The organism is Streptomyces sp. 11-1-2, from assembly GCF_003595545.1.
Lineage (GTDB): Bacteria > Actinomycetota > Actinomycetes > Streptomycetales > Streptomycetaceae > Streptomyces > Streptomyces hygroscopicus_B.
This window is the reverse complement of record NZ_CP022545.1, coordinates 3,846,491-3,903,265: the sequence shown is the minus strand read 5'-3', so window position 1 is coordinate 3,903,265 and position 56,775 is coordinate 3,846,491. Positions and strand designations below refer to the sequence as shown.

The window sequence follows — 56,775 nt, the reverse complement described above, 5'->3', positions numbered from 1 at the left end:
CAGCGCCCCCGACCACCGCCGCGCGGCCAGCGCCCTCGTGGGCGAAGAAGCCCCCGCCCAAGCCCAAGGCCCGTCCCACGGGCAAGATCACCGCCCGCCGCTACGCCGCCCCCCGCGACCCTCACGAGCACGCCCGCAAGATCGCAGAGAACGTCCTCGACGCCTGGTACCAGTCCTTCGGCGGCAGCAGCATCGACGTCCCCCTCGGCACCGTCGCCGGAATCTCCCTGCTGCGCAACCTCCCCGGCCTGCCGGACTGGCTGCTCAACCTCCAGCCCGAAGAACTCCCGCAACTGCTCAAGGAGATCTACCTCGGCCACTGGATCAAGCGCCCCGACCTGATCAACCGCGCGATACGCCTCCACGACTGGGCCTGGAACCCCGACCCCGACAAGCAGCAGCTCCGCGCCGTCCACGCCGTCACCCGCGCCGCCATCAACACCGGCCTGATGGACCTCACCGGCCACGACGACCCCTGGCAACGCTCCGAGGCCGACGTCCTCAGCCCTCTGCTCACCGGCCTCCGCCACAAGAGCGACAAGAAGTGGCGCGGTGAATACCACACGCCAGCGTGCGTCACCGACCTGATGGCCAACATGACCCTGGACAAGGACATCGCCCAGCCCGGCATGACCATCCGCGAACCCGCAGTCGGCTCCGGCACCATGTTCCGCTCCGTCGCCCAACGCTTGCGTGACCTCGGCCTCAACACCCACGACTTCCACTGGTACGGCAACGACATCGACTCGCTGTCCGCTGGATGCGCCGCCGTCAACGCGATCATCTGGGACCTCGGCCCGCGCTGCCTCATCGGCTGCGCCGACTCCCTCGCACCGGACGACGACTACGCCAAGACCTGCGCCGAAGCGAAAGAAGCCTTCGAGCAGCGCGACCGGTACATGGAGACCGCCAGCACGATCGTCGCCTGGCGCCGCGCCTTGGACCTGGTCGACCAGCTCATGCCCAGCGAAGAGAACGCCGCGTGACCGAACCCGACCCCTTCGCCCGACCCGGCACCACCCCGACACCACGCCGTCGACACCCGTCCTTTGCCGGACCCCGCGACGAGGTCGACGTGCCGCCCCTCGACCACATCGCCCCCGACCTCGACCCGCCGTGGAGAAAGGAGGACTCCGACACTCCCGACCGCACCGCCACCTACCAGCACCCCGAAGGTCACCGCGTTGGCCTCCGCGTCCAGTCCCGCGGCCTCGCCATCCAGACCTGGATCACCGCGGGGCCCGACCTGCCGCCGATCCCTGACGGCACCGACACCGAGCGGGCCGAGGCGCAAGCCGCCAACGACGCCCGGCTCCAGCCCGGCCGCACCTGGCACACCGTCCTGGCCACCCGCACCAGCAAGGCCCTGGCCACCGACCTCGGCCTGCTCGTCTGCGAACGGCTGCTCCCCGCTCTCACGAACAAGCCACGAGGCATTCCCGCCCCGGCGCCGCCCGCCCGCATCGGGCAGCCCGACACCACCCCGCAGAAGGAAGGAACCCAGAAGTGAGCACGCCCGACAACACCGTGCAGGTCACCAACCTGCCCCACCTCGCCCAGGTCCTGCCGTACCTCATCGGCCACTACCCCGACGACAGCATCGCCCTCCACGCCCCCGGCCCGAACTTCCACGACGGGCCGACCATGACGTGCCCCCTCCCCGAGGACACCGCCGAATGGCGGGCCACGGCCGAGAACGCCGCCCGCCAGTTCGTGGCCTACGCCCACGACCGCGGGCACGACCCTGCCCAGGGCGTCATCATCTACCTCTGCCGCGAACCGCGTCCCGGCCAGAGCCCCGAGGAGACCGCCGCGCTCCTCGCCCCCGTCGGCACCTGGCTCACGAACGAGTTCGCGTGGCACCGCGTCACCGTTTTCCGAACGATCGGGCTCGTCGCGAACCGGTGGTGGGTCTACGAGTGCGACATCGACGGGTGCTGCGAGGGCGAGCCGCTCCCGTCGCCCGAGGACCCCACCAGCGTCATCGCGCAGATGACCCGCCTCGGCCGCACCCCCGGCCCTCGCACCCGCGACATCATCAAGGAGTTCCGGGCCACGGCGGACCCCGACTTCCTCAAGGACTTGCACGCTGCCGCCGACCACTTCAACACCCGGTGCGCGACCAACGCCGGACGCGAGGCCACGGTCGTGTTGACGCTGGACCAGATCGACGCCGCCATGGGCCAGTTCCGTGATGGGGCGACCGCCCTCAGCCGTGCCCTGACCACGTTGCTCATCGTCGGTCTGCAGGACGACGCCGCCGTGGAGGCCGGCGTGGCCCACGCGGAGGACGACGACCTTCCCCATGCCCGACGCCTGTGGGCCTACCTCGCCCGGCACTGCGCCGCCCCCTTTACACAGGAGGCCGTCCGCATCTTGACGCTCTTCGCCTTCGTCGCGTGGCGGCAAGGCGACCTCATCGCAGCCCGGCTCGCCCTGCGCGACGCCATCACCACCGACCCCGACTACGAGCTGGCCACCGCCATACACCTCGGCACCATCGATGGCGAAGACCCCCGAGAGTGGCTCGCCTCCGTCCGCGAGGGCCACGCCCACCGCGCGGCACTCCTCCAGCACGCCGCCGAGGTTGCCAGCGAGTACCGCCCCACCACCGACACCACCGTGGTGCGCTACCGCGAAGCCCTCGACACAGCCACCAGCCACCCCTACGACCACGTTCCCACCGCAGAGGAACGGCTCCTCGCCCGCCACGGCACCATCGACATCATCGACGGAGCCCTGACCGACTTCCGCAACGGCCGACCTCAGCTCATGGACGAGATCGCCGCCCGCATCATCCTCGGCCTGCAAGACCGGGAAACCCGGGACGCCGCATTGTCCACCGGCGAGGAGAGCAATCTCCTCTACGAACGGCAGCTCTGGGCCTACCTCGCCCGGCGCTGTGTACCGCCGCACACCGACAAGGCCCCGCCCCTCCTCACCCTCCTCGGCTGGGTCGCTTGGCGACAGGACGACACCATCACCGCCACCCACGCCTTCACAGACGCCCTCGACATCAACCCTGGCTACGAGCTCGCCAAGATCCTGCTCCACGGCATCCGCACCGAGTGTGACCCTGCCGCGCTCCTGGCGGCATTCCGAGACACCGCAGCGCGATTCGCTGCGAGCCGAGCGGATCTCGACACCCTCTGACCACCACGGTGGCCCCGGCAACCTCGCCGGGGCCACCGCCCAGGAGACCAACCTATGACCACCCCCTCCGAACCGCGCGGCGCTGTCGCCCGCCACACCGCCTACCTGCCCCACTTCTGGGACAAGACCAAGGACTCCCGTTGTTGGGAATCTTTGAATTTTCCCTGCCCTGCTCGTCATCACCACTTGGTTGCGGGCTCAACACGGATTGGGCCTTCGTGAAGTAGCAACATGGTGGCTAGCGATTGGATCATTCACCGTTGTCTGTCCAGCACTAACTGCACATCCCGGGAGCCGTTACGTCATGAGCACGCCCCAGGCCGTACCGTCGGCGCCGCCCTGGCCGTACTGCGAGCATGGCGCAGACCCAGCCACCGATCCCATCGGCTGCCGCGGCATCCATGTTCCCGGCCACAGAGCATGCCTGGCCCACCTGACCGACTCCGCCCGCGACACGTATCTGGTCGGCCTGGTCCCCGGTGCCGACATCGACCACCGCGGCACCCTCTTCACCGAAGACCTCCTGGACCGTTTCCTACATGCACTCCGCGATCCCACCACCGAAAAGCCCCACCTTGGTGACGCCCGGTTCGGCGGGGCGCAGTTCTCCGGAACCGCCGACTTCGGCGGGGCGCAGTTCACGGGTGACGCCTGGTTCGACGGGGCACAGTTCACCGGCCCGGCCCGTTTCGACAGGGTGCAGTTCAGCAGTATCGTCCGTTTCGACAGGGCGCAGTTCTCCGACCGTGCCTCGTTTAGTGAGTCGCTGTTTGGTGGCGGCACCTGGTTCGTTAGGACGCAGTTCTCTGGCGGCGCCTGGTTCGGCGGGGCGCAGTTCTCCGGCACCGCCCGGTTCGCCGAGGCGCAGTTTTCCGACGAAGCCGCGTTTGGCGAGGCGCAGTTCTCCCGCGACTCCGTGTTTCGCGGGGCGCAGTTCTCCGGCACCGTCCGATTCGACGATGCGCTGTTTTGCGGCCGCGCCGGGTTTGGTGAGGCTCGGTTCTCTGGCGATGCCCGGTTCGTCAGGGTGCAGTTCTCCGGCAGTGCCGGGTTCGATGCGGGTCTGTTTTCGGGCCATGCTGGGTTCGACGGGGCGCAGTTCAATGGCAGTGCCCGGTTCCCTAGGGTGCAGTTCACCGGCACCGCTCGGTTCTACGATGCCCAGTTCGCTGGCACCGTCTTGTTCGGCGGGGCAAAGTTCTCCGGCAATGCCGTGTTCGTAGAAGCGCAGTTCGCGATGGCTTCGCGTATGGGCCCGGTTGTCTGCGCCGGAGCGTTGGATCTGTCGGGGGCTGTGTTCGAGGTGCCGGTAACGCTGGAGATCGCGTCGCATGAGGTGCGCTGCGTGCGGACTCGCTGGGAGTCGACGGCAACGGTGCGGCTGCGCTACGCCACGGTAGACCTTAGCCATGCGGTGTTTGCGGCGCCGGTGGCGGTCACCAGCCACCCGGCCCCCTTCACCGCAGGGCCCGGCAGGCCCGTGGACGAGAGCGTCTTGTCAGGCCCCGCAGGGGCGCGGATGGCTTCGGTGCAGGGAGTGGACGCCGCGCATCTGGTCCTTACCGACACCAACCTGAGCGACTGCCTATTCTCCGGGGCTTTCCACCTCGACCAGGTCCGCCTTGAAGGCCGCACCGTTTTCGCCCCCGCGCCCACCGGCTGGCATCGCCGTGGGATACGTATCATCCGGTGGACACGCCGGCGCACCCTGGCCGAGGAACACCACTGGCGCGCGCAAACCACCGCCCAGCCATCCCCGCCCCCAGGCCACACCGGCACCCCCGACCACTGGCGTGCCGGCCCGCACCACCCCAACCCCGCACAAACCCCCGACCCTGACGACGTCGCGGCCCTGTACCGGCAGCTCCGCAAAGCATTCGAGGACGGCAAGAACGAGCCCGGCGCCGCAGACTTCTACTACGGCGAGTGCGAGATGCGCCGCCACGACCTAACCGGTACCCCGACGAGCGAACGACGCCTGCTGTGGGGCTACTGGCTGCTGTCCGGCTACGGCCTGCGCGCCTCCCGCGCCTTCGTCTGGCTGCTCGCCGCCATGTCACTGACCATCCTGTTCCTCATGGGCGTTGGCCTGCCCACCCACGATCCCGACCCCGCCACCACCGGAACCCTCCACGGCAGTGCCCTCAGCCTCCACACCACCACCCCCGACCCCGCCTTGCACGGCGACGTCAGTCGGCGCTTCACCTGGCCACGCACCGAGAAAGCCACCCGCGTCGCGGTCAATTCCGTCGTCTTCCGCTCCTCCGGACAGAACCTCACCACCGCGGGCACCTACATCGAGATGACCTCCCGGCTCATGGAGCCCACCCTTCTCGGCCTCGCAGTCCTCGCCGTCCGCGGGCGCATCAAACGTTGACTATCCATCACCACCGGGTGTTCCCGAAAGGAACACCCAACCGCCGCCCGATGCCCTGGGCTCCCCGATGCCTCGCCTGCCAGGCGGCACCGCTTCGCCGACACCGCTCATGTCATGGGCGGGAACAAGATCAGGTCTGGGGAGCGACGTGAGTGCGGGTGGGGATTTTCAAGAAGCGCCATCACCGTTCTATATGGGGTATCGACTGGGGGCATCCTGGCTTCGCCCATCGCACCCCGCCTGAGCCCACCACCGACCACCGGCCCACGGTCCTCGTCCGCTCTTGGGGCCGACCGGCCCCCGACGGCTCCGGCGAGACCTGGCCCTACCTCCACTGCGGGGCCTGCCTCGGCTGCACCTGGGAAGGCCCCAACCGGCGCCGTACGGACGAAGCCGTCGAGGACGCCCACGACCACAGCCACCCAGACTGGCGCGACCTCCCCGCAATGCCCGAACGCCGGGGTCGCCACTGGCTCACGCATGTCCAGCGCCTCTACCCGGACGGCTGGTTCGACCGAGGTGGCCCCATCCGCACCGTCCGCACCGGAATCGAGAAGCGGCATAAGCCCGGCGCAGCCCCGGGCGGTGGCTACGACCTTGGCGTCCAGCCGCCCAAGAAGACCGCACCCGTGACGGCGGTTTCTGAGGTACTGCCGTTCCCCGAACTCGACGGCACGGAGGCAGCATGAACGGGGAACCACGCGTACGCTGAGGGGACGGCGGCTGACCTGCAAGAATCCGCTCGGCTCCACCCCGGGCACAGGGGGTGGGAGCCCGCTTCGCCGGTAAGGCACTCCGCTGCTCGCAGCTTCGACTCAGCAACCGATACTCGTCGATGACCTGCGCCATCACACTCTGCGGTGCCTTTGTCGCTGACTGCATAGCTCGGGTGCGGGGCTCCCGGTGGCCCGCATGTGGCCCCAGTGGCCCGTAGGTGGCCGGAAGGGCGGGGAAAGATCAGGAAAGGATTGGCTTGACCGGCACGAAAAGAAGGCTTTCACCTGCGAAAACGTGAAGAGGAAGCCGAGATCGGGAAGAGCGCGGACGATCACCAAAGGACTCATAATCCGTCGGCCGTGGGTTCGAGTCCCACCCGCCCCACCAGGGCACTACGCGGGCAGACCGATCCTGACCTGCGAAGACGCAGATACGGGAGTCGCCGCGCTGACGCGGTGGCTCCCGTTCATCCGTTCAGACCAAGATCCAGGGACCATACAGGGGACACGGGGCCGGTTCAGGGGACAAGGGGGCCTTCACGCCGTCTTCCAGTGCCCCTTCGAGGACCGGCGGGCGGTCCTCGAAGGGCCGCTGCGGATGGCAAGCCCGTCGGCAGCGCCCAGTCATCGAGGCCCGGGGACTGGGCGCGGGCAACCGTGCAGCGCGTGAGCGAGAACTCGGCTCGTTGCTCCTCGGGGTAGTGGTCGTTGAAGTTCTCAACCCCGACCAGCTCCAGGTCGTTCGTGGTGGGCGGTCGCGTATCCACTTCACGGCCGCGTTGGCGGCGTCGTCCTGACCTCGGCTGTCGGAGCCGGGTTGGGTCTGCGCTCCAACGGCCCAGGTGTCACCTGACTGCCGTGCGCCGTGCGCCGTGCGCCGTGCGCCGTGCGCCGTGCGCCGTGCGCCGTGGGCGAAGAGGGCGGCGATGTCGCCCTGCCAGGCCCTTTCGGGGATCGAAGCCGGTCTCGTCCCCGCTGGGCCCGGCCCACGTCACCCTGCACCCGCTTGGTTCCCGCTTCATTCCGGAGCCGCGCCGGTGCCCCGCCGAGGGGGCCGGCGCTTTCGTGTGCGCGCGTCCGGGCCGCCTGCGTGCGGGGGCTCGACGGCCGGCGCGTTTGACATCGGGCCGTCCCCCTCTGCAGTATTCAGCTACTTAACTAGTGGACTAGCGGTGGAGTGGATGCGGTACTACATCGAGAGACGCCGTGGCGTCGCGGCGTACCAGCAGATCGTCGAGCAGACCAAACGGGCCGTCAGAGCGGGCGCGTTGAAGCCCGGTGACCGGTTGCCGACCGCCCGCGAAGTGGCCGAGACCTGCGCCGTGAACCCGAACACCACGCTCAAGGCATATCGGGAGCTGGACCGGGACGGCGTGGTGGAGCTGCGGCAGGGAGTGGGCACGTTCATCGCGGCCGCGGCCGCGGACCGGAGCCACGCGCCCGCCGCCGAGTCACCGCTCTACGCCGAACTGGCGGAGTGGACCGGGCGGGCGCTGGCCGCGGGTCTGATGGAGGAGGACGTGCGGGATCTGGTCGAACTGGCGCTTCAGGAGCGTCAGCAGACGGTGGCGGGCACCGCCCGCAGCAGTACGGACGAGCGGAACGGGGGACGGGGATGAGCGGGTCGACAGGAGGGGCGGCCGCGCGGACCGCCCTGGAAGTGCGCGGGCTCGGACGGCAGTACGGGCGCCGCTGGGTGCTGCGCGACGCGACGTTCCGGCTGCCCGCCGGACGGGTCTGCGGACTCGTGGGTCCGAACGGAGCGGGCAAGACGACGATGCTGGAGATCGTCGCGGGACTGCGCGAGGCGTCGGCGGGCGAGGCCAGAGTCTTCGGCGAACCGGCCGGCGGAGCGCAGGCGCGGCAGCGCGTCGCGTTCCTGCCGCAGGAGAAGCCGCTGTTCGCGCGCTTCACGGTCGCCGAGACGCTGCGGCTGGGCCGTGAGCTGAACCCGCGCTGGGACCAGGAGCTGGCCGAGGGCTTCGTACGGGCCGGTTCCGTTCCGCTCGACGCCAAGGTGGGACGGCTGTCCGGTGGCCAGCGCACCCGGGTCGCCCTCGCGGTGGCCCTGGGCAAGCGCCCCGACCTCGTCCTGCTGGACGAGCCGCTGGCGGACCTGGACCCGCTGGTGCGCAGGCAGACTGTGGCCGCACTGCTGGGCGAGGTGGCCGAGCGCGGGATCACCGTCCTGCTCTCCAGCCATCTGGTGGCCGAACTCGACACGATGTGCGACTACCTGCTGCTGGTGGCCGAGGGCGGGTTGCAACTGGCCGGTGACGTGGACGAGATCATCAGCGTCCACCGGTCCCTGTCCGCGCCCACCGACCGGGTACCGACCGGCCCCGACGGGCTGCCCGCGGGCCTGGAGCACCACACGGTCGTGGAGATCCACGGCGACCAGCGGTACACCACCGCGCTGGTCCGCCCCGGCGGACCGGTCGGCGGCGTCTGGGAGGACAGCGCGCCGACCCTGGAGGAAGTGGTCCTCGCCTATCTGCAGCAGAACGGCTCCGCGCCGCTCATCAGCCCCAACTCCTACGTTCCCGGAGTCGGTTCGGAGGTAGCGAAGTGAGTACGACGATACAGACGCACCGGGCGGACGGCGGCTCCCCCGGACTGCCGGGGCGGCGGACCCGGGCGCGCGGATTCGGTCCGAGCGGGATGGCCTGGCTGGTGTGGCGCCAGCACCGGACGGCGTTCCTCCTGCTGCTCGCGGCGGCGGCCGTCGCGACGGCGGGCCTGGCGTGGCTGGCCCAGGACGCGAGCAGCGCCGTGGCGGCCGCCGAGAAAGCGAACCCGTCCCCCGGCGCGACCGCGGCCCTCGACGCCGCTTACCAACGGCTCGAGTTGTTGGGTCTGGCGCTGGCGGGCCTGCCGGTAATCATCGGGATGTTCATCGGCGCCCCGCTGTTCGCGGGAGACCTGGAGACCGGCACCGCCAAGTTCGTGGGCGTCCAGTCGTACGGCCGCTGGAGCTGGGTGGCGACGAAGCTCGGCATGGCCGCCGTGTTCGCGGGCGCGGCGGCGCTCTCCACCGGAATCGCCATGAAGGCCCTGTGGACGCCGCTGGTGAACCACATGGCTGTCAACGCCGACTTCACCAGCGCCGGCGGGTTCGACACCACGGGACCGGTCGCGGTGGCCCTGGCCGTGCTCGGCCTGCTGATTGGTGCTGCCGCCGGGCTGCTGACGCGGCGCACGCTGCCCGCGATGGTGGTGACCTTGGTCGCCCTGCTGGCGGTGAAGACCGTCTGGTCGCAGATGCGGATGATGTTCGCGACCACGGTGACGAAGACCACGGGCGGCGGCCGGTTCGGCGAGGGCGAGTCTCCGAAGGTCCCCGACAACGCCTTGGAGGTGGACACCTCCTATGTGACCGGCGACGGCTCACTGCGCGGCTGGGGCACCTGCACGAACGCGGAAGACAGGCCGGCCTGCCTGCGGCGCGACGGGGTGGTCGGCTGGTCGAAGGAGTATCTGCCGTTCTCCCACATGGACGCCATGCAGTGGGCGGCGACGGGCGCGCTGGCCGGGCTGATCCTGCTGACGGCCGGTGTGCTGGTGTACGCGGCGCGGCGCGCTCTGCGCTGACCGCGCGCCGAGGGCAGAGCACGAGGCCGTGGAGTCGACAGCGGCCGTGTCGGCGAAGGCCGTGGACGGCCGGCTGGTCGACGAGCCGGTGAACCGGGCCCAGGCCAAGTACCAGCGGCAGTCGGCCGGGCAGTCCCCGGACGGCAGGCACGGCTGATTGAACTGGATGCTCCGGCGGCTCGCGGACGGGCAGCTCGTCGGTACCGTTCAAGCCACCCTCTACCACCCGAGCGCGGGAGGAATCGAGGCCGAACTCGCCTGGGTGGTCTGCAGCGCGGTGACCACATCCAACGCCGTGGTCACCCGCGCCTCTCGGCGCTGAACGCACCGACCTGCTGATCCACCGAACCGGGGTGTCTGTCTGCCGGCGTCGCCCGCGCGCTCAGGCGCTCCAGCCGCCGCCGACCGCCCGGCTCGACAGGTACGAGTCGCGCAGCGCCTTGCGCAAGCCGGGGACGATCTCGTCGAACCGCGCGGCGAGCGCCTTGAGCGCTTGCTTGTGGGTGCGCAGGGCGATCAGCTCGGTGATCTCCGTATGCGGGAGCCAGATCTGACCGACCTTTTCGCCGCGCTCCGGGAACGCCTGAGGGGCGACGAACCGTCAGCTCCTACGACACCACGGGTTCAGTCTCAGTAGCCGTCGTACGGGGTTCGTAAATAATGACTTGCGCCCCGTCAATTTGTATGGTGAGGTCCTTGGTGAAATATTTTGCCAGAACCCTCTCCTTCATTAGCTCTGTCCCGTTGCTTTCGATATGAATGCCTTCGGGTTCCGTTACTGCGAGAATTCGTGCGCTGCTGCGCATGTGCGCGCGAATCTGAGGGGAAGGCAATTCGGTGCCGTAAAGGTCGTGCGAGGCTGCCGGAGTGAGCGCCTGGGCAAGGTCGAACATCCCTCTATTTTCCGATGGGTAGGCCAGCGACCATGCGCGCCTCTTCACGGACAAGTAGAGAATTCCGTCGCCAGGAGCGTATTCCCTGGACAGGATTCTTGCCAGCGCGGTGACATTATCCGATCGGCTTTCCGGTGCCCGCAGCTTAAGGGACTCGGGTATGAGCAGTGCGATTGCCGACGCGACAACAATCACTGCGGTCACTCGCAGGTTGCGCCCTAGTTCAGGCACACGATCCAGCACGGCCCCCAGAAGGAGCGCCAGGCCGACGAGACCGTAGAGCACGTACCTCTCTACATAGAAAGGCTTGTACAGAGAAATTAGCATGAGAAGTGTAGTGGGCAATATGAACAGAGGCAGGGCGATCGCCCGTAGACTGAAAGGCGCTTCAGCGGAAACTTTGCCAGCGTTCCCTGACGAAGCGAAGTAAGACAGCGCTATCGCGAAAGAAGCCAGTATCGCGAAGTGCTGGTATTCGCTACCGGTGACACCGTCGATCCATGCGACTTGCCCAGATTGCGCCATTCCCAGAGCCGCAAGGGGTGCGACTCCTGCCGCAACCAATAGTGCGGTGTATGCCCACGGGCGCCGCGCATGGTCTGGCAGGGCGAAGGCATGTACTACCAGGGCAAGGGCGGCGAACTGATGCAGAATGCACGCTGCCAGCATGAGAGCGCCATATACGATCCACGGCGCCATCGGACTTCTACGCCTAATAATTACCGGGGCTCGGCAGCTAAGCGCCGCACTCACAAGAAAATATGTGGCCCAGACCACAAGTGCGCAGACCAGTGAGTACGAGCGCCCCTCCTGTGAATACTTTTGAACATCTGGGAGTGCGGCGAAGGAAAGACCTGCCAGTATTCCAGCTCGCGTCCCTGACAATCGGACCCCGAGCGCCGTGACTCCTGCCGCTGCCAGCGCACTGGCGAGAACAGAGGGAAGACGCAGCACCAGGAGGTCGGTCCCAAATAGGCCAAACAGCCCATGCATGAGAAGGTAATACGCTCCATGCACGGCGTCAATGTTACCCAGCGTCTGCCACAGGTCCGGCAGGCTACGGGAAGCCAATTCGAGAGTCACAGCCTCGTCATGCCACAGGGCTTCATCTCTGCGAATTCCCCATACGCCGAGAAGGGCGGACAGTGAAACGGGCAAGAGTAGGGGAGTGAGGAATCTTCGGCGTGAGAGAAAGGAAACTTCCTGAGGAGCATTTTCCGTATCGTTGATGATGTCGGACTCAACACAGGACATCGGCGACAGGGCCTTTCAGCAGCGGCGAAGAGACTCCGTCAGCGTGCCCGGACCTCGTTGACCGGAGGCTGACCCAACCTGATCGGCCGATCAGGAAGGCGGGCCGACGCTGTGCAAGGCTGCACCACATGCGCATTCTGGTGGTCGAAGACGAGGTGGACCTTGCCCACACCCTGCACACCGGTCTGACCGCCGAGGGCTACAGCGTCGACCTGGCCCATGACGGCCGGCAGGGACTGTGGATGGCCCGGACCGGCGAATACGCCCTTGTCGTACTGGACTTGATGCTGCCCGGACTCAACGGCTACAAGGTCTGCGCCCAGTTGCGCCGGGAGGGCAACGCGACCCCCATCCTGGTACTCACCGCCAAGGACGGGGACTGGGATCAGGCAGAGGCCCTGGACACGGGGGCCGATGACTACCTGGCCAAACCCTTCTCCTACACGGTGCTCGTCGCACGGCTGCGGGCCCTGGTCAGACGAGCCGCCACGGTCGCCCCGCCCGTCCTTGCCGTGGGCGACCTCTCGTTGGATGTCGCCGGCCGAGTCTGCCGTCGGGCCGGGGCCCGAGTGGAACTCACACCCCGGGAGTTCGCCGTGCTGGAGCTGCTGGCCCGCCGGGCGGGCCAGGCGGTCTCCAAAACGGATCTGCTCTATCACGCGTGGCCCGACGAAGCCCAGGATCCCAACCTGGTGGAAGCGCGCGTCAGCGCCCTCCGCAAGAAGGTGGACGCCGCGTTCCACCGGAAGTCCCTGCAGACCGTACGGGGTACCGGCTACCGGCTGGTGGACGACCGTGAACGCGACTGAGCCGCGACGCCGCTGGTGGCCGCGTTCGGTACGAGCCGTCGCGGCCCTGGCCGCCGCCTCGACCGCCGCCGTCATCCTGGCCGGCATCGGCTGGTGGGTCCACCGTGACGTCTACCGCCAGAACACGCAGATCGCCCAAGAACAAGCCCTGGAACAGCTCTGGGCTCTCGTCGACCAGCTGAAGGAAGGCGTGGTTCCCGTTCACAGAAGCCCCGTGCCGTACGAGGTCGTCGCCACCGGCCGGCGCACCGCTGTCGCCTACGGCGGAGGCATGGACGACTTCGACCCCGGCACCCACCACGTGATGCCCACTCCGACCGGGCAAGGGGCGCCCAATTTCGTGCGCCTGCCTGTGAACCGCGACTACAACCCCGGAATCAGAGGCGATATGGCCGGCGGGACCCATCGGGTCATGTCAGCCGATATCAGAGCCGATGAACTCAGCAGCGACAAAGTCACCGCTCTGGGCGTCGCCGCCGACGCCAAGCTGCGGGTCTATGTGGTGGTGCTCCCGTACACAGCCGAGGAAAACACCAAGATCACTGACCGCCTGCTGCTGCGGGCCGGGCTCGTCAGCCTCGTACTGATCGCCGCCGCCGCCTACTTCGCCGTCCGAATCGCGCTGCGGCCGGTCGAAGCCATCCGCGTCCTCACCGCCTCGGTCACCGCGAGCGACCCCCGCGAACGCGTCACCGTCCCCGCCACGGGACACGAGATCACCGCCCTGGCCACCACCATCAACAGCACCCTCCAACGCCTCGACAACGCCGCCGCCCAGCAACGCCGCTTCGTCGCGGACGCCGCCCACGAACTACGCAGCCCCCTCACCACACTGCTGGCCAGCCTGGAAGTCGCGCTCGCCTACCCGGAACGCACCGACTGGCCCGCCGCGGCCACCACCGCCGCACGACAGACTCGCCGCCTCCAGGCCCTCGCCGAAGACCTGCTGCTCCTCGCCCGCCTCGACACCCGCACCCCCATAGCCGACCCCGAAACCGTCGACCTGACAGCCCTCGCCTCCCGGCTGACCGAGCAATACCCCCTCACCGAACGGCCGTTGACCCTCACCTGCGACAGCGCCGCCCCCGCGCACGCACACGGAAGCCCCGACGAGTACGAACGGCTGCTGCGCAACCTCATCGACAACGCCGCCCGCCACGCCGCACACCGCGTCCAGATCACCATCCGAAACCAGGACGCCTGGGTCGTCCTCACGGTGCACGACGACGGACCGGGCGTGCCCACCGAGGACGCCGAGCGCATCTTCGAACGCTTCGTCCGGCTCGACGACGCCCGCTCCCGCGACCACGGCGGCACCGGCCTGGGCCTCGCCATCGCCCGCGACCTGGCCCACCGCCACCAAGGCACCCTCACCCTCACCCCCCGGACCCTCGGAGCATGCTTCCAGCTACGCCTCCCTCAAGCCCCCACCCCAGCCGAGAAATGACGTACCTCTCCACGTGAGACGCGTGGCACGACGCGCGCCCGGGAGCATATGCATGCCCCCGAGCGTCGGCGTGAGGGAACACCACTGCTCCACGCGCAGACCCCGGTCGCATCTCAGGCATGCGAAACGTGGAAACCTCAACGGAAGCCGCAGTCACCTCAAGCTCGGGAAAAGCGTCGACCAGCCGCAGAACGGCGCTGCCGCTGATGCCAGAACCGCTACTCGTGAATGAGGCCAGTTCCCTACCAGCCGTTCACACGGCGCTCATTCTGGGTGAGCATCATGTCCAGGACGTGCTCGGCGAGTTCGGCGGAGGCGAGGTGCGGTCGCCAGGGCGACGGCGAGGTCGGCCAGGCCACCGTCACTGACCGGCGAGCGATCAGTGCGCACGGCCAGGACGGGTTCCGTGACGGCTGTCGGGTTCCCCTGCCCTGGACCGTTAGCGGGCCGTCGTACGGATTCGGTTCGGGAGGCGCCTGGCTGCCCCAACCCGCGGACTGGGGCCGGTTGAGTGTTGAGGCGCAATCGGGCAAGCCCGACTCCACGCTTGAGGTGTATCGAATGGCTCTGGCAGTCCGGCGCCAGCACCCCGCGCTCGGGGCGGGTACATCTGTTGTGTGGCTTGACGCGCCGGCCGGCGTGCTTGCCTTCCGCCGGACTGCCGAGGACGGCCGACGCTTCGTGTGCACCTCGAACACGACACAGGAGCCGGTGCGTATATCCGTGTACGGCCAGCTGCTGTTGGCGAGTGCCACGGCCGGGATCCAGGTGACGGAGAGCCATGTGGTGCTGCCGGGGGACAGCACCGTCTGGTGGACCGACTGATCGGGGTTCTTGGATGAGGCGGGCGCCGGAACGCCTGCGGGGAGGGCACGAGCCAGCGCATGAGCGAGCATGACGACGTCGGGCGGCAGCCCGGCTCCATCGAAGACATGGTCCCGGAGGCGGTGGTGAGCGAGCCGACGGTACGGGACTCCGCGGTCCGGCTCGTCCTGGCCTCACCCTTGTACCGCGGCGCGACCATCGCCCTGTTCCTGGCGGGGCTGGGACAGTCTGCGGCCGCGCCGCAGATCGCCCTGTTTCTGACCAAGGACCTGGGCGGCTCGCTGACCGCCGCCGGCCTGTTCTACCTCACGAGCCTGACCGCGCCAGTGGCCGGCTACCTGGTCGGTGCGCGGTCGGACCGCACCGGGGGGCGGCTGGGGCTGTTTCGCGTGTGCGCCGTCGCGGGATTCCTGGGCTGGGCGGGCATCGCCTGCGCGACGCGGCTGTGGATGCCCTTCGTCATCGGGGCCGTCGTCCTCGGCTTCGCCGTTGCCTCCGCCTCCCAACTCTTCGCCGCCATCCACGACGAACTGGGTGTCCGCCCCAGCGCGGTCGGCGACGGGGTGGTCTCCATCGTGCGGATGGCGCTGACCGCCGGCTGGATCGTCGGACCGTCCGCCGGAGCCATCCTCGCGGCCCGCTTCGGACTGCGGCCGATGCTGTTCACCACCGCGCTGTGCGCCGTGGCGCAGCTCGTCCCCTTGGGCATGCTCCGGACACCGCCGAGATCGGGGTCCGCGAGCCCGTCACGGAAGACGGCGCTGCCGGAAGTCCCTCTTCGGATGAAGGTGCGGACGATGGGACCGCTGCTGCTGTTCACGGCGCTGTATGTGCTCGTGTACGCCGGCGAGCCGATCAAATACGCATACCTGCCGATCTACATGATCGACCGCCTGCACTTCCCCTCCGGGATCGAAGGCGCGATCGTCGGCATCCAGCCGCTGGTGGAACTGGTGCTGATGCCGCTCTCAGTCCTGGCCGCCCGAAGAATCGGGATGATGCGGCTCATGGTCGTTGCGGCCGGCTTCGGCGTCGCCGCCAACGTCTGCTTCGCCACCACGGGCAGCGCACCCGGACTCTTCGCCGGGCAGATCCTCATGGGTGGGGTGTGGGGGGTCTTCGCGGCGCTGGGGATCATCATGGCCCAGCGCCTCCTCCCCAGCGCCGTGGCCACCGCTTCCGCGATTTTCATGAGCTCCACCGCGCTGAGCTCCGCGCTGGGAGGGTCCGTTGGAGGGTTGGGGGTCGGGGTGGTCGGCCTGCCCCACGTCTTCCTCGTACCGGCCACGTTCGCGCTCATCGCCGCCATCGGGCTTTTGCTCATGGACCGGTCCACCAGGAAGTCGCAGGCATCCTCCTCGGGCCCGCCTGAGCCGAACGAAACGTCCTGGGCGTAGTTCTCCTCCAGCACGGCCTCCATGGGTGTGAAGCTGGAGACTTGGTGTCCTGAGTGACGCCGCAGGACCTCGCGCTGGATCGCGGATTGTGCCTTGCCCTTCTGATGAGTCAGCCTCTATCTTCCTTCGCAGTCGATTCATCGGATATCGCGCTCGGTCCTCGGAAGGGACGCCATGAGATCCAGACATCCGTGGTCCGCCCGCACGTTGCGCCGTTTCAGGGTGCTCACCTGCGCTATCGCGGCATGCGGTGCTGCGGCACTGTGCTTCGTGGCCCCCGCTTCCGCGGCCGAACAGATCGCAGACGACACTCACCGGACTTCAGTCATCGGACCTATGGCCAGCCGAGCGTCGGTCGACAACTCCAAACGAACCGTCGTCGACGTCACGGACTTCGGTGCGGACCGCACCGGAAAGTCGGACTCCGCCGCCGGGATCGCGGCAGCCATCACGCACGCGAAGCGCCTCCACCGCCCCACGACGATCCGCTTCAAACCCGGCACGTACCAGATCTATCCCGAGCGCACTCCCAAGCGGGAGCTGTACGTCAGCAACACGGTCGGGACCGACCAGGCGTTCAAGACGAAGAACATCGGCATCCTCCTGGAGGACATGCACGACGTCGTGGTGGACGGCGGCGGCGCGACCATCCTCAATCACGGGTTCCAGACCATCTTCGCCACGATCCGCTCCACCGACGTACGGTTCACCAACTTCACTCAGGACTGGGTCACCCCGAAGACGGTCGACATCACGGTTGCCGAGACCGGCATCAGGAACGGACGGGCCTACCGCGTCATCTCGGTGCCCCGGACCTACCACTACGCCGTGGAGGGCGCCTCGGTCCGCTGGACGGGGGAGCGGAGTCCGGTGACCGGGCAGCCGTACTGGACGGGCACGAACTCCTTCAACTACGCGCAGGTTCACGACCCTTCGGCCAACCGGACCTGGCGTACGTCGAACCCGGTCTTCGAGAACGTAGCCAAGATCACCGACCTGGGCGGTAACCGACTGGAGATCGTCTACAGGAGCGGCGCCGCACCGACGGACGACGGATACGTCTATGCCATGCGTGAGGACACCCGGGACACGCCCGGTGCCCTGTTCTGGGAGTCGGCCCGGATCACCGTCGACCACATGCGGCTCGGCTACCTGCACGGCTTCGGACTTGTCGGCCAGTTCAGCGAGGACATCACCATCGACTCGGTCGTGTTCAAGACCGACCGCAGGACCGGCCGCGTCACGTCCTCCTTCGCCGACCACATTCAAATGTCGGGGGTCAAAGGCACCGTACACATCACCAACTGCGTCTTCGACAACCCGCAGGACGACCCCATCAACGTCCACGGCACCTACCTCGAGGCAACCGGCCTGGACGCGGAGCGCAAGCGACTGGATCTGCGCTACATGCACAACGAGACGTCGGGCTTTCCCCAGTTCTACGCCGGCGACGTGATCGAGCTGGTCAACAGACGCACCATGCTGGCAGTGCCCGGCGCCACGGCAACCGTTGTCTCCGTGGACGGACCCACCGGCCGGAGTGTGCCTGCCGGCGCCGATCCGGAAACGTACCTGCGCAACATGACCGTGACGCTCGACCGAGCCCTGCCCAAGTCGGTCGCCGACACCCCCGGCGACTATGCCGCGGAGAACATCAGCTACACCCCGTCCGTCGTGATCAAGGGCAACACATTCCAGGCGGTCCCCACCCGGGGCATTCTCGTCACCACCCGCAAACCGGTGCTGATCGAGAACAACCACTTCGACGGTATGACCATGTCCAGCATCTCCATCTCGTCCGACGCACGCTCCTGGTACGAGTCCGGGCCCGTACGGGACGTCGTCATCCGCGGCAACGTCTTCGACCGTCCGGCCAGCCCGGTGATCTTCTTCGACCCCACCAACCAGGACGCCGTGGCCGGACAGCCGGTGCACCGCAACGTCCGCATCGAGGACAACGACTTCAACCTCACCTCCGCGACGGTGATCTCCGGCCGCAGCGTCGGCGACCTCACCTTCCGCGGCAACAGGATCCAGCGCTACGCCGGCCTGCACCTGACCGGGTCGGGCCGGCCGCTGTACGTCGGCAGCACCGCAACCCTCTCCACGGACGCGCCACCCGCGAACAACACCGCCCCGCTCTTCACCTTCGACGGTGCCGACGACATCACTCTCGCCGGCAACACCTACGACAAGGGCTTCAACAAGCGAGTCAACACCGCGGGTATGCCTGTCTCGGAGGTCACCGTCGTCCGTGACGATCTCGCCCTGAACGCCGACAACGTCACGAGCGCACCCGTGTCGGTCACCTACACCAGCTCGGCCCCCTCCGTCGCCATCGTCGACAGCCACGGAGTGGTCACGGGAGTCGGCGTCGGTCGGTCCGTCATCACGGCGCAGGCCACGTACGACGGCAAACGGGTCCGCTCCAACCCCGTGACGGTGTCGGTGGCGGCTCCACCTGCCCCGCCGACCGGTGAGGCGTGGGTGAGCGACCTGACCTTCACCTCCCAGACCAATGGCTGGGGCCCGGTCGAAGCCGACCAGAGCAACGGCGATTCGGCCGTCGGAGACGGCCACACCCTCACGATCGGCACCACGGCCCATGCCAAGGGCCTCGGCGTGCACGCTCCCTCCGAGGTGGGCCTCCACCTCGGCAAACAGTGCTCCAGGCTGACCGCTGCCGTCGGCGTGGACGCGGAGGTGGCGCAGAACGGCAGTGTCGCTTTCGAAGTCTGGGCGGACGGCAAGCAACTGTGGAAGAGCGCTGTTCTGAGGGGCGCCGACCCGGCGAGTCCCGTCGATGCCGACCTCACGGGCGCGACCAGACTCCAGTTGCGAGTCACCGACGGCGGTGACGGCAGCTCCTACGACCACGCCGACTGGGCAGCCGCACGACTGACTTGCTGATCCGTCAGGCACCGTACTGTGCGCAGGAAACCGGTTGCGTCAACGGTCGGCGAACGAGCACACCGGACCGCACTCCGCTCACGCCCCGCTCGTCTCCTGTGGGTAATCCGTGGGAGCGGGATATGCGCCCGAACGGACTACGCTGTTCAAAGGTGGCTGTACTTCGACACTTCGAGAGATGTGGGTCTTCGGACCGGGAGCGGGGACCGATGAGCGACGCACCACTGCCGGGCGCCCTTCGGCTCCCCGATGGCTCCTGGGTCCGTGGCCGGGGCCTGCGCCACCCACGACCGGACGGGCCGCTGCCCGGCTTCGGCCTCTACCTGGGGTCCACCCGGCTGCGCCAGCGGCATGACGGGGAGCTGGAGTGGGAGCGCGCGTGGATCGAGTGGCCCGATTTCCTGCTGCCGCGTGACCGTGACCTGGCCGTGCGGCAGATCCGCGCGCTGCACCAGCGGGCACGGGCGGGCACGCCCGTCGAAGTCGCCTGCGGCGGTGGCGTCGGGCGCACCGGGACCGTCATCGCCTGCCTGGCCATCATGGCGGGGGTGTCGCCCGCGGACGCGGTGGCCTGGACGCGCGCGCACCATCACCGCCGGGCCGTCGAGACCCCTTGGCAGCGGCGCTGGGTGGCTCGGTTTCCGGGCGGCTGACACCGACGACCCGGCGGCCCCCTTGACCGCCGGGTCTTGGGCGCTCAGCCGTGGGAGACGGTCAGGCCGTAGAAGCCGACGCGCGCTCCGTTCGTGGTGCTGTCGGAGGACGACTGGTTGTAGGAGCCGGCCTTGAAGTACTGCTTGTAGGAGAAGAAGGACGACGGGATGTCGTAGTGCGTCGTGGCGCCGTTGACCGTCAGGTCGATGGTGTCGCCGCCGGAGACGCCGATCGTGTAGTTCCAGGTCTTGCCGACCGACACATTGCCGACGTTGTGCAGCGTCTGGCCGCCCTCGGGTGAGTTCTCCGTGCCGAGGAAGATGTCGCCGTTGGCGCGGTAGTACAGCTCCACCAGCGGCTTCGTGGAGGACCCGCCCGTGCCGAGGTGGATCTGCCCGACGCAGACGTTCTTCGTCACCGACACCACACGCAGCGTCGCCTGCAGCTTGTGGGAGCCGCTCAGCGACCAGTCCGCGGCGCCGCCGTTGCGGTTCATCTCGCGCAGTTCGGAGCGGGCGTAGTTGGAGTTCGGTGTGGTGACGCCCTTCTCCGGCGCCCAGAACGTCATCGCCCCGTCGCGCTTGTCGGTGTAGAAGTAGTCGTCCTGGAATCCGTTCGCCCCCTGGAGCCGGGACGAGGGGATGGTCGTCGGCTTGCCGGGGGAACCGACCGGTTCCTGGAGTTGCCACACCGACAGGTCGAAGTTGCCGCCCGGCGCCTTCGACGGGTCGGCGAAGGTGGCCGCGGGGGAGGCGCCGGCGGGGGCCGCGAGGGCCAGGCCGCCGATGACGGTGGTCACGGTCGCCACGGCGGTGAGCAGCGTACGGATGCGCATGGGAATTGCCTTCCCGTGGGGGGTTGGTATGGACCGCGCGTCCATGTACATGAAGCGTGTGTTCCGTTATGAACGACGAGATCTGACGAGACGGTAGAGTTGTGGTGTGTCCGCGTCAATCCTCCGTGCGGAGAAAGGCCGCCCGAGGCCGCTGCGCGAGCGCTTGGCAAGGTCGGTGAGAGGCCGGGCAATTGAGGCGCCGCAAGCGGTGGGGCGGACGTGCGCGCCGCCTCTCAAAAACCACGTGTCACTCGGCCACGCCGTGCGATACGTTCCGCATGGCGATTCCACTTCCCTGTCAAAGGACTGAAGCCCATGGACTCGGCGTCCCCCAGCGGCCGCCGTCGGCACTGAACGATCGGTGCCACACGCGTCTCCTCACGGCGGCCCCACGTATCCGCACGCCATTCCTTTCGCGGCGCCTTACGCCGCGTTTCTTCGTGAGGTCACATCACCATGGGCACTGACGTCCAGAGCTTCGCCGTAGCCAACCTCCGCCGCCGCCCCGTGCTTGTCGAGGCCGGGGGCTTCGTGGCGGGGTTCGAGCCCGGCACCACCAGCCCCTACATCAACTACGCGACCCCGCTCCCCGGCACCCGGCCCACCGCCCGGGACGTCAAGGAGCTGATCGAGGCGTTCCGGGTACGCGATCTCAAGCCCCGGCTCGAGTTCGCACCGGACGCCGCGCCCGCCGTGGAGCCCGCGCTGCGGGAGGCGGGGTTCACCGTGGAGGCGGTGCACGCGTATCTGGTGTGCACCCCGGAAAGGCTCACGCTTCCCCAGGACACGGAGTCCGGTCCGGCGGCCGTCCCGGTGTCGGTCCCGTCCACGGACGAGGACTACCGGGCGATCGACGCCGCGCTGTCCGAGGCGTTCGTCGGTGAGTTCGCCTCCTCCCCGGAGGGGGCGGCCCGGCTGCGCCGCATACAGGAGGACGGGGGAGCGGTCCGGTTCGTCCGGGCACCCGATGGGGGCTGCGCCGGCGGGGCCACCTGCTCGGCGCCCGCCGTGGGCACCGCGGAACTGGCGGGCGTGGGCACTCGGCCCGCCTTCCGCGGCCGGGGCATCGCCGCCGCGGTCACCGCCGCGCTGACCGAGACGATGTTCGCCCGAGGAGCCCAGTCGGTATGGCTGGAGTACTCGCGTGAGGGCTCCCGCCGCGTGTACGAACGCGTCGGCTACCAGCCCCTCGGCACCCGTCTGTACATGAGTCTCGAGCGCTGACAGAAGCTGACAGAAGGGGGCGGTTCGCTCTACGGTCGCGGCCGTAGAGCACACCGCGCCCTACTGCTCAGGGTTCAGCGCGGGGCCGCCGCCTCCAGCTCGTCCACGCTTCCGGACATGATCGTGCGGATATGGGCGGTGAGGTGCTCGATCGGCCAGTCCCACCAGGCCAGGGCCAGCAGCCGGGCGATGTCCTCGTCGTCGTAGCGGCGGCGGATGAGCTTGGCCGGGTTGCCGCCGACGATGCCGTAGTCGGGAACGTCGTCCACCACCACGGAACCGGAGGCGATGACCGCGCCGTGGCCGATGCGGACGCCGGGCATCACCATCGTCCGGTATCCGAACCAGACGTCGTGGCCGACCACGGTGTCGCCCCGGCCCGGCAGGCCGGTGATCAGGTCGAAGTGGTCGGCCCACGAACCGCCCATGATGGGGAAGGGGAAGGTGGACGGTCCGTCCATACGGTGGTTGGCGCCGTTCATGATGAACCGCACCCCTTCGCCCAGCGCGCAGAACTTCCCGATGACCAGCCGCTCGGGTCCGTAGTGATAGAGCACATTGCGGGTCTCGAACGCGGTGGGGTCATCCGGGTCGTCGTAGTACGTGAACTCCCCGGCCTCGATCAGCGGCGAGGTGATCAGCGGCTTCAGCAGCACCACCCGTGGCTGCTCGGGCATCGGGTGCAGCACTGTCGGGTCGGCGGGTATGGCCGGCATCGGGTATCGCCCTTCCTCGTCCGGAGAGGTTTTCTCGCCATGATCGCAACCTCGGCGCCCGGTGTCGCGCGCATTCCGCGGGGCGTCGGCGGGGGCGTCCGCGAAGCAACCCGAGCGGGCTTCCTGGAGTCCTTGAGCGGTGAAGCCTTCGTTCGCATCCGCGTTCGTGTCGGTAGCTGTGCCCGCTGTCCGTGCCCGTTGTCGTGCCTCTTGTCCGTGACCGCTCGATCCGCCTCGCGAGGTGCCGCCGTGCGTTCGTCCGTTCCCGTCGCCGCCGTGACCGTCTCCGTGCTGCTGCTCGCCGGGTGCAGCGAGGGTGGCCACGGGGGCCCGAAGCCGGTGGAGGGCGCCACGAAGGGGACGGCCGCTGCCTCGCTCGGGGACTTCAACGGCGACGGTTACGACGACTTCGCCACCGCCATCCGCCCCACCAGCGCCTCCCGGGGGCCGCTGCCCGCCCGGCTGGCGGTGGTCTACGGCTCGGCGCACGGCCTCGACCCGCGGCACCGCCTCGTCGTCGACGGCGCCGAGGACGACTACGTCGGGCCCCTGCTGCGGACCGATCTCGACGGCGACGGCCTCACCGACCTGGTGACGGCACGCTTCCGGCACGGGAGTTCGCCGCGGGGCGAGCGGACGGGGGAGACGGTGATATTGCGCGGCGGCCCCCGTGGGCTGGCCGCGCCGCGCCCGCTCCGGGGCGGCGCGGCCGGATTTCTGGCGCTGGCCGTGGGGGACTTCGACGGGGACGGCGCGGCCGACCTGCTGGCCTCGGCGGCCGACGGCCGGGGTGCGGTACGGGTGCTGTACGGGCCGTTCGGCGCCAAGGCGGGTCCCGCCCGTACCACCCCGCTCCCCACCGGCCGGTCCCACCGCGCGGCACCCGCGACCGCACCTGCCACCGCCACCGCCGGGGACTTCGACGGCGACCGTCGCACCGATGTGGTGCTGACCTACCGCTACGACGCGGTTCAGCCGGAACGGGCGGACCAGTCGGATCAGCCTGACAAGCCCGACCACCCTGACCGGCCCGACCAGCCGAATCACCCGGAACCCGACGACACCGCCCCCCTCGACACCCCCGTCGCCCACTACCGCGGCGGCCCCAAGGGCCTGGTGCGGGACAAGCGGCCCGAGGCGCGCCTGGCCCACGCCCTCGGCACGGAGGACGGCCCGCGCGAGCCCGCGGCCGGGGACGCCGACCACGACGGGATCGACGATCTGCTCGCGCCCGGCCAGGGGACCCTCGGCCCCGGGCGGCACCGCGGCTCCGGGCGGCTGACCGTCGTCCACGGCGCCAGGTCCGGTCTGGGCCGGGGGCGTTCGGATCTCACGGTCGATCCGTCCGGGCCTGGCCTGCCCGGCGACGCACGGCGCGGCGATGGCTTCGGCGGCTCCCCGGCCGTCGGCGACATCACCGGCGACGACCGTCCCGACCTGGTGGTGGCCACCCCGGAGAAGAACTACGGCAACGGCCGGCTCACCCTGCTGCCCGGTTCACGGCGCGGGCACGGCCGCGAGTACGACCCGGCCGCGAGCGCGCACGAGGGGAACGGCGGGGAGCAGACCCTGGACCTGGACACCCCGGGGGTGCCCGGCCGGCACACTCCGTACGGCTTCGACGCCTTCGCCCCCCAGCCCCCACTCCTCGACGTCGATGGCGATGGACACGACGATGTGATCGCCGCCGCGCCCGGCTACGGCCACGGCAGGACGGGTGGCTTCTGGGTCTTCCGGGGGACCGATAGCGGGCTGTCCACCAGGGATGTACGCCGTTTCACCCCCGCCGACCTGGGCATACGCTTCCGGACGGCCTGACCCGCGGAGCAGCCGTAAGGGCGCCACGGCCCCGGAATAACGGCGGGCGGTGGCGGGGTTACCGTCCATGTGGCATCTGCCGACGTACGGAAGCGGGTAACGCAGGCATGAGCACTAGCACCGTTGAGCTCACCAAGGACAACTTCGACGAGATCGTGTCCGGGAGCGAATTCGTTCTGATCGATTTCTGGGCCTCCTGGTGCGGGCCGTGCCGGATGTTCGCGCCCATCTACGAGAAGGCCGCCGAGCGCCATCAGGATCTGCTGTTCGCCAAGGTGGACACCGAGGCCCAGCCCGAGCTGGCCGCCGCCTTCGACATCCAGTCCATCCCCACGCTGATGATCGTGCGGGAGAACATCGCGGTGTTCGCCCAGCCCGGCGCCCTCCCCGAGCCGGCCCTGGAGGACGTCATCGGCCAGGCCCGCGACCTCGACATGGACAGCGTGCGGGCCTCCATCGCCGCCGCGTCGAACGAGAAGCGGGCCATCGACGAGGAGAAGGCGCAGGCCGCCGCCGGAGACGAGAAGGCGTCCGGCGACCGTGGCTGAGCTGGTGCTGATCCGGCACGGCGAAACCGAGTGGAGCCGGTCGCGCAAGCACACGAGCTGGACCGATGTGCCCCTGACACCGCGCGGTGAGGAGCAGGCCCGCGCCCTGCGTCCGCCGCTCGCCGCGCGGAAGATCGGGCTGACCCTGGTGAGCCCGATGGCGCGGGCCATGCGCACCGCTCGGCTCGCCGGGCTCGAGGACCTCACGGTCGAGCCCGATCTGCTCGAATGGGACTACGGCGGCTACGAGGGCATCACCACCACCGAGATCCACCGCACCCGCCCCGGCTGGAACCTGTGGACCGACGGCGTCCCGCCGGGCGGCCCCGACCACCCGGGGGAGTCGCCCGAGCGGATCGGCGCCCGTGTGGACCGGGTGCTCGACCGGATCGCCGCCGAGCTGGAGGCGGAGGACGGCGCCGATGTGGTGCTGGTGGCGCACGCCCACGTCCTGCGGGTGCTCACCGCCCGTCGGCTGGGCCTGCCCCCGTCCGCCGGTGCGCTCTTCCGGCTGGACACCGCGACCGTGAGTCGACTCGGAACTGAGCATGGTCGCCCGGCCGTGGTCGCCTGGAACGTAGGCTCGGAGTCGATCTCCGGGCAGGGGGCGACCGGAAGCGGTGGCACCCCCGCCGGGTGATCATCTCCACGCATATCTCACGTCCGACAGGAAGCAGGGAACAGCGAGCATGGCTACGACGCGTACCGCGCACACCGTCTGGCAGGGCAATCTGGCCCAGGGACAGGGGACCGTCACCTTCGACTCCTCCGGCATCGACCAGCAGCCGGTCTCCTGGCCGTCCCGCGCCGAGCAGGCCAACGGCAAGACCAGCCCCGAGGAGCTGATCGCGGCGGCCCACTCCAGCTGCTTCTCGATGGCGCTCTCGCACGGCCTCACCCAGGCGGGCAACCCGCCCACCCAGCTGACCACCCAGGCCGACGTCACCTTCCAGCCCGGCACCGGGATCACCGGCATCCACCTCACCGTCGAGGGCACGGTGGAGGGCCTGGACGAGGCCGCGTTCACCGCGGCGGCCGAGGACGCCAAGAAGAACTGCCCGGTGAGCCAGGCGCTCGCCGGTACGGAGATCACGCTGTCGGCGAAGCTGGCCTGACATTCTCCATACGCTGCAGCAGACCCCAGGTGAACTCCGCCACATAGTGGCGGAGTTCTCCGTTGTCCGCCTCCGGCGCGTCGAAGGCCAGCCGCCAGCGGGTGGGCGCCGAGCCCTCCATGGGCCGCGCGGGCGCGAAGGCGCGCGCCACCTCGTCCACCGTGCAGGACCAGGGCACGAGGTCGGCGGCCGTGCGCAGCCGCGGGGCGGGCGCGCCCGGAGCGCGCACCAGCCACTCGTTCCACACCGCCCCGTTCGGTGCGGTGAGCACCTCGAACCGCAGATCCGGCCACAGCGGCACGGACCAGCTCAGCGCCTCGCTCGTCAGATCGCCGATCCGGCGGGTGGAGGTGGACTCGGGCGGGCCCAGCACGGAGCGGTAGTGGGCGACCGCCGAGCGCCGCCGTGGTGAGCGTTGCATGGCCTGCCAGCGGCGGTTGGCCTCGCGCATCACCGCGCGCCCGAAGCCCAGCTCGCGCAGTGCGTCCTCGACCAGCCCCGGCTGATGGTCGGCCATCCGCCGCAGCAGCACGAGGACGAAGGGGAAGGGGGTGGGGAACGCGTCGGGCTGGGAGAACGAGCCGGGTGCGGAATCCATGGCTCCTACTTTGCCGGACCATTGCCGGGGGAAGTCCCCTCCGCATAACCTGTGTTCGCGATACCGGCCACCGGCCGGAATCTCGAACGCTTGCCATCTGACCAGAAGGGGAGGGCGAGCACTATGGGACGCCTGGTGCCCGCGGTGACACGGGCTCTGGACATACTCGAGCTCTTCCTGGACGGAGACGGCACCCTCTCCGCACCCGAGATCACCCGTCGGCTCGGCCTGCCCCGTACGACCGTCCATGAGCTGGTGACCACTCTGGCCGCCCGTTCCTATCTGGTCCAGGTACCCGACCAGCCCGGCCGCTATCGGCTCGGGGTGCGGCCGTATCAGCTGGGCAGTCGCTACGCCGAGCAGCTCGACCTGGCCGCCGAGGGCCGGCAGGTGGCCCGGAGCGTCGCGGAGACCTGCGACGAGACCGTGCATGTCGCGATTCTCGAGGGCATGGACGTCATCTACATCGCCAAGGTCGACTCCACCCACGCCGTCCGCATGGTCTCCGCCGCGGGCCGCCGGCTGCCCGCCCACTGCACCTCGGTCGGCAAGATGCTGCTCGCCTCCCTGCCGGACGACGCCCTGGACGCGCGGCTGTCGAACGAGCAGCCGCTGGCCGCGATGACGGACAACAGCATCACCTCCCCCGTCGAACTGCGCCGCCATCTCCTCACCGTGCGCGAGCGCGGCATCGCGGTCGAGCAGCGGGAGTCCAACCCGGATGTGAGCTGCGTGGCGGCTCCTGTACGGGACTCCACGGGCAAGGTGGTCGCGGCGCTGTCGATCTCGGTGCCGACGATCCGCTGGAGCGAGGAGCGCCAGGCCGAGCTGACGGAGCTGGCGGCCAAGGGCGCGGGCGAGCTGTCGGTGCGACTGGGATATCGGAGGCGGGACATATGAGCACACGGCCATCGCTCGAAATAGCGGTGCGCGCGAGCGCCGTGCTCGGTGAGGGACCCACCTGGGACGCCGCCGCCCGGCGGCTGATCTGGGTGGACATCCTCTCCTCCCGCGTCCACACCTACGACCCGGCCACCGGCCGCCGCACCACCCTGGCCACCGAGCAGCATGTCGGCGCGGCCAAGCCCCGCGCGGGCGGCGGTCTTGTGGTCAACCTCCGCGACGGCATCGGGGTGTACGGGGCCGACGGCGGCTTCGACTGGCTGCTGCGCGAGGCGGTCCCCGGCCGCCGTGGCAACGACGCCGCGGTGGCGCCGGACGGCGCGCTCTGGGCGGGCACCATGCGCTACGACGAGACGGCCGGCGGCGGCACGCTCTCCCGGTTCGGGGCCGACGGCTCCCCTGCGGAGTTCCTGCCGGAGGTGACGGTCAGCAACGGCATCGGCTGGAGCCCGGACGGCCGCCTCATGTACTACATCGACACCCCCACCCGCCGTATCGACGTCTTCGACGTGGACGACGCGGGTGGGACGGCGGTCTCGGGCAGGAGGCCGTTCGCCGAGGTCGAGAAGGGCGCGGGCTACCCGGACGGGCTGTGCGTGGACGCCGACGGCGCGGTGTGGGTCGCCCTGTGGGACGGCGCCGCGATCCGTCGCTACGCCCCCGACGGGACACTCGATCGGGTGGTGGAGCTTCCGTTCCCGCGCCCGACCGCGTGTGCCTTCGGCGGTGCGGACCTCACTGATCTGTATCTGACCTCGGCACGGGTCGGACTCGGCGCCGCCGCGCCGCCGCACGCCGGGTCGCTGCTGGTCATCGAGGGTGCGGGGCAGGGTCTGGCGCAGCCCGCCTTCGTCGGCTGAGCGGGGGCCGGGCGGGCATCGGCCGCCGGTGGGAGAGGGCCTGACGAGGGCTTTCGTGCGGTTCTTTGCACAGGATCCTCACACCCCGCGTCCTGCCGACCTACCCGTTGGTCACATAACCTGCCCGGCGAAATGGATTACTGCTCTCCCTGCCGCCGCCATCTCAACGGTGCCGTCTCCTGCCCCGGTTGCGGGACGCCCGCTGGGGACCTCGGCCTGCCCTCCGCCGCATCGGACACGGCACACGAGGGCGGGGCCGACACGCCCGCGCCCCGTGCGGAGCGGAGAGCCGACCGGCGTACGGGCGGGCGTGCGGATCGGCGTGCGGCGCAGGCGTCCCCCGACTCAGGGGCCACCCCTGCCTCGCGCCGGAAGCCCAAGCCTCGTCTCATCGGCAGCCGTGCCCGGCGGGCCCGCCGGGGGCGTGGCCGCCGGGTGACGATCATGGCGGCGGTGCTCGGCCCGGTGCTGGCCGCGGTGTTCGTGGCCGAGCTGGCCACCGAGGGGCACTGGCGGGAGTCCTCCCCGTCGCCCAGTCGGCAGGAGCCGGTGGCCGACCGCACCGGCGGGGTGTCGGACTCCGACGAGCCGGTCACCCAGGACACGACCGGCCCGAGCGAGCTCCCCTCGGCGTCGGACAGCGGCCAGGGAGAGGACAAGGACGCGTCCAAGGGCAAGGGCAAGGACGACGGGAAGTCCGAGGACGAGAAGGACGACACCTCCTCCGATCCGGACGGGGACTCGTCCTCGGACCCGTCCGACACCACCTCCTCGGCCCCGGGCGGTCCCGGTACGACCCAGCGGCCCACCACGCCGTCGCATCCGGGGCCCACCGCCCCGGCGACCGTCGCACCGACGCCGACCCCGTCGCCCTCGGAGACCTGCAATCGCTTCCTGTGGTGGTGCACCTAGCCGGGCATCCCGGCGCGCTACGGCTCCGCTCTCGCTGCGGCTCCGTCTTCGCTACGGTTCCGTCTTCGCTACGGCGCGACGCCCAGCATCCGCTTGAGCAGATCGCGCAGCACCGTACGCTCCTCGTCCGAGAGCTCCGCCAGCGGTTCGCGCGCGAAGTCGAGCGAGCCCCGGAGCCGCTCGGCGGTCTCCCGGCCCGCGTCGGTGGCGGCGGCCAGCTTGACCCGCCGGTCGGCCGGGTCGAGGCGGCGCTCGGCGAAGCCGCGCGACTCCAGGCGGTCCACGATCCCGGTGACGTTCGACGGCTCGCACTTCAGCTGCTGGGCGAGTCGGCGCATCGGCGTCGGGCCGCGGGACAGCAGGCCCAGCACCCGGGCCTGTGCCCCGGTCAGGGAGTGCTTGGCCGCGGCCTCCTCGTATTCCTCGTGATAACGGGCCACGATGGTGCCGATGAGCTCGACGACCTCAAGGGTCAGCGGGTCGATGCGGGACGTCATGGCAACCAGAGTACCCATTTACTTGACAACATGAAATATCCAGCAGCATGATTGTTTCATCTGCTGAAACGTATGAGAGGCACCTTCCATGTCCGTCATCCCCACCACCGGTCGTGAATGGCACCTGGTCGCCCGCCCCCAGGGGTGGCCGAAGCCGGAGGACTTCGCGCTGCGCGAGGCCCCGGTCTCCGAGCCGGGCCCCGGGCAGGCGCTGGTCCGCAATCTCTACATGTCGGTGGACCCGTATATGCGCGGGCGCATGAACGACGTGAAGTCGTACACGCCGCCGTTCCAGCTCGACCAGCCGATGGAAGGCGGCGCGGTCGGCAAGGTCATCGCCTCCAACGCGGACGGACTCTCCGTCGGCGACCACGTGCTGCACTTCGGCGGCTGGCGTGAGTACGCGACGGTGAGCGCCAAGAGCGCCGTCAAGGTCGACCCCGAGGTCGCCCCCCTCCCCGCCTACCTCGGCGTGCTCGGCATGCCCGGCCTCACCGCGTACGCGGGGCTGCTGGAGGTCGCGTCCTTCAAGGAGGGCGACGCGGTCTTCGTCTCGGGCGCGGCGGGCGCGGTCGGCAGCGAGGTCGGCCAGATCGCCAAGCTCAAGGGCGCCTCCCGGGTGATCGGCAGCGCCGGTTCGGACGAGAAGGTCCGGGTGCTGCTCGACGAGTACGGCTTCGACGCGGCCTTCAACTACAAGAAGGGCCCGGTCGCCGAGCAGCTCAAGGAGGCCGCGCCCGACGGGATCGACGTCTACTTCGACAACGTCGGCGGTGAGCACCTCGAGGCCGCCATCGGCCGCCTGAAGGTGCACGGCCGGATCACCGTCTGCGGCATGATCTCGCAGTACAACGCCACCGAGCCGCCCGCCGCCCCGCGCAACCTCGGGATGGTCATCGGCAAGCGGCTGCGGATCCAGGGCATGCTGGTCGGGGACCACCAGGCTCTGCAGGGGCAGTTCTTCGAGGAGGTCGGCGGCTGGATCCGCGAGGGCAAGCTGCACTATCGCGAGACCGTCATCAAGGGTGTGGAGAACGGGGTGGACGCCTTCCTCGGCATGCTCCGTGGAGAGAACACCGGCAAGATGATCGTCGCGTTCGAGGACTGACGAACCGAGGACCCGGCGAGGACCCGGGCCACGGATCCGACGCCCCCTGCCACCCGTTGGCAGGGGGCGTCGGCGGGTCGACTACGGCAGCACCACCGTCGTCAGCGAACGCGCCGGCAGCTCGACCGCCAGCCGTTCATCGCGCACCCGCGCGGCCCCGACCCGGCTGAGCGCATGTGTGTCATCCGTCCGGTAGACCGCGCCCCGCGCATCCCCGGCGTCGGCGCCGACTCCGCGCAGCGCGTAATCCGCGCGCACCGGGTCCGCACCGGTGTTGAGGATCTCCAGGACCCGCTGTCCGTCCCGGTTCCGGAAGGCCGTCGTCCTCACCCCGTCCGCCCCGGAGTCCGCCGCGACCCGTACCGCCCCGGGCCGGATGAAACGGCTGTACGCGGCCAGCGCCCACAGCCGCTTCGACACGTGGTATTCCGGGCCGTCCAACTGGATCAGGCTCCGGGTGGCGCCCACCGAGGCGCCGAACCAGTACACATACGCACTCGCCCCCGCGTCCGCCAGCGTCGTGTGGATCGCCTCCGCGACCGCGAAACCGTCATATCCGCTGTGGTCGTCCCACGCCTCGTTCCACGTCGTCCCATTGGGGCTCCACTCCGACATCCAAGTGCGGCGGCTCGTCGGCAACGGCTGGTCGGAGGGGGTGACATACGGATGGCCCGTGTGCACCGCCACCTGGTCCGCCGCCTCCTCGTCGGCCTCGATCGCGGCGGAGAACGACGCCTGCTCGTCCCATCCGGCCGCATCGCAGCACACCAGATTGATCCCGGCTCGCCGCACCGCGGGGCCGACCGCCTTGACCACCTCGACCGCTTGGCGCGGGGTGAACTGCATCGAGGCGTAGGACGTGGCGAGGTCCGGCTCATTGGTGAAGCCGAGATCGGTGATCCGCACGCCCTCCTGGCGGTAGAACGTGGCGTATTGCACCAGGTAGTTGGCGTACGCCCGTTGCCACTCCGCCTTCAGCGTCCCGCCGTTCGCGTCCGTCCCGTTCGTCTTCATATAGCCCGGCGCGCTCCAGGCGTCGGCGTAGAAGCGCGTGACGCCGTACCGCTTCGCCTCCTTGGCCAGCCACACCTGACCGCCGTCGTCGCCGTCCCACTCATAGCGCGGAGGCGCGTCCGGGCCGCCCGGGTCGGTGGGCTGGATGGACTTCATATGGTCGTAGACCTCGTCGGAGGACGAGCCGATGCCGAGCCGCAGAATGCTCAACCCGGCGCCTGTGGCGCGGTTCAGCAGCAGCTCCAGTACCTCCCGCTGATGTCGCGGCGTCAGCCCCTGCGCGCCGTGCATCACATCGGCGCGCTGGAACGCCTGCGAGAAGCCGAATCCGTCGATGGGCTGGAGGTGCTGTCCGAAATCCACGGTGCCGTCGCCGCCGGGTTGTTGCGCGGTGGCGGGCGATGTGGCCAGCGGGATCAGTGCGGCGGCGAGTACGCCGACGAGGGCTGTGCGGACCGAATGGATCACGAAAACTTCCCTTCCCGGCTCCGAAAAGTTCCGGAACGTTTCCGTAACGTCGGCCGCACGGTAGAGGCGGCGGTCGAGTGGGTCAAGGGGGCCAGGTATCGCTCATGAGGTGATGTGCCCGGGGGCGGTGGGTACCCGAAGAGATCCGGCGTTCGCCGGAACCGTAAGAACGGAACCGTAAGAACGGAACCGTAAGACCGAACGGAAAGGTGGCCCCATGTCCACGATGGCCGGTCCGGAACAGCCTCGGTCCGCCTCGCAGGTGCTGGTGGCGGTGAGCGGAATCTCGCGATACGACGCCGAGGCCGTCTTCGGTGTGCTGCGCATGTGCTACGAGTCCGACGAGGCGACCACGAATCTTCCGCAGGACGTGGGGGAGGGGCGGCCCACGGTGTGGACCTCCGTCTTCGAGGTGGCCGACCCCCGCGAAGAGCCCCGCCCCGCCTCCCTGACGGCCCCTGTCACCGCCGACCTCCAGGGCGGCCCCCGCCAGGTGCAACAGGTGGCGGACGTCCTGGCCCACGCCTTCGAGGTACGCGAGCAGGGGGCGGTGGCGGGTGACCAGGAGCGGGAACTCCGGCTGAGGCTGTCCAGCACGGGGATCCGCCCGGAGTGAGCGGTGTTCGGCCGGGTGGCGCGGCCGGGCGGTGCGGCCGGGCGGTGCGGCTGAGCGGTGTGGCTGAGCGGTGTGGTTGTCTGCGGCGCCGTCTCGCGCCTTCGGCGCAATTGAGCAGCGGGGCAGGGGGTGCCGGGCCGGGTCCTCGCTGCCGGCCGCCGGGCCGGTGGCGGCTTCCCCTGCCGGGAGCCGAGGCCGATGCCGGACAGCAGGGGGGTTGGGGTACCCCTTAAAAAAGCGCTTGATAAATTAGTTGCGCTATATCAAGCGTTTTTTCAAGGGGTACCCGGACCCCCACCGACCTGATGGTCGGCGATGCGGCCGTGCCGGGCCGTGCCCGAACAGCCCCACCTCCCGCAGCCCGGCATCGGGCCTCGGCCCCGGGCGAGGTGGCCGCCACCGGGCGTTGCGCCCACTGGTCCGGCAGTCGGCGATGTGGCCGCGCCCCGGCACCTGCGCCGCCGCTGCTCAATTTGCGCCGTAGGCGCGAGACGAGAGCCGCACTCAATCGAGTCGCCCACCCCAAACAACGCACCCCCGCCCCGCCATTGACGCACGTGGCGGAGAGATCTTACGGTCGCGTTCGAAGAAACGAGCGCTGGTCGATATGCCGAATAGCCGCGAAACCGCGACGTCGCGCAGTCGCGACACCCGAAGAGATGGGCCGCCATGCCGCAGATCCCTTCCGCTTCCGACTCCGCCCGGTTCACCCTCGACCCCGCCTTCGCCGTCGGCGAGGTCAACCCCCGCCTCTTCGGCTCGTTCGTCGAGCACCTCGGACGCTGCGTCTACACCGGCATCCATGAGCCGGGCCACCCGGCCGCCGATGAGGCCGGGCTGCGTACCGACGTCCTCGCGCTCATCCGCGAGCTGGGCGTCAGCGTCATCCGGTATCCCGGTGGCAACTTCGTCTCCGGCTACAAGTGGGAGGACGGCGTCGGGCCGGTGGAGTCGCGTCCGCGCCGGCTCGATCTCGCGTGGCGTTCTACCGAGACCAATCGGTTCGGTCTCTCCGAGTACATCGACTTCGTCCGCAAGGTCGACGGTGAGCCCATGATGGCGCTCAACCTCGGCACACGCGGTGTCGCGGACGCCCTTGAGCTGCAGGAGTACGCCAACCACCCGTCCGGCACCGCGCTCGCCGAGCTCCGGATCGGCCACGGTGACAAGGATCCGTACGGCATCGGGCTGTGGTGTCTGGGCAATGAGATGGACGGCCCCTGGCAGACCGGGCACAAGACCGCCGAGGAGTACGGACGGCTCGCCGCCGAGACCGCCCGCGCGATGCGGCAGATCGACCCGGACGTGGAGCTCGTGGCCTGCGGCAGTTCCAACCAGTCGATGCCGACGTTCGCCACCTGGGAGGCGACGGTCCTGCGGGAGACCTACGACCTCGTGGACCACATCTCCCTGCACGCCTACTACGAGGAGCGCGACGGCGACCGCGACTCCTTCCTCGCCTCGGCCGTGGACATGGAGTCCTTCATCGAGAACATCGTCGCCACCTGCGATCACATCGGCGCCCGGCTGAAGTCGAAGAAGAAGATCAACCTCTCCTTCGACGAGTGGAACGTCTGGTATCAGACCCACTACCACAACGCCGAGCCGCTCAACTGGGAGGAGGCCCCGCGCCTCCTGGAGGACAACTACTCCGTCACCGACGCCGTCGTGGTCGGCTCGCTGCTGATCGCGCTGCTTCGCCACGCCGACCGCGTCACCGTCGCCTGCCTCGCCCAACTGGTCAACGTCATCGCCCCGATCATGACCGAACCCGGCGGCCCGGCCTGGCGGCAGACCACCTTCTTCCCCTTCGCGCAGGCGTCGGCCCATGGGCGGGGGAGGGTGCTGCAGGTCAACGTCGACAGCCCGGCGTACGAGACGGCCGTCTACGGCGAGGTCCCGCTGCTGCACGCCACCGCCGTCCTCGACGAGTCCACCGGCGCGGTGACGGTCTTCGTGGTCAACCGCGACCAGCACCGCCCCCTCCCGCTGGAGATCGCCCTGCACGCCATGCCGGTGACCCGCGTGGTCGAGCACACCGTCCTCGCCGACGCCGACCCCGAGGCCCGTAACACCCTCACGGACCCCGAGCGCGTCACCCCGCACCCCGGCGAGGGCACGGCGCTCGCGGACGGCGCCCTGCGCACCACGCTCGAGCCGATGTCCTGGAACGTCATCCGCCTGGCCTGAGCGCCTGGGCAGGGACGACGTCCGTGAAGGGCCCCGCCCGGGGATGCCGGGCGGGGCGGACCGGGAGTCGGGTCAGGCGTCCGGGTCGACGCCGACCGTGAGCGTGCCGCGGTAACCGGCGGACGGGGTGCTGCCCAGCGCCGTCACGGCGAGCAGCCCGGCGGCGGTGCCGCCGTTGCCGTAGATGCCGTCGGCGGACAGGGGAGTGCGGGGAACGGTGTTGGTGGAGTACGGGGAGAGCTTGGCCACCGCCTCGGTGATCTTCTCGTCGAAGAAGAGCTGTCCGGTGTGGATCTCGTTGCCGCCGGTGAACGAGCCGTCCGAGGTGAGCGTGACGTCCGTGTGCACCTTGAGGTGGACGTGGATGCAGCGGCCGCGGTACCAGCCGGGGTAGATGCCGGTGAGGTTGGCCACCCCGTCGGCGCCGGTGAGTACGGCACCGCGCAGGAACTTGCCGTTGTCCGGCTCCTGGTGGCCGTTGTTGCCGACGAAGCCGGAGTACTCGCCGAGCGCGTCGCAGTACCAGATCTCCACCAGCGCCTTGTCGAGCGGTGCGCAGGTGGCGGTGTCCACGACGGTGAGAGTGAGCTGGAGCGGGACTCCCTTCTTGTCCTCGGCGACGTTGGAGCGTACGAGGGCGTGGTCGAGGTAGTACGGGCCCTCGGTGAGCTCCTTGGTGAGTGTGCAGATGGCGGCGGCATCGCGGGCCGCTGCAGTACCAGTGCTTCTGGTGGCGGTGGAGGCCGTCTCGGAGCGGGCGGCGGCCGTGCCCGCGCCGATTCCGATGGCCGCGGCGGCCGCGCTTCCGGCGACCAGTACGCGTCGGCGCCCCATGGGGGCGGAGGATAAGTCTGTCATGAGCATGGAAAGGTAGGGGCGGTATCTGTGGGACGCCTGTGGATTCGGCAAAGTCCGTTCCCGTCAACTCTGCTTATGGACAACTCCCTTGCCGTAAAGGGGTGTTGACAGTGTCACAAGCGCTTACTAGCTTCTTCCGGGATGGCTGCTGTCCGCCGGGGCGGTCTTGACCGCACCGCCCGGCGTCAGGGCCCCGCACCCGTCAGAGCCGCACCTTTGGTGATCTCCACCGGCCTTTGTGATCAGCGTGCTTGCCCGCTCATCCGCGTCATCCCGCAAGCGATTACCGCTCCCGTGTGGAGATCCTCCGAATGAGAGGACTCCCCCATGCGCTCGACGCACGACCACGGCACCACGGACGACATCGGTGACCTCACCAGCGCCACCCATGCCACCAGCGCCTTGAGTACCCCCGTCACCGCCCGCAACCGACGCCGACTGACGGCTGTCGCCGCGGGCGTCGCCGCGACGCTCGCCCTCGGCGGCCTCGCCACGGTCTCCGCCCATGACGCGGACTCGGCCGACTCCGCACGCTCCGAGAGCACACAAGCCACCGCCGCGCGTCTCTTCGCCGAGACCACCCCCATCGGCTTCGGCGCCGGCACCACGGGCGGCGGAAACGCCACCGCCACCACCGTGACCTCCCTGGACGCCTTCAAGGCCGCCGTCACCGGCGACAAGGCCAAGGTGGTCAAGGTCTCCGGGCTGTTCTCCCTCACCGGCCAGGTGGACATCGGCTCCAACACCACCGTGCTGGGCGTGGGTTCGGGCTCCGGTTTCACCGGCGGCGGACTGCGGCTGAAGGAGGCGACGAACGTCATCGTCCGCAACCTCAACCTCAGCAAGCCCCGGAAGCCGTCCGACGCCATCACCGTGCAGAAGTCCACGAAGGTGTGGATCGACCACAACACCCTCTCCGCCGACCGCGACCACGACAAGGACTACTACGACGGTCTGCTGGACATCAGCCACGGCTCCGACGACATCACCGTCTCCTGGAACAGATTCGCCGACCACTTCAAGGGCAGCCTGGTCGGCCACAGCGACAACAACGCGAGCGAGGACACCGGCCACCTCAAGGTGACGTACCACCACAACTGGTTCACGAACGTCTACTCCCGCATCCCCAGCCTGCGCTTCGGCACCGGCCACTTCTACGACAACTACGTCCAGGGCGCGGAAACCGGTGTGCACTCCCGGATGGGCGCGCAGACGCTGGTGGAGAACAACGTCTTCCGTGACACCGAGGTGGCCGTGACCACCAGTCGGGACAGCGACATCGACGGCTATGCGGTGTTGCGCGGCAACGACCTGGGTGGGGCGGCCACGGAGGTGTCCCAGACCGGCAGCTTCACCACCCCGCCGTACGCGTACACGGCGGAACCGGCGTCCTCCGTCGTGGCGACCGTCACCGCCCAGGCGGGCGCGGGCAAGCTCTGAGACGCGGATGCGCCCCGCCCAGCCGTCAGGACGTACGCATCCGGCCCCGTCGTCAGGACGGACGCACCCGGCCTCGTCGTCAGGAGGGCAGCACCCACATGGGGTTGGCGTAGAACCACAGATCGCGCCAGGGATCCGCATCGCCCGGCACATCCATCGCCGGGCCGTGCGGATCCACCGCCGCGCCCCGCGCGCCCACCGCCGTCCGGTTGCCGTCGGTCCCGCGCAGCCGTACATACAGCGGACGGTCCACGGCGCCGAGGTCGTAGGAGAGCCGCACCGACCCCGACGTGCGGCTGATCGCGAACGACTTGACCACTTGAGCGCGCGGCGCCGTGAATGTGTCGCGGTCGCCCACCGCCCCCGTGACCTCGCCCTGGATGACGTCCACTCGCGCCAATGTGGGTATGAATCCGGCCCAGTTGGGACCGTTCGCCAGCGCGATGTCCATATCGAGCCGCACCCGGGTGCCCCGCTCCACGTGCAGAGTGCCGCCGAGGGTGACCGAGCGGCCTCCGCCGGCGCTCCCGCCGCGACGTTCGCCGCCGCTGAGCCGCGCGTCGAGGCCGCTGATCAGGCCGCCGTGGTCCACCCAGACCCGGCCCGCCCGGATGCCGTCCATGACGGCGGCGTACGAGAAGTCCTCGGCGCCCACATGGGTGCGGCTGTACTGGCCCGGCCAGTAGTCGTTCTCCTCCAGATCCAGCCCGCCCCGGTACACCGGGTCGTCCTGTCGCCCGTTGGTCTCGTAGTCGCTGCCGGGGCCGCGCATCGCGGTGTCGGCGTAGACGTTGTGGGAGTCGGAGTTGGCGGTGATCCACCACGGCTTGCCCTCGGCGAGCAGACTGTCCCACAGCCCGCCCACCGTGGCTGTCATCCAGTCGAAGCCGCCCCAGGTGCGGTACGACTCGGCCGGGTACGCGGCGAAGGACTGGGGGCCGGGGGCGTTTTCGTACAGCCCGCGCGCACCGCCCGGACCCTGTGCGGAGGCCGGGATCCCGGCGGCCTGGTGGCCCGGCGCGCCCTCCATACCGACGGCGATCCGCGGCTGGGCGTCCCGCCAGCCGCGGATCTCGTGCGGGGAGTCGAGGCCCTTGCGGGCGGGGTGGTTGGCGAGCATCAGCGCGGCCTTGACGCGCCGTCGGCGCACCGCGTCGGAGAGGAAGTCAAGACCGGCGATGGCCAGGGCCTCGTTCTGCGGGGTGGAGTCGCCGGCGTTCTTGACCGACCCGTCGAAGGAGGTCTCGAACTCCTTGAGGACCGCCACCTCGTCACGGCCGGGGTGGACGAAGACCGTGCCGTGTTCGGCGCCGGGGATGTTCCACTCCAGCCCCTGGAAGACCAGCGCGTCCCGGTGGGTCTCGCGCGCCTCGCGGATGTCGGGGTTGACCTTCTCGACCCCGATCCGGGCGTGGGTGATGTTCCCGTGGTCGGTGATCACCATCCAGTCCAGGCCGTGCCGGGCACCCTGCCGCACCTGGTCGATGACCCGGTACTTGCCGTCGTTGCTGTACTGGGTGTGGATGTGATGGTCCCCGGCCAGCCACAGATAGCCGCCGCCGTGATGCCGGGAGCCGGGCGCCGCGCGGGTCGCCGCGACGGCGCGCGCGGCGCCGCCGTCCAGCACGCTCACGGCACCGAGCCCCGCGCCCAGCAGCCCCGCGCGGCGCAGCATCGAGCGCCGGGAGAGCTGGTCGGGGGTCAGCTCCTCGTCCCGTACGGACAGGTCGAGAGCCGGGGGAAGGCTGTGCACCGCGTGTTCATCATGAGGGTGGTGATGTCCGGGAGCCATGAGCGCGAAGGTAAGGAACGAGGTTGAACACCAGCCGAACACCGCACGCCCAACAGCCCCTCGTCACCGGTCATCAGCCGAGAGGATGTCTCCTTGAGAATCATCGGACGCTTAGCCGTCGCGGCCGCGGCGGCGCTCACGCTCTGCGCGACCACATCCGGCGCCACGACCGCGGTGGCGGACGCCAAGGTGCCCCGGACCGCCGGGCCCCCCGGAGTCGCCACCGGCACGTTCAATGTGCTCACCTACAACGTGGCCGGGCTCCCCGAGGGCCTGTCGTCCGGCCATCCCGCCAAGAACACCCCGCTGATATCGCCCCGGCTCGGCGCGTACGACATCGTGAACGTCCAGGAGGACTTCAACTACCACGCCGCGCTCTACGCCGGTGACGACCATCCGTACCGCACCCCCACCAGCGGTGGCGCGGCCTTCGGGGACGGCCTCAACACCCTCTCCGACCTGCCGTACGACGACTTCGGGCGGGTGAAGTGGAACCGGTGCAACGGCACCGACTGCCTCACCCCGAAGGGCTTCACCCTCGCCCGGGTGCGGCTGGCCGAGGGCGCGTATCTCGACCTGTACAACGTGCACGCCAACGCGGGGACGACGGACGCCGACCTCGCCGCGCGCCGCGCCAACGTCACCCAGCTCTCCGACTACATCACCGCCAACTCCGCCGGCAACGCGGTGCTCGTCATGGGCGACACCAACACCCGCTACACCCGCGCCGCCGACAACATCCGCGACCTGGCCACCCGCAACGGCCTCACCGACGCGTGGGTGGACCTCGTCCGTGGCGGCTCGGCGCCGCCCGCCGGTTCCGACGCCCTCGTCTGCGACCCCGAGAACGTCACCGACACCTGCGAGGTCGTGGACAAGGTCCTCTACCGCTCCGGCCCGCTGCTCTCGCTCGCCGCCGCCCGGTATCACAACGAGCACACGTCGTTCCTCGACGCCGACGGCAAGCCGCTGTCCGACCACTATCCGCACACCGTGGACCTGTCCTGGCGCACCTCCGGCGCCCTGCGCGCCAGCGACCAGTTCGGCGGTCCGCACGGCACCGCCTTCAACGACGCCGACGACCTGTCCGCCGCACCGCCCGCGCCCCGCACCCTCACCCTGCGCGGCGGCTCCCGGCTGGACGCGGTGTCCCTGGCCATGGACGGCGGGGCGGCCCTCACCCACGGCGGCACGGGCGGCACCCCGGTCTCCCTCACCCTCGGCCCCGCCGAACACCTCACCTCCGTGACCCTCACCCGGGGCCAGAAGGACGGCCGTACCCGTGTCTTCTCTGCGGCGTTCACCACCGACACGGGCCGTACGGTGACGGCCGGATCGCCCACGTCGGACGCCGCCACCTATACCGCTCCCGCGGGCTGGCGGATCGTGGGGTTCACCGGCCGCGCCGGTGACGAGATCGATAAACTCGGCGTCCTTTTCGCGCCACGTTAGGCCAGTAGGCTTCGGCCCATGCGTGATCTTGTGAGTGGCTTCGGTTACCTGATGAAGGGGCAGCGCTGGGCGGCCCGGCACGGGAGATGGTGGGGGTTCGGGATGATTCCCGCCCTGATCACCCTCGTCGGCTACGCGGCGGCCCTCGTCGCCCTCTTCTTCTGGACCGATGACGTCATCGCATGGGCCACGCCCTTCGCCGACGACTGGTCCTCACCCTGGCTCGGCATCTTCCGCGGCGCGCTCACGATCCTCTTCGCCGCCACCTGCCTCTTCCTCGCCGTCCTCACCTTCACCGCGGTCACGCTCCTGGTCGGCCAGCCCTTCTACGAGTCGCTCTCCGAGCAGGTCGACCGCTCCGAGGGCGGCGCGGTCCCCGACTCCGGCCTGTCGATCTGGGCGGAGCTGTGGATAGGGCTGCGCGAGGCCATCGCCCTGCTCATCCGCGTCACCCTCTGGAGCGTGCTCTTCTTCGCGCTCGGCTTCATCCCGGGCGTCGGCCAGACCGTGATCCCCGCGCTGGCCTTCTGCGTGACCGGCTTCTTCCTCACCGAGGAGCTGACCTCGATCGCCCTGCTGCGCCGCGGGATCCTGCTGAAGGACCGCCGCCGCATGCTCCACTCCCGCCGCCTCCTCGCCCTCGGCTTCGGCGTCCCCCTGGCCCTCCTCTACCTCCTCCCCCTGGTCGCGGTCTTCCTGATGCCGGGCGCCGTCGCGGGCGCGACCCTGCTGGTCCGCGACCTGACGGGCGAGGACGAGGACGCGGCGCCGCAGGGCGAGACGGCGGGGGGCCCGGCGGGAGCCTTGAACGGCGCGCTGTAACGGGGCCCGGCGGGAGCCTTGAACGGCGCGCCGTAACGGGGCGTCGTAAGGGCCTGCAGCGCAGTGGCTACCAGGCCGTCTTGGGCGCGGGCCACCAGCCGGCCCGCTCGGCCGGGGTCGCGGGCGAGCCGGTGATCCGTGGGAGGACATCGGTCACCGCGGACAGCTCGCCGCTCGCGATGGCCTGATACCACGAGATCCAGCTCTCGATCTGCACTCCGCTGACGCCCAGCCGCCACCGCCGCGCGAACGCTTCCTCCACGGTCTCGGGGACATGGCGGTAGGGCCGCCCGGTGGCCGAGGCGATCCGGGCGACCACTTCCCCAAGAGCGAGCGCCTCGGGCCCGGGGCCTCAACGGGTCGTGGTCGCGACCACGGTGAGGATTGAGCGGACCTGGGCGGTGATGGCTTCGCGGTTGTGGACGAAGTCGGGGTCGGTGATCTGGCCCGTGGTGGGGTCGGTGTTGTTCGGGCCGAATTGCAGGACCGGGGTGTGTAGATGGCCGCCCGGGGCCTTCAGGCCGACCGCGTCGCGCAGCAGGGTGGCCCGGTAGGCGATCTCGTTGGAGAGGTAGTCGCCGCCACCGCCCGCGCGGGCCGTCGAGCCGGGGGTCGGGCCGTTCGGCCGGACCACCGGGGTCGTGGCGCCCGCCGGGATCTCGGTGACCTCGGTGTGGTCGTAGACGGGGGTGGAGCCGGTGTCCGCCGCGACGATCTTCTCGTAGGGGAGGGTGGTCGTCGTCCACTGGGGCTGGGGGTGCTGGGTCGGCACATCGGACGGGATGGGCGCGGTCTCGGTCCGGGAGATGTTCGCGTTGTCGGGGTAGCCGCCCCGCCAGGCGCCGTTGGTGCGTTCGACGTCGAAGCGGCCCACCCGGCCCTGGCTCACCGTCATGAACGCGTCCACCCGGCGCGGGCCCGACTGGAAGGCGGGCAGCAGCGTCCGCTCGACCGTGCCGTCCGCGAAGTCCGTCCAGCGGACGGGGAAGACGGCGGTCTCGACGCGGGCCGGGCCGCTGTCCGTACGGATCGTTGTGCCATCCAGGGCGAGCGCCGCCGCGCCGGAGGGGTTGGAGCGGCGTACGTCGTCGTCCAGTTGGAACGGGTCGAAGCCGGTGACCACGATGCGCTTGATGTGCTTGCCCGCCGGGAGGTCGAGCGAGTCCTCGCCGCGCGAGGTGCGCTCCAGGGCGCGCAGGAGCGCGGCGCGGCGGGCGTCGGTGAGCGGGAAGCCCGGCCGCCACTCGCCGAGTGCGCGGGTCATGCCGAGCCGCGCCCAGTACAGCGGCCGGTCGTCGTCCCTGCTGAGGTCCCCGCCCGCGGGGCCCCGGCCCTGTACGCGGTCCACCGCCCGCTGCCACAGGGCCCGGCCCTCGCGGCTGATCACTCGCTCGGCCTCGGCAGGGGACTCTACGCCCGCCAGTGCGCGGGCGAAGTCCGGCGCCGCGTCGTCGAACCCGCTGCGGCGAAGGATCTCCTGCGGCACGGCCTTGTCGAGCCGTTGCTCCTCCACGGTGGGGGCGGCGGTGGTGTCGGCCATGGCCGTCGCCGGGGTGGCGAGGGCCAGGGGAGTGGCGGCGAGCAGGGCGGCGGCGAGCAGGGCGAGCCGGGGGCGAATCGGTCTCATGCGGGGTCCTCTCGGGTGAGGCGTGACGGATGACGGGGGCCGGATGACGGAGGCCGGGGGCCGGGGGAAACGACAACCCCTCCCGTACCGTGCTCTTGAGCACGGTACGGGAGGGGAACCGATGAGCTACAGGGCCGCGCGCCGCGGAGCCGCTCAGCGCGTCGAGAACGAGTGCAGGGTCGTCGACCGGTACGTCTGCCCCGGCCGCAGCACCGTCGACGGGAACGACGGCTGGTTCGGCGAGTCCGGGAAGTGCTGGGTCTCCAGGGCGAAGGCGTCACCCTGCCGGTAGACCTTCCCCGACGTTCCCGCGAACGTGCCGGTCAGGAAGTTGCCGGTGTAGAACTGCACTCCGGGCTCGGTAGTGGCGATCCGCATCACCCGGCCGGACTCCGGCTCGGTCACCGTCAGGAAGTGCTCGGGACGGCTGGTGATGCCCTTGTCCAGCACGAAGTTGTGGTCGATCCCCTGCCCGTACAGCACCTGCTGGTGCGCCTCCCGGATGTCCCGGCCGATCTCCTTGGCGCGGCGGAAGTCGAACGGGGTCCCGGCCACCCTGGCGAGTTCGCCGGTGGGGATGAGGGTCTTGTCGACGGGGGTGTAGCGGGCGGCGGCGATCTCCAGCCGGTGGTTGTAGATGGAGCCGCTGCCCTCCCCGGCCAGGTTGTAGTACGTGTGGTTGGTGAGGTTCACGACCGTGGCCTTGTCGGTCGTGGCCTCGTAGTCGATGCGGAAGTCGCCCTCCGCCGTGAGCGTGTAGTCCACGCGCACGGTGAGCGTGCCGGGGTAGCCCATCTCGCCGTCGGGGCTGACCCGGCGCAGGGTGAGCCCCACGTCCGCGCCCTTGTGGAACGCCGCCACGGACCAGACGTGCTTGTCGAAGCCCTTGTCGCCGCCGTGCAGGCTGTTCGGCCCGTCGTTGATCGGGAGCTGGTACTTCTTGCCGTCCAGCGTGAAGGCGCCGCGGGCGATGCGGTTGCCGTAGCGGCCGATGAGGGCGCCGAAGTACGGGCTGTTGGCGACGTAGGAGTCCAGGTCGTCGAAGCCGAGCGACACATTGGCGCGGCGGCCGTGCCGGTCGGGGATCTCCAGGCTCTGGACGATGCCGCCGTAGCTGAGCACGCGCAGCCGGGTGCGGCCGTTCTCGATCGTCCAGCGGTCGACGTCCGTGCCGTCCGCGAGCGTGCCGAAGTGTTCCTTCACCGCGCCTCCCTTGCCCGCGGAGTCTCCCCCGCTGCCCGCGGAGTCTCCTCCGCTGCCCGCGGAGTCTCCTCCGCTCTTCGCGTGGGCGGTGCCGGTCGTGGCGGCCGATGCCGCCAGTCCGGCCGCCGCCGCAGCCGTGATCACCGTGCGTCTGCTCGTGGTCATATGCGGCTCCCTGAGGCTAGATCCAAGAGGGACAGCTGACGGGGTACGACCCGGCAGCCGACGGGCCATGACCCCGCGGTCGAGGGGGCGTCACCCCGCGGTCGAGGGGTGACGATCCCGCGGTCGAGGGGTTAGTTACGACCCGACCTTGCGCTTGTTCCAGACATCGAAGCCGACCGCCGCCAGCAGCACCAGACCCTTGATCACCTGTTGGTAGTCGGTGCCGATGCCGACCAGCGACATGCCGTTGTTGAGCACCCCGAGCACCAGACCACCGATGATCGCGCCGAGCACCGTGCCCACACCGCCGCTGGCCGAGGCGCCGCCGATGAACGCGGCGGCGATGGCCTCGAGCTCGAAGTTGAGGCCCGCGCTGGGGGTGGCGGAGCCCAGCCGGGCGGCGAAGACCAGACCGGCGAGGGCGGACAGCACCCCCATGTTGACGAAGACCATGAAGGTGACGCGCTTGTCCCGGACACCCGACAGCTTGGCCGCCGGCTGGTTGCCGCCGAGGGCGTACACATGCCGTCCGACGACGGTGTTGCGCATCACGAAGCTGAAGATCACGAAGAGCCCGGCCAGGACCAGCAGCCCGTACGGCGCCCCGTGCCAGCTGGACAGCGTCATGGTGAAGGCCATCACGGCGGCCACGATCGCGGCGCACTTGACGAAGAACAGCCCCAGCGGCACCACGTCCAGCTCATAGGCCGCCCGCTGCTGCCGGCCCCGCCACTCCTGCCAGACGGCGGCGGCACACACGACGAGGCCGATCACCATGGTGGGGTTGTGGTACTGCGTGTACGGGCCCATCTCCGGGATGAACCCGGTGCTCAACTTCTCGAAGCCGTCGGGGAACGGCGACAGCGACTGCCCGTCGAGCAGGATCTGGGTGCCGCCGCGGAAGGCCAGCATGCCGGCCAGGGTGACGATGAAGGACGGGATGCCTATGTAGGCGATCCAGAAACCCTGCCAGGCCCCGGCCACCGCGCCGAGCAGCAGGCACAGGACGACCGCGAGGCCCCACGGCATATCGTGTTTGATCATCATCGCGCCGGCGGCCGCGCCGACGAAGGCCACGAGCGAGCCGACCGACAGATCGATATGTCCCGCGATGATCACGATCATCATGCCGATCGCGAGGATGAGGATATAGCCGTTCTGCTGCACCAGGCTGGTGACGTTGCCCGGCCGCAGCAGGATGTCGTCCGACCAGATCTGGAAGATGACGATGATCAGGGCGAGCGCGACCAGCATCCCGTACTGGCGCATATTGGACCGCACGCTCTCCAGGAGCAGCGTCCCGACGCTGGAGGAGCCCTTGGCCGGTGGTGGGGCCGGGCTCTCGGTCTTCTGGGTGGCCGTGCTCATCCTTCGTCTCCTCTGTCCCTCGTCATGTGGCGCATCAGAACTTCCTGCGTCGCCTCGGCCCGGGGAACCTCCCCGGTCAGTCGCCCGGCCGCCATCGTGTAGATCCGGTCGCACATCCCCAGCAGCTCGCCCAGCTCGGAGGAGATGAAGATGACGGCCTTGCCCTGGGCCGCCAGATCGTTGATGACCGTGTAGATCTCGTACTTGGCCCCGACGTCGATGCCACGGGTGGGCTCGTCGAGGATGAGCACTTCGGGACCGGCGAAGATCCACTTGCTGAGGACGACCTTCTGCTGGTTGCCGCCGCTGAGCCGGCCGACCCGCTCGAAGACCGTGGGGGCCTTGATGTTCATGGTCTTGCGGAACCGTTCGGCGACCCGTGACTCCTCGTGCTCGTTGACCACGCCGCGGCGTGCCACCTTGGTCAGCGAGGAGAGCGAGACATTGCGGCTGATGGTGTCGTCGAGGTTGAGGCCGAAAGTCTTGCGGTCCTCGGTGACGTACGCGATGCCGTGGTCGATCGCCTCCGGGACGGTGCGGGTACGGACCTCCTGGCCGTCCCGGAACACCCGGCCGCCCGCGTAGCGCCCGTACGCCCGCCCGAAGACGCTCATGGCGAGCTCGGTGCGGCCGGCGCCCATCAGCCCGGCGATGCCGACGATCTCACCGCGCCGTACGTTCAGCGACACCCCGTCCACGACCTTGCGCTGCTGGTCGATGGGGTGGTGGACGGTCCAGTCCTCGACGGCCAGGGCCACCTCGGAGGCGTCCTCGCCCTCGTACGGGGTGCGGTCGGGAAAGCGGTGGTCGAGGTCGCGGCCGACCATGCCGCGGATGATGCGGTCCTCGGAGACCTCGGGGTCGGCCTCGGGGGTCTCCCGGACGGTCAGGGTTTCGATGGTCTGGCCGTCACGCAGGATGGTGACGGAGTCGGCGACGCGGCGGATCTCATTGAGCTTGTGGGAGATCAGGATGCAGGAAATGCCCTGCGCCTTGAATTCCAGCAGCAGATCCAGGAGCTTTCCGCTGTCCTCGTCGTTGAGCGCCGCGGTCGGCTCGTCCAGGATGAGCAGCTTCACCTCCTTGGAGAGCGCCTTGGCGATTTCCACCAGCTGCTGTTTGCCCACCCCGATATCGGTGACACGAGTCTGCGGCGAATCCGTCAGACCGACCCGCTTGAGCAGCGCGGTGGCGTGTCTGAGGGTTTCGTTCCAGCTGATGAGGCCGCGCCGGGAGTGTTCATTGCCGAGGAAGATGTTCTCGGCGATGGACAGGTAGGGGATCAGCGCCAGTTCCTGATGGATGATGACGATGCCGCGCTGCTCGCTCGCGCGGATGTCCTTGAAGGCGCACGCCTCGCCGTCGAAGAGGATCTCGCCGTCGTAGCTGCCGTGCGGATGTACCCCGCTGACCACCTTCATCAGGGTGGACTTTCCCGCGCCGTTCTCCCCGCAGAGGGCGTGGATCTCACCCTGGCGGACGTGGAGATTGACATTGGAGAGCGCCTTGACACCGGGGAACGTCTTGGTGATGGAACGCAATTCGAGAATGGTGCTCATAGCCCGGTACCGCCCTACTTCAGCTGCGACGCGGTGTAGTAACCCTGGTCGACCAGCACCTGGGTGTTGGACTTGTCGACGCTGACCGGGTTGAGCAGGTAGGTCGGCACGACCTTCTTGCCGTTGTCGTACGACTTGGTGTCGTTGATCGGGGGCTTGCCGCCGGTCAGCTCCGCCTTGGCGATCTGCACGGTGGCCTTCGCCAGCTTGCGCAGATCCTTGTAGATGGTCTGTGTCTGCTGGCCCCGGATGATGGACTTCACGGAGGCGAGCTCGGCGTCCTGACCGGTGACCACCGGATACGGCTTGGCCTTCGTGCCGTAGCCGGCGCTCTTGAGCGCCGACAGGATGCCGATGGACATGCCGTCGTACGGCGAGAGAACGGCGTCCACGTCGTTGGTGCTGTACGCCTTGTTGAGCAGGTCCTCCATGCGGTCCTGGGCGGCGCTCCCGCTCCACTTCTCGGTGTAGAGCTGATTGAGACTGGTCTGCTTGGAGCGGACGACCAGTTCCTTCTTCTCTATGTACGGCTTGAGCACGCTCATCGCGCCGTTGTAGAAGTACCGGGTGTTGTTGTCGTCCGACGACCCGGCGAACAGCTCGATGTTGAAGGGGCCCTTCCGGCCCTTGGCCAGCCCCAGCTTGTCGACGATGTACTGGCCCTGGAGCCTGCCGACCTTTTCGTTGTCGAAGGTCGCGTAGTAGTCGACGTTCTCCGTGCCCAGCAGCAGCCGGTCGTAGGAGATCACCGGGATGTTGGCCTCATGGGCCTGCTTCAGGACGTCGTTGAGCGCCCCGCCGTTGATCGGCGCGATCACCAGCAGCCGATGACCCTTGGTGATCATGTTTTCGAGCTGGGCCACCTGGGTGCGGACGTCGTCCTCGCCGAACTGCAAGTCCGTCTTGTAGCCCGCCGCCTGGAACTGCTTGGCCACATTGCGGCCGTCGGTGATCCACCGCTCGGAGGACTTCGTCGGCATCGCGATGCCGATCGTGCCTCCCTTTTCCTTGCTCTTGTACCGGCTGCCGCCGACCGCCTCCTGGCCACAGGCCGTGGCGGTCAGCGAGAGCGCGAGGAGGCCGGCGCCTATCGCCGCGGCTCGTGCTCCTCTTACCGTGCGCATGGTGTTGGGGTCCTTCCCTGGGGCGTCGTTGCGTCAGTAACTGGGTAGGTCCGCGTCGGCGGTGAAACGCCGCAGCGGACCCGGCAGCCGGGAGCCGAGCGGGGACATCCCGCCGTCCGCGCCCAGCCGGGTGAGCAGGTCGAGCACGAGCCGCCCGCGGCGCACCCGCTCACGGGCGCTGCCCAGCGCCACGTCGCGCAGCTGGGCGCCGTACGGGTAGATCCCCGGGGATTTGCTGAGCCCGAACTTCAGATAGATGGGGGCGCCGCGCCGGATCAGCTCCGCCGCGTCATAGAGCCGGACATAGCCGCCGAGGTCGTCCGGGGCCTCGACATAGAAGTCCATCGGGGCGCGGGAGACCCGGCGGATCTCGGTGAGGTGCTCCAGCGTGAGGTCCGACGGGATGTTGATGGAGTCGGCCCCGAGCTGCTCGTACACCGCGAACGAGGCCGGGTTGACCGGGCCGACCAGCGCGGACAGCTTGAAGGTGGTGTCCGCGGGCAGCTCGCCGCGTTCCCGCAGCCGGTTCAGCAGCCACAGCACCCCCTCGTCGGCGACCAGCAGGCACTTCACGCCCAGCGAGACCGCGCGCAGCGCGTCCTCCACACATCCGGCCACCGCGTCATGGCCACGGGCGCGCAGGCCGCCGCCGCCGGAGTCGGAGCGGGTGGCGGCGCCGATGTCCCAGGTGCCGCGGGGGCCGGTGAACAGGCACAGCTCGGCGTTCCGCTCGGCGCAGGACTCCACCATCTCGGTGATCTCGGCATCGGTGAGCATCCAGACGCCGCTGCCCTGGCTGATCCGGTGGATCGGCACATCGAGCCGCCCGGCCTCCTTGAACACGGTGGCCAGCGCCTCCGGACCCTCGACGGACGGGATCTCGGTGCGCCAGGTGCCGCCGTCGGGGAAGGTGTGCGCGGAGGCGTCGGCGGGGTCGGGGGCGGGCGTGGCGTGGCCGAGCGAGGCGAGGGCCGCGTCGGCGGGGCGGCGGGGGCCGGGAGTGGTGGGTGAGGCGGCGGTCACGGTGCTCCCTGTGGAGTGATGGCCGGTGGTTCGGCGTCCGGCTGGTGCTGCCCAGGACATCGTTGTCCGGGTGGGGCTGGGTGGATGACTAGAGACGGTCCGGGAGGCTGGTGGGATGACGGGAGACGGGTGCGGGAGGCGTGCCACATGTGCTGATCGAGGCCCTTGCTAGTCGAGGCCCTGCGGACGCAGCAGCACCTTGCCGACGGCCGGATCGCCGCTGCCGACCAGCTCGATCGCGGAGGCGAAGTCGGTGAGCGGCAGCTCATGGGTGATCAGCGGCCGCAGGGTCAACAGCCCCGCGTCGAAGACCCGTACGGCATGCGACCAGGCGGCGGGCGGGGCGCCGAAGACGGTCTGCATCTCGATCTGGCGGACCACCAGATCGGTGGGGTCCAGCCCGTCGGCGCCCGCCGCCGGGATGCCGGTGAGCACCAGCCGGCCGCCCCGGCGCAGCAGCGAGGCGGAGCTACGGGCGGCGGAGGCCGATCCGGCGGTCTCGATGACCACGTCGTAGCCCGAGAGCTGGTCGGAGAGCTGGTCCCGGGTGCGGAAGTCGGTGGCGCCGAAGTCCAGCGACAGTCGCTCCCGGTCCGGGCGGGTGCCCACCACCAGCAGCCGCGCGGGGGAGACGGCGGCGAGGAACTGTACGGCGATCATGCCGAGCGTGCCGGTGCCGACCACCGCGACCCGTTCACCCGGCTGGGCGTGGGCCTTGAGCGCGGCGGCGGCGATACAGGCGGCGGGCTCCAGCAGGGCGGCCGCGCCCAGGTCGGCGTCGTCGGACAGCGGGTGCAGCAGCCGGGCCGGCAGGGTCAGGGTGTCGGCCATCGCCCCGGGCTGGGTGAAGCCGGTCTCCTCGTACCCGGCCGTGCACAAGGTGGTGTCCCCGGCGTGACAGCGGTCGCACACCTGGCAGTTGCGGAACCCCTCGCCGACGACCTTACGGCCGACGAGCGCCTCGGGGACGCCCGCGCCGACCGCCTCGACCGTGCCGGACCACTCATGGCCGGGGGTGACGGGGTAGCGGACGTACCCCTCGGGCCGGTTCCCCTGGTACAGCTCGCGGTCGCTGCCGCAGATCCCGGAAGCGTGGACGCGCACCCGCGCGTCACCGGGGCCGGGTGCGGGCTGTTCGGTTCCGGTGTCGGCCCCGGTGCCGGTTTCTACGAGACGGAACGCGCCGGGGGCGTCGAGGATGAGCGCGGTCACTTCGCCCTGCCCTTCGGGTCCCGCTTCTCCCAGCCCTCGGCCCACAGGTCGAAGCGGGCCTGCTGCTGGGGGAATTCGGCCGCCGCGTCGGTGTCCAGCTCCACGCCGAGACCCGGCTCGTGGGAGAGCTGGAAGTAGCCGTCCACGACCTGCGGGGCGCCCTTGACCACCTTCTTGATCTCCGCGTCGGCGAAGTCGTTGAAGTGCTCCAGGATCTTGAAGTTCGGGGTGCATCCGGCGAGTTGCAGCGATGCGGCGGTCAGCACCGAGCCGCCCACATTGTGCGGGGCGATCAGTACGTAGTGCGTCTCGGCCGTGGCGGCCAGCTTGCGCGCCTCGCCGATGCCGCCGATGTGGCCGACGTCGGGCTGGATGATGTCGGCGGCCTGCGACTCGAACAGCTCGCGGAACTCGATGCGGTCGTGAATGCGCTCGCCCGTGGCGATCGGCAGACGCGTCTTCTCCGCGACCTTCGCCAGCGCCTTGAGGTTCTCCGGCGGCACCGGCTCCTCCAGCCACGACGGATGGAACCGTTCCAGCTCCCCGGCGATGCGGACGGCGGTCGCCGGGCTGAATCGCCCGTGCATCTCCACCAGCAGCTCGGCCTCCGGCCCGATCGCGTCCCTTACGGCCTCCACGAGGGAGATCGAATGCAGGGTCTCCGCGTGGTCCAGCTCGAAGTGGCCGGTGCCGAACGGGTCCAGCTTCAGCGCCCGGTAGCCGCGCTCGACCACCGTGGAGGCCGCCTTGTGGAACGCCTCGGGGGTGCGCTCGACGGTGTACCAGCCGTTGGCGTACGCCTTGACCTTGTCCGTCACCTTCCCGCCGAGCAGCTGCCAGACGGGCACCCCGAGCGCCTTGCCCTTGATGTCCCAGCAGGCCATCTCCACACAGGCGATCCCGGACATCACGATCTCGCCCGCCCGGCCGTAGTCGCCGTACTTCATCCGCCGGACCAGGTCCTCCACCGCGAACGGGTCCGACCCGGCGAGGTGGTTGAGCTCGGCCTCGCGCAGATAGCCCAGCAGCGCATCGGTCCGCCCGAGCATGCGGGTCTCGCCGACGCCGGTGATCCCCTCGTCCGTGTGGACCTGCACATAGGTGAGGTTGCGCCAGGGAGTGCCGACGACATGCGTACTGATACCGGTGATGCGCACAGCAATCGACCCTTCGCGATGTTCGATATTTCGTCACACGTTCGAAATCTTGGCGTGACCGTAGCCAGCCCTCGTCAGGGGTGTCAATGGTTGTGCGTCGAATGGCATTCGAACGTGACAACCCATCATGACCGATCAAGAACCATCATGACCGATCATCTCACTGGACAACATGGGTCCGGGGATGTTCGTTGCTGTGCTTGTACGAGGACTAGGCGGTTCGCTGCGCCTCCACCAGCACCTCGCCCGCCGTCGTCCGGTCGTACAGAACCGACCGTCCCGCCCGTCGCCGCCGCACCAGGCGGGCCTCGCGCAGGACGCGCAGATGGCGGCCGACCGAGCCCAGGGTCTGGCCGGTCAGGGCCACCAGGTGGGTGGTGCTCTTCGGGGTGTCGAGCAGGACCAGGACGCTCGCGCGGGCCGGGCCGAGGAGACGGGCCAGGGAGTCCGGGGCCGGGGGAGGGCCGGGGGTGGTCAGGGCGCCGGCGCAGGGATAGATCACGGCGTAGCGGTGCGGCGCGTCCCAGGAGACCCATCCGGTGGCGGGGGTGACGGGGACGAGGAGCAACTGGGCGCCGTGGACCGCGCGGGGCGGGTTGTCGTGGGCGTTGATCTGCAGTCGGCTGCCGCCCAGCCACCGCATCCCCGGCCGCAGGTCGTCCAGCGTCGCCGCCCAGCCGCCCTGGCTCACCCGGCCGGTGCGCGCCACCACATCGGCCTCGATGATCCGGCGGCGGCGCGGCCAAGAGGGCCGTATGGCTTCCGTCCACACCCACTCCAGCAGATCCGCGAGCCGCCCCGGCAGATCGTCGCGGCGCAGCGCGGCCGGGAGCGGGGAGCGGCCGAGGGAGACCGTGAGGTCGTGGCGCGCGGCGGCGGGGGACGTCGCGCGCATCCGGGCCAGCTCCTCCTCGAGGGACGGCTCGCCCTCGCCCGGCGTCTGGGTGAGGAAGTCCGCGAGCCAGGTCCGGCCCAGCGCGGCCCGGACGAGCAGCGCGGTGACCGGGTCATCGGCCAACCGCGCCCGGTAGGCGGGCAGATGGGCGTCGAGCCAGGCCCGCTCGCCCGGGTGCGCGGCGCTCGCCCGCTCCAGGGTGACCAGGGCAGCGGTGGTCTCGGCCAGGGCGGAGCGGACGAACCGGCTGCGCGCGAGCGTATCCGCGTCGACCAGCCACAGCCCCATCCGGCCACCCCCGCCGCCACCGCGTCGCTTCGCGTGGTTTCGCGTCCGCGCGAAACATTAACGCCACCGCGCGGAGACTCCCGAGCCTGAAGGCCATGCGCACCTATCGAGAAGTGTTCCGGACCCCGGAGTTCACCCCGCTGTTCCTGATCTCCGCCACGCAGGTGGCCGCCTCGACGGCGAGCGGGCTCGCCCTCGGCACCCTGGTCTACGCGGCGACCGGCTCACCGCTGCTCTCGGCGCTCAGCATGTTCGGCCCCTCGCTCGCCCAAGTGGCCGGTGCGCTGGCGCTGCTGTCGGCGGCCGACCGGCTGAGGCCGCGCGCCGCGCTGTCCGGGCTGGCGGTGCTCTTCGCCCTGGGGACCGCCGCGTTGGCCCTGCCCGGGCTGCCCGTGGCGGCCGTCTTCGCCCTCGTGTTCGGGCTGGGCGCCGCGGCCGCCCTCGGCGGTGCCGTCCGCTACGGACTGCTCACCGAGATCCTGCCCAAGGACGGCTATCTGCTGGGCCGTTCGGTGATCAACATGTCGGGCGGCACGATGCAGATCGGCGGCTACGCGGCCGGTGGCCTCCTCGTGACCGCCCTCTCGGCACGCGGCACCCTGCTCGTCGCCGCCGCACTGTATCTGCTGGCCGCGGCCGCCGCCCGGTTCGGCCTGAGCGGGCGTCCGGCCCGGGCCGGGGGGCGGCCCTCGGTCACCGAGACCTGGCGGGTCAACGCGCGGCTGTGGTCCTCCGCGCCCCGCCGCCACGTCTATTACGCGCTGTGGGTGCCCAACGGGCTGATCGTCGGCTGTGAATCCCTCTTCGTGCCCTACGCGCCCCGGCACGCCGGACTGCTCTTCGCCGCCGGTTCCCTCGGCATGCTGATGGGGGACCTGCTCACCGGACGGCTGCTGCCACCGCACCGGCGGGAGCGGCTCGCGGCGCCCCTGCGGCTGCTGCTCGCCGTGCCGTATCTGGTCTTCGCCCTGCATCCGCCGCTGCCCCTCGCGCTGGCCGCCGTCGCCCTCGCCTCGATCGGCTTCTCGGCCACGCTGCCGCTCCAGCAGCGGCTGATGGCCCTGACCCCGGACGCGATGAGCGGCCAGGCCCTGGGGCTGCACTCCTCCGGCATGCTCACCATGCAGGGCGTGTCCGCCGCCCTCGCGGGCGCGCTGGCCCAGCCCACCTCGCCGGCCGTGGCGATGGCCACGATGGCGGCGGTCTCGGTCGCCATCACACTGGCCCTGGCCCCGGGGCTGCGGGGCGATCCGGCGGCGCCGCGCCAAGTGGTCTCGTCGGCGGGGAGGTTCGAGGAGGCGGCTCCGGAGGAACGAGCACCGTAAGGGCGCCACGAGCACCGTAAGGGCGCTGCGCGAGGGCGGTAAGGGCGCGCGCGAGCACCGTAGGCGCGCTTCACGAGCACCGTAAGGGCGCCGCGGGGTCAACCGGGCGCCCGTCGGCCACCCGTTGGGCGGTGCCGGACACGCCGCCCGGGGGTGAGGTTCCCCCGGGCGGGTTCGGGCGCCCGGTAGCTGTACGGGGAAATGAGCACCCGCTCACGGGCATTCGTCCGGCGACTCCGTTCGGGAGGACGCGACGGAGTCCGTGGCGGGCCTCCGCTCCCCGCCCCAGGAGGTATGTACGTCCATGCGCAACCGTCGCGCCCTCGGCGCCCTCACCGTTCTCCTCATGGCGGCTCCGGCCGCCCACGCCGCTCCCGCCGGGCCCGATCGCCCGGAGCTGCGCCCCGGCTCGGGCCTGGCCAGTCGGGGAGAGCGGCTCGACCGGCCGCGTCTGCCCCTGCCCTGGACCGACGATCTGGCCATCGACCGCACCGGGGACGTCACCCCGGACGGGTCCGTCACGCTGTACGGCAGCTACCGGTGTGTCCGGGAAGGGGCGGAGAACCCTCGGGCCAGCGTGCTCGTCACCCTCACCCAGGGCCGGGAGCGGCATGGCCTCGGCGGCCACAGCGCGGTCTGCGACGGACAGCGGCACCGCTGGGTGATCGACGCGGTGGACGTAGGGGCGTACGAGCCAGGATCGGCGCAGGCCGAGGGCACGCTGCTGAGGTTCGACGCCGTCGGCGCCCCCGCCGCCGCCGACGCCGCCTTCGTGCCGATTCCGAGGAACGCGGTCGGGGTCGAGCAGGACGTCAGGCTGGTGGCGGACCACGGCTGAGCCGCCGTCACGAGACGGCCCGCACCCGACGTCCGCATGGCGAGGTCACTCCTCGGCCTCTTCGTCTCCCTGTCCCAGCAGGGAGACGAAGGCCCGGAAGAGGGCGGGCATGTCCACCGCGTCCCGGTCGTGCAGCCACTGGAACTGCAGTCCGTCCATCACCGCCACCACCAGCGGCGCGGCGGCCTCGGGGGTGAGCCCGCCGGGAAGCCGGTCGCCGAACTCGCCGCGCAGGGTGGCCGCCATGTCGGCGCGCACGTTCTCATAGCGCTGGGTGAAGAAGCCGCGTGCGGGGTGTTCGTCGGTGACGCTCTCGCCGAGGAGCGCGGAGAAGGTCTGGACGATACCGGGGCGCATCGCGTTGTACTCCACCAGCGAGGCGAGCAGGTCCAGCGGCCATACGTCGCCGCCGTCGCGCCGCGCGGAGCCGGTGTCCCACTGGTCGCGCTCCTTGAGTACGGCGATGAGCAGGGAGTCCTTGGTGGGGAAGTAGTGCAGCAGCCCCTGTTGGGTGAGCCCCACCCGCTCGGCGACCGCGCCGAGGGTCGCGCCCCGGTAGCCGCGCTCGGCGATCACTTCGAGCGCGGAACGGACGATCTCCGCCCGTCGTTCCGCACCGCGTCGCGTACCGCGCTCCATCGCCCTGTCCATGCTCGTACCGTAGAGCATGTTTGATAACGAGTCGGTAACGGTACCTACCTGGTGACAGGTACTCGGGTCCAGGATGGCCCCGGACGAGGACCGGACAGGACCCGCACCGGGAGGGCGAGCGATGGCGGACGCGATCGACGACGAGGGCACGGCCGAGGCCGTGGAGAAGGCCCTCGGCCTGCTGGATCTGGACACCAAGGCGCGGCTGTTGTCCGGGCAGGACATGTGGAGCCTGCCCGCCGTTCCGGCGATCGGGCTGCGCTCGCTGGTGATGTCGGACGGCCCGATCGGCGTCCGCGGCGTCCACTGGACCGCCGACGACCCCTCCATCGCCCTGCCCAGCCCCACCGCGCTCGCCGCCACCTGGGACCCGGAGCTGGCCCGGCGGGCGGGCCGGCTGCTCGCGCAGGAGGCGCGGCGCAAGGGCGTCCATGTGCTGCTCGCGCCCACGGTCAATCTGCACCGCTCCCCGCTGGGCGGGCGGCACTTCGAGGCGTACAGCGAGGATCCGTATCTCACCGGCGAGAT

51 protein-coding genes and 1 pseudogene (2 of these 52 only partly in view) are annotated in these 56,775 nt (G+C 70.0%); 33 read left to right on the top strand and 19 right to left on the bottom strand.

Annotated elements, in window-relative coordinates; translation table 11 throughout:
• The 10 genes from CGL27_RS16600 to CGL27_RS16560 all read left to right on the top strand — a co-directional run.
• A protein-coding gene (locus CGL27_RS16600) for an N-6 DNA methylase (RefSeq protein WP_119987895.1) crosses the window boundary here: on the top strand, positions 1 to 986 show its 3' portion. Its footprint begins 25 nt before the window's first position; the window shows 986 of its 1,011 coding nt (coding positions 26-1,011); its start codon lies beyond the left edge, outside the window; the stop codon is at positions 984 to 986.
• Positions 983 to 1,510, top strand: coding sequence for a hypothetical protein (locus CGL27_RS16595; RefSeq protein ID WP_119987893.1), 528 nt, complete (start codon positions 983 to 985; stop codon positions 1,508 to 1,510). The genes CGL27_RS16600 and CGL27_RS16595 overlap by 4 nt, the downstream gene beginning before the upstream one ends.
• Complete coding sequence (locus tag CGL27_RS16590; RefSeq protein WP_119987890.1) at positions 1,507 to 3,153, top strand: DUF4192 family protein; 1,647 nt, start codon at positions 1,507 to 1,509, stop codon at positions 3,151 to 3,153. The genes CGL27_RS16595 and CGL27_RS16590 overlap by 4 nt, the downstream gene beginning before the upstream one ends.
• Before the next feature lie 304 nt (positions 3,154 to 3,457).
• A complete protein-coding gene (locus CGL27_RS16585) occupies positions 3,458 to 5,530 on the top strand; it encodes a pentapeptide repeat-containing protein (protein ID WP_119987887.1) in 2,073 nt (690 codons plus the stop codon).
• Between the two features lie 152 nt (positions 5,531 to 5,682).
• Positions 5,683 to 6,219 (top strand): DUF6349 family protein, encoded by a 537-nt coding sequence (locus tag CGL27_RS16580; protein WP_119987884.1) that lies wholly within the window; start codon positions 5,683 to 5,685, stop codon positions 6,217 to 6,219.
• A 1,208-nt stretch (positions 6,220 to 7,427) separates the two neighbouring features.
• Entirely contained in the window at positions 7,428 to 7,865 is a 438-nt protein-coding gene (locus CGL27_RS16575) for a GntR family transcriptional regulator (RefSeq protein ID WP_346345732.1), read from the top strand.
• Entirely contained in the window at positions 7,862 to 8,818 is a 957-nt protein-coding gene (locus tag CGL27_RS16570) for an ABC transporter ATP-binding protein (protein ID WP_119987878.1), read from the top strand. Before CGL27_RS16575 ends, CGL27_RS16570 begins: the two co-directional genes overlap by 4 nt.
• A complete protein-coding gene (locus tag CGL27_RS16565; RefSeq protein ID WP_240450517.1) occupies positions 8,815 to 9,837 on the top strand; it encodes an ABC transporter permease in 1,023 nt (340 codons plus the stop codon). The genes CGL27_RS16570 and CGL27_RS16565 overlap by 4 nt, the downstream gene beginning before the upstream one ends.
• Positions 9,838 to 9,865: 28 nt before the next feature.
• Positions 9,866 to 9,994, top strand: coding sequence for a hypothetical protein (locus CGL27_RS53145; protein ID WP_276147862.1), 129 nt, complete (start codon positions 9,866 to 9,868; stop codon positions 9,992 to 9,994).
• Positions 9,995 to 10,159: a hypothetical protein gene (locus CGL27_RS16560; RefSeq protein WP_205587708.1), complete on the top strand. Its 165-nt coding sequence runs from the start codon at positions 9,995 to 9,997 to the stop codon at positions 10,157 to 10,159.
• A gap of 286 nt (positions 10,160 to 10,445) precedes the next feature.
• Here the strand turns inward: CGL27_RS16560 and CGL27_RS16550 are convergent, their stop codons facing one another.
• Positions 10,446 to 11,723 (bottom strand): glycosyltransferase family 39 protein, encoded by a 1,278-nt coding sequence (locus tag CGL27_RS16550; protein ID WP_240450983.1) that lies wholly within the window; start codon positions 11,721 to 11,723, stop codon positions 10,446 to 10,448.
• Between the two features lie 389 nt (positions 11,724 to 12,112).
• Between CGL27_RS16550 and CGL27_RS16545 the strand changes: the two genes are divergently transcribed.
• From CGL27_RS16545 to CGL27_RS16520, 6 genes and pseudogenes are all read left to right on the top strand, one after another.
• Positions 12,113 to 12,793, top strand: coding sequence for a response regulator transcription factor (locus tag CGL27_RS16545; RefSeq protein ID WP_119987872.1), 681 nt, complete (start codon positions 12,113 to 12,115; stop codon positions 12,791 to 12,793).
• Positions 12,780 to 14,240, top strand: coding sequence for a HAMP domain-containing sensor histidine kinase (locus tag CGL27_RS16540; protein WP_119987869.1), 1,461 nt, complete (start codon positions 12,780 to 12,782; stop codon positions 14,238 to 14,240). The genes CGL27_RS16545 and CGL27_RS16540 overlap by 14 nt, the downstream gene beginning before the upstream one ends.
• Positions 14,241 to 14,624: 384 nt before the next feature.
• Positions 14,625 to 15,065: pseudogene (locus tag CGL27_RS16535) on the top strand (DUF3459 domain-containing protein); the annotation flags it as partial.
• Positions 15,066 to 15,124: 59 nt separating this feature from the next.
• Positions 15,125 to 16,462: an MFS transporter gene (locus CGL27_RS16530; RefSeq protein WP_119987863.1), complete on the top strand. Its 1,338-nt coding sequence runs from the start codon at positions 15,125 to 15,127 to the stop codon at positions 16,460 to 16,462.
• 336 nt (positions 16,463 to 16,798) lie between these two features.
• Positions 16,799 to 19,372 carry an NPCBM/NEW2 domain-containing protein gene (locus CGL27_RS16525; protein WP_119987859.1) on the top strand — a complete coding sequence of 858 codons (2,574 nt, stop codon included), beginning with the start codon at positions 16,799 to 16,801 and terminating at the stop codon, positions 19,370 to 19,372.
• A 209-nt stretch (positions 19,373 to 19,581) separates the two neighbouring features.
• On the top strand, positions 19,582 to 20,025 hold the full coding sequence (locus CGL27_RS16520) for a protein-tyrosine phosphatase family protein (protein WP_119987856.1): 444 nt from the start codon (positions 19,582 to 19,584) through the stop codon (positions 20,023 to 20,025).
• A gap of 44 nt (positions 20,026 to 20,069) precedes the next feature.
• On the opposite strand, the gene CGL27_RS16515 is transcribed toward CGL27_RS16520, so the two are convergent.
• A complete protein-coding gene (locus CGL27_RS16515; protein ID WP_119987853.1) occupies positions 20,070 to 20,861 on the bottom strand; it encodes a polysaccharide lyase family 7 protein in 792 nt (263 codons plus the stop codon).
• Between the two features lie 456 nt (positions 20,862 to 21,317).
• Here CGL27_RS16515 and CGL27_RS16510 point away from each other — a divergent pair, with 456 nt between their 5' ends.
• Positions 21,318 to 22,085, top strand: coding sequence for a GNAT family N-acetyltransferase (locus CGL27_RS16510; RefSeq protein ID WP_119987850.1), 768 nt, complete (start codon positions 21,318 to 21,320; stop codon positions 22,083 to 22,085).
• A gap of 74 nt (positions 22,086 to 22,159) precedes the next feature.
• On the opposite strand, the gene CGL27_RS16505 is transcribed toward CGL27_RS16510, so the two are convergent.
• On the bottom strand, positions 22,160 to 22,801 hold the full coding sequence (locus CGL27_RS16505; RefSeq protein ID WP_078641236.1) for a CatB-related O-acetyltransferase: 642 nt from the start codon (positions 22,799 to 22,801) through the stop codon (positions 22,160 to 22,162).
• A gap of 249 nt (positions 22,802 to 23,050) precedes the next feature.
• On the opposite strand from CGL27_RS16505, the gene CGL27_RS16500 reads away from it, so the two are divergent.
• The 4 genes from CGL27_RS16500 (at position 23,051) to CGL27_RS16485 (ending at position 26,282) form a co-directional block, all read left to right on the top strand.
• Positions 23,051 to 24,619 (top strand): FG-GAP and VCBS repeat-containing protein, encoded by a 1,569-nt coding sequence (locus CGL27_RS16500; protein ID WP_162952992.1) that lies wholly within the window; start codon positions 23,051 to 23,053, stop codon positions 24,617 to 24,619.
• Positions 24,620 to 24,726: 107 nt separating this feature from the next.
• The gene (trxA, locus tag CGL27_RS16495; protein WP_119987845.1) at positions 24,727 to 25,167 is read left to right on the top strand and encodes a thioredoxin; all 441 of its coding nucleotides are present in this window, start codon (positions 24,727 to 24,729) and stop codon (positions 25,165 to 25,167) included.
• Positions 25,160 to 25,807, top strand: a complete 648-nt coding sequence (locus tag CGL27_RS16490) for a histidine phosphatase family protein (RefSeq protein ID WP_119987842.1) — start codon at positions 25,160 to 25,162, stop codon at positions 25,805 to 25,807. Before trxA ends, CGL27_RS16490 begins: the two co-directional genes overlap by 8 nt.
• A 49-nt stretch (positions 25,808 to 25,856) precedes the next feature.
• Positions 25,857 to 26,282 (top strand): OsmC family peroxiredoxin, encoded by a 426-nt coding sequence (locus tag CGL27_RS16485; protein ID WP_078641232.1) that lies wholly within the window; start codon positions 25,857 to 25,859, stop codon positions 26,280 to 26,282.
• Here CGL27_RS16485 and CGL27_RS16480 read toward each other — a convergent pair.
• On the bottom strand, positions 26,257 to 26,880 hold the full coding sequence (locus tag CGL27_RS16480; protein ID WP_119987839.1) for a hypothetical protein: 624 nt from the start codon (positions 26,878 to 26,880) through the stop codon (positions 26,257 to 26,259). The two genes, CGL27_RS16485 and CGL27_RS16480, sit on opposite strands and share 26 nt — an antisense overlap.
• 123 nt (positions 26,881 to 27,003) lie before the next feature.
• On the opposite strand from CGL27_RS16480, the gene CGL27_RS16475 reads away from it, so the two are divergent.
• The 3 genes from CGL27_RS16475 to CGL27_RS16465 all read left to right on the top strand — a co-directional run bounded on the left by CGL27_RS16475 (position 27,004) and on the right by CGL27_RS16465 (position 29,555).
• On the top strand, positions 27,004 to 27,780 hold the full coding sequence (locus tag CGL27_RS16475; protein ID WP_119987837.1) for an IclR family transcriptional regulator: 777 nt from the start codon (positions 27,004 to 27,006) through the stop codon (positions 27,778 to 27,780).
• A complete protein-coding gene (locus tag CGL27_RS16470) occupies positions 27,777 to 28,643 on the top strand; it encodes an SMP-30/gluconolactonase/LRE family protein (RefSeq protein WP_119987834.1) in 867 nt (288 codons plus the stop codon). The genes CGL27_RS16475 and CGL27_RS16470 overlap by 4 nt, the downstream gene beginning before the upstream one ends.
• A gap of 435 nt (positions 28,644 to 29,078) precedes the next feature.
• Entirely contained in the window at positions 29,079 to 29,555 is a 477-nt protein-coding gene (locus CGL27_RS16465) for a hypothetical protein (RefSeq protein WP_162952991.1), read from the top strand.
• Between the two features lie 68 nt (positions 29,556 to 29,623).
• Here the strand turns inward: CGL27_RS16465 and CGL27_RS16460 are convergent, their stop codons facing one another.
• Positions 29,624 to 30,052: a MarR family transcriptional regulator gene (locus tag CGL27_RS16460; RefSeq protein ID WP_078641227.1), complete on the bottom strand. Its 429-nt coding sequence runs from the start codon at positions 30,050 to 30,052 to the stop codon at positions 29,624 to 29,626.
• An 88-nt stretch (positions 30,053 to 30,140) separates the two neighbouring features.
• Between CGL27_RS16460 and CGL27_RS16455 the strand changes: the two genes are divergently transcribed.
• Positions 30,141 to 31,160 (top strand): NADP-dependent oxidoreductase, encoded by a 1,020-nt coding sequence (locus CGL27_RS16455; RefSeq protein WP_119987828.1) that lies wholly within the window; start codon positions 30,141 to 30,143, stop codon positions 31,158 to 31,160.
• Between the two features lie 81 nt (positions 31,161 to 31,241).
• On the opposite strand, the gene CGL27_RS16450 is transcribed toward CGL27_RS16455, so the two are convergent.
• Complete coding sequence (locus CGL27_RS16450; protein WP_119987825.1) at positions 31,242 to 32,642, bottom strand: glycoside hydrolase; 1,401 nt, start codon at positions 32,640 to 32,642, stop codon at positions 31,242 to 31,244.
• A 217-nt stretch (positions 32,643 to 32,859) separates the two neighbouring features.
• Here CGL27_RS16450 and CGL27_RS16445 point away from each other — a divergent pair, with 217 nt between their 5' ends.
• Together CGL27_RS16445 and CGL27_RS16440 are read left to right on the top strand one after the other, a co-directional pair.
• On the top strand, positions 32,860 to 33,258 hold the full coding sequence (locus tag CGL27_RS16445; protein ID WP_078641224.1) for a hypothetical protein: 399 nt from the start codon (positions 32,860 to 32,862) through the stop codon (positions 33,256 to 33,258).
• Between the two features lie 669 nt (positions 33,259 to 33,927).
• Positions 33,928 to 35,448: an alpha-N-arabinofuranosidase gene (locus CGL27_RS16440; RefSeq protein ID WP_119987823.1), complete on the top strand. Its 1,521-nt coding sequence runs from the start codon at positions 33,928 to 33,930 to the stop codon at positions 35,446 to 35,448.
• A gap of 72 nt (positions 35,449 to 35,520) precedes the next feature.
• Here CGL27_RS16440 and CGL27_RS16435 read toward each other — a convergent pair whose 3' ends face one another.
• Positions 35,521 to 36,312, bottom strand: coding sequence for an intradiol ring-cleavage dioxygenase (locus CGL27_RS16435; protein WP_119987820.1), 792 nt, complete (start codon positions 36,310 to 36,312; stop codon positions 35,521 to 35,523).
• Positions 36,313 to 36,633: 321 nt separating this feature from the next.
• Here CGL27_RS16435 and CGL27_RS16430 point away from each other — a divergent pair, with 321 nt between their 5' ends.
• Positions 36,634 to 37,746 (top strand): pectate lyase, encoded by a 1,113-nt coding sequence (locus CGL27_RS16430; RefSeq protein WP_119987817.1) that lies wholly within the window; start codon positions 36,634 to 36,636, stop codon positions 37,744 to 37,746.
• Between the two features lie 79 nt (positions 37,747 to 37,825).
• On the opposite strand, the gene CGL27_RS16425 is transcribed toward CGL27_RS16430, so the two are convergent.
• Positions 37,826 to 39,538 carry a PHP domain-containing protein gene (locus tag CGL27_RS16425; protein WP_240450516.1) on the bottom strand — a complete coding sequence of 571 codons (1,713 nt, stop codon included), beginning with the start codon at positions 39,536 to 39,538 and terminating at the stop codon, positions 37,826 to 37,828.
• Between the two features lie 93 nt (positions 39,539 to 39,631).
• On the opposite strand from CGL27_RS16425, the gene CGL27_RS16420 reads away from it, so the two are divergent.
• The gene (locus tag CGL27_RS16420) at positions 39,632 to 40,990 is read left to right on the top strand and encodes a jacalin-like lectin (protein WP_119987811.1); all 1,359 of its coding nucleotides are present in this window, start codon (positions 39,632 to 39,634) and stop codon (positions 40,988 to 40,990) included.
• An 18-nt stretch (positions 40,991 to 41,008) separates the two neighbouring features.
• Positions 41,009 to 41,812 (top strand): EI24 domain-containing protein, encoded by an 804-nt coding sequence (locus CGL27_RS16415; RefSeq protein ID WP_119987808.1) that lies wholly within the window; start codon positions 41,009 to 41,011, stop codon positions 41,810 to 41,812.
• Between the two features lie 67 nt (positions 41,813 to 41,879).
• Here the strand turns inward: CGL27_RS16415 and CGL27_RS16410 are convergent, their stop codons facing one another.
• From CGL27_RS16410 to CGL27_RS16365, 10 genes are all read right to left on the bottom strand, one after another.
• Positions 41,880 to 42,131 carry a hypothetical protein gene (locus CGL27_RS16410; RefSeq protein WP_205587707.1) on the bottom strand — a complete coding sequence of 84 codons (252 nt, stop codon included), beginning with the start codon at positions 42,129 to 42,131 and terminating at the stop codon, positions 41,880 to 41,882.
• A 33-nt stretch (positions 42,132 to 42,164) separates the two neighbouring features.
• Complete coding sequence (locus CGL27_RS16405) at positions 42,165 to 43,439, bottom strand: pyroglutamyl peptidase (RefSeq protein WP_119987805.1); 1,275 nt, start codon at positions 43,437 to 43,439, stop codon at positions 42,165 to 42,167.
• Positions 43,440 to 43,592: 153 nt separating this feature from the next.
• Positions 43,593 to 44,807 (bottom strand): aldose epimerase family protein, encoded by a 1,215-nt coding sequence (locus CGL27_RS16400; protein WP_119987802.1) that lies wholly within the window; start codon positions 44,805 to 44,807, stop codon positions 43,593 to 43,595.
• A 135-nt stretch (positions 44,808 to 44,942) separates the two neighbouring features.
• Positions 44,943 to 46,175, bottom strand: a complete 1,233-nt coding sequence (mmsB, locus tag CGL27_RS16395) for a multiple monosaccharide ABC transporter permease (protein WP_119987799.1) — start codon at positions 46,173 to 46,175, stop codon at positions 44,943 to 44,945.
• Positions 46,172 to 47,734 (bottom strand): multiple monosaccharide ABC transporter ATP-binding protein, encoded by a 1,563-nt coding sequence (gene mmsA / locus CGL27_RS16390; RefSeq protein ID WP_119987796.1) that lies wholly within the window; start codon positions 47,732 to 47,734, stop codon positions 46,172 to 46,174. Before mmsA ends, mmsB begins: the two co-directional genes overlap by 4 nt.
• Positions 47,735 to 47,748: 14 nt before the next feature.
• Positions 47,749 to 48,858: a multiple monosaccharide ABC transporter substrate-binding protein gene (gene chvE, locus CGL27_RS16385; RefSeq protein ID WP_119987792.1), complete on the bottom strand. Its 1,110-nt coding sequence runs from the start codon at positions 48,856 to 48,858 to the stop codon at positions 47,749 to 47,751.
• 33 nt (positions 48,859 to 48,891) lie between these two features.
• Positions 48,892 to 49,881 (bottom strand): hypothetical protein, encoded by a 990-nt coding sequence (locus CGL27_RS16380; RefSeq protein ID WP_119987789.1) that lies wholly within the window; start codon positions 49,879 to 49,881, stop codon positions 48,892 to 48,894.
• A gap of 168 nt (positions 49,882 to 50,049) precedes the next feature.
• The gene (locus CGL27_RS16375) at positions 50,050 to 51,093 is read right to left on the bottom strand and encodes an alcohol dehydrogenase catalytic domain-containing protein (RefSeq protein WP_119987786.1); all 1,044 of its coding nucleotides are present in this window, start codon (positions 51,091 to 51,093) and stop codon (positions 50,050 to 50,052) included.
• Positions 51,090 to 52,250 (bottom strand): mandelate racemase/muconate lactonizing enzyme family protein, encoded by a 1,161-nt coding sequence (locus CGL27_RS16370; RefSeq protein WP_078641211.1) that lies wholly within the window; start codon positions 52,248 to 52,250, stop codon positions 51,090 to 51,092. Before CGL27_RS16370 ends, CGL27_RS16375 begins: the two co-directional genes overlap by 4 nt.
• A gap of 211 nt (positions 52,251 to 52,461) precedes the next feature.
• Positions 52,462 to 53,433 (bottom strand): ArsR family transcriptional regulator, encoded by a 972-nt coding sequence (locus CGL27_RS16365; RefSeq protein WP_119987783.1) that lies wholly within the window; start codon positions 53,431 to 53,433, stop codon positions 52,462 to 52,464.
• 95 nt (positions 53,434 to 53,528) lie between these two features.
• On the opposite strand from CGL27_RS16365, the gene CGL27_RS16360 reads away from it, so the two are divergent.
• Entirely contained in the window at positions 53,529 to 54,758 is a 1,230-nt protein-coding gene (locus CGL27_RS16360; protein WP_119987781.1) for an MFS transporter, read from the top strand.
• Positions 54,759 to 55,062: 304 nt separating this feature from the next.
• Positions 55,063 to 55,596: a DUF6299 family protein gene (locus CGL27_RS16355; RefSeq protein ID WP_119987778.1), complete on the top strand. Its 534-nt coding sequence runs from the start codon at positions 55,063 to 55,065 to the stop codon at positions 55,594 to 55,596.
• A 45-nt stretch (positions 55,597 to 55,641) separates the two neighbouring features.
• Here CGL27_RS16355 and CGL27_RS16350 read toward each other — a convergent pair whose 3' ends face one another.
• On the bottom strand, positions 55,642 to 56,247 hold the full coding sequence (locus CGL27_RS16350; protein ID WP_237298864.1) for a TetR/AcrR family transcriptional regulator: 606 nt from the start codon (positions 56,245 to 56,247) through the stop codon (positions 55,642 to 55,644).
• 121 nt (positions 56,248 to 56,368) lie between these two features.
• Here CGL27_RS16350 and CGL27_RS16345 point away from each other — a divergent pair, with 121 nt between their 5' ends.
• On the top strand, positions 56,369 to 56,775 hold the beginning of the coding sequence (locus CGL27_RS16345; RefSeq protein ID WP_119987775.1) for a glycoside hydrolase family 3 C-terminal domain-containing protein. Its footprint extends 2,134 nt past the window's final position; only the first 407 of its 2,541 coding nucleotides appear in the window; its start codon is at positions 56,369 to 56,371; its stop codon lies off the right edge, out of view.

What these genes read in the sequence shown, in the direction of transcription:
- CGL27_RS16355 (WP_119987778.1), top strand. Translation starts at nt 55,063, where the DNA reads ATGCGCAACCGTCGCGCCCTCGGCGCCCTCACCGTTCTCCTCATGGCG.
- CGL27_RS16530 (WP_119987863.1), top strand. Translation starts at nt 15,125, where the DNA reads ATGAGCGAGCATGACGACGTCGGGCGGCAGCCCGGCTCCATCGAAGAC.
- CGL27_RS16515 (WP_119987853.1), bottom strand. Translation starts at nt 20,861, where the DNA reads ATGCGCATCCGTACGCTGCTCACCGCCGTGGCGACCGTGACCACCGTC.
- CGL27_RS16550 (WP_240450983.1), bottom strand. Translation starts at nt 11,723, where the DNA reads ATGCATGGGCTGTTTGGCCTATTTGGGACCGACCTCCTGGTGCTGCGT.
- CGL27_RS16575 (WP_346345732.1), top strand. Translation starts at nt 7,428, where the DNA reads ATGCGGTACTACATCGAGAGACGCCGTGGCGTCGCGGCGTACCAGCAG.
- mmsA (WP_119987796.1), bottom strand. Translation starts at nt 47,734, where the DNA reads ATGAGCACCATTCTCGAATTGCGTTCCATCACCAAGACGTTCCCCGGT.
- CGL27_RS16475 (WP_119987837.1), top strand. Translation starts at nt 27,004, where the DNA reads ATGGGACGCCTGGTGCCCGCGGTGACACGGGCTCTGGACATACTCGAG.
- CGL27_RS16360 (WP_119987781.1), top strand. Translation starts at nt 53,529, where the DNA reads ATGCGCACCTATCGAGAAGTGTTCCGGACCCCGGAGTTCACCCCGCTG.
- CGL27_RS16400 (WP_119987802.1), bottom strand. Translation starts at nt 44,807, where the DNA reads ATGACCACGAGCAGACGCACGGTGATCACGGCTGCGGCGGCGGCCGGA.
- CGL27_RS16485 (WP_078641232.1), top strand. Translation starts at nt 25,857, where the DNA reads ATGGCTACGACGCGTACCGCGCACACCGTCTGGCAGGGCAATCTGGCC.
- CGL27_RS16585 (WP_119987887.1), top strand. Translation starts at nt 3,458, where the DNA reads ATGAGCACGCCCCAGGCCGTACCGTCGGCGCCGCCCTGGCCGTACTGC.
- chvE (WP_119987792.1), bottom strand. Translation starts at nt 48,858, where the DNA reads ATGCGCACGGTAAGAGGAGCACGAGCCGCGGCGATAGGCGCCGGCCTC.
- CGL27_RS16350 (WP_237298864.1), bottom strand. Translation starts at nt 56,247, where the DNA reads ATGGACAGGGCGATGGAGCGCGGTACGCGACGCGGTGCGGAACGACGG.
- CGL27_RS16545 (WP_119987872.1), top strand. Translation starts at nt 12,113, where the DNA reads ATGCGCATTCTGGTGGTCGAAGACGAGGTGGACCTTGCCCACACCCTG.
- CGL27_RS16415 (WP_119987808.1), top strand. Translation starts at nt 41,009, where the DNA reads ATGCGTGATCTTGTGAGTGGCTTCGGTTACCTGATGAAGGGGCAGCGC.
- CGL27_RS16460 (WP_078641227.1), bottom strand. Translation starts at nt 30,052, where the DNA reads ATGACGTCCCGCATCGACCCGCTGACCCTTGAGGTCGTCGAGCTCATC.
- CGL27_RS16470 (WP_119987834.1), top strand. Translation starts at nt 27,777, where the DNA reads ATGAGCACACGGCCATCGCTCGAAATAGCGGTGCGCGCGAGCGCCGTG.
- mmsB (WP_119987799.1), bottom strand. Translation starts at nt 46,175, where the DNA reads ATGAGCACGGCCACCCAGAAGACCGAGAGCCCGGCCCCACCACCGGCC.
- CGL27_RS16405 (WP_119987805.1), bottom strand. Translation starts at nt 43,439, where the DNA reads ATGAGACCGATTCGCCCCCGGCTCGCCCTGCTCGCCGCCGCCCTGCTC.
- CGL27_RS16520 (WP_119987856.1), top strand. Translation starts at nt 19,582, where the DNA reads ATGAGCGACGCACCACTGCCGGGCGCCCTTCGGCTCCCCGATGGCTCC.
- CGL27_RS16445 (WP_078641224.1), top strand. Translation starts at nt 32,860, where the DNA reads ATGTCCACGATGGCCGGTCCGGAACAGCCTCGGTCCGCCTCGCAGGTG.
- CGL27_RS16425 (WP_240450516.1), bottom strand. Translation starts at nt 39,538, where the DNA reads ATGGCTCCCGGACATCACCACCCTCATGATGAACACGCGGTGCACAGC.
- CGL27_RS16525 (WP_119987859.1), top strand. Translation starts at nt 16,799, where the DNA reads ATGGCCAGCCGAGCGTCGGTCGACAACTCCAAACGAACCGTCGTCGAC.
- trxA (WP_119987845.1), top strand. Translation starts at nt 24,727, where the DNA reads ATGAGCACTAGCACCGTTGAGCTCACCAAGGACAACTTCGACGAGATC.
- CGL27_RS16570 (WP_119987878.1), top strand. Translation starts at nt 7,862, where the DNA reads ATGAGCGGGTCGACAGGAGGGGCGGCCGCGCGGACCGCCCTGGAAGTG.
- CGL27_RS16365 (WP_119987783.1), bottom strand. Translation starts at nt 53,433, where the DNA reads ATGGGGCTGTGGCTGGTCGACGCGGATACGCTCGCGCGCAGCCGGTTC.
- CGL27_RS16430 (WP_119987817.1), top strand. Translation starts at nt 36,634, where the DNA reads ATGCGCTCGACGCACGACCACGGCACCACGGACGACATCGGTGACCTC.
- CGL27_RS16435 (WP_119987820.1), bottom strand. Translation starts at nt 36,312, where the DNA reads ATGCTCATGACAGACTTATCCTCCGCCCCCATGGGGCGCCGACGCGTA.
- CGL27_RS16455 (WP_119987828.1), top strand. Translation starts at nt 30,141, where the DNA reads ATGTCCGTCATCCCCACCACCGGTCGTGAATGGCACCTGGTCGCCCGC.
- CGL27_RS16440 (WP_119987823.1), top strand. Translation starts at nt 33,928, where the DNA reads ATGCCGCAGATCCCTTCCGCTTCCGACTCCGCCCGGTTCACCCTCGAC.
- CGL27_RS16480 (WP_119987839.1), bottom strand. Translation starts at nt 26,880, where the DNA reads ATGGATTCCGCACCCGGCTCGTTCTCCCAGCCCGACGCGTTCCCCACC.
- CGL27_RS16505 (WP_078641236.1), bottom strand. Translation starts at nt 22,801, where the DNA reads ATGCCGGCCATACCCGCCGACCCGACAGTGCTGCACCCGATGCCCGAG.
- CGL27_RS16510 (WP_119987850.1), top strand. Translation starts at nt 21,318, where the DNA reads ATGGGCACTGACGTCCAGAGCTTCGCCGTAGCCAACCTCCGCCGCCGC.